Genomic DNA, 51,375 nt, shown 5'->3' on the forward strand with positions numbered 1-51,375 from the left:
ACCGTGCGCCCCGCGGGTCCCCCGGCGCCCCCCGCGCGGGGGGGCCCCCCCCGCCCCCCGGCCCGGGCCCGGGGGGGGGGGCGCCCCCCGCCCCCCCCCCCCCCCCCCCCGCCCCGCAACGTACCCCTCGCGCCGGCGGACGGCGCTCACCAGTGGACGACGACCTTGTCGCCGATCCGCACCTGTGCGAAGAGCCGGGCGATCGCCATTTCGTCCCGGACGTTCACGCACCCGTGCGAGCCCCCCGCGTAACCGCGCGCCGCGAAGTCGTACGAGTAGTGCACCGCCTGGCCGCCGCTGAAGAACATCGCGTACGGCATCGGCGAGTGATAGAGGGTCGACACATGGTGCCGTGACTTCCAGTAGATGCGGAACACACCTTCGCGGGTCGGTGTGTACTGGGTGCCGAAGCGCACGGCCACGGTCGACACGGTCCGCCCGTCCACCATCCAGCGCAGCGTCCGGGTGGTCTTGCTGATGCACAGCACCCGCCCGGTCAGACAGCGCGGATCGGGCGCGGCGGCCGGCTGACCGCCCATCAGATACAGCTCCCACTTCCCCGGTGGACGCGTCATCGCCAGCAGCCGCTGCCAGGTCACGGCGTCCGTCTCGCCGGTCCCCGGCAGTCCGCGCTTGCCCTGGAAGCCCTTGACGGCCCGCTCGGTCAGATCGTCGTACGATCCCGTCGGCCCGTCGAACAGCCAGTCCACCTGGCGCAACCGCGCCTGGAGTTCCCGCACGCCCGGCCCGCTGTCGCCGCGCGACCACAGGACACGCGGCGCCGGCGGGACGGGCGGGCTCGGGGCCGTCCGGGTGGGTCCGGGATCCCGGCTCGACGGCAGTCGGACGTGCACCGGCAGGCCGCGCTTGCCGTCGGCGTCCGTGGGCTGCACGGTGCAGCCGCAGAGGGCCGCGAGGGCGGCGGCCGAGGCGAGTACGGCGGCGAGTCCGCCCGTGATCCTCATGCGGGGGATGTTCCCCCGCGTGAGAGCCGCCGAACTACGGGGCATGGTGGAGAGGTAGGAGGACGTACTGCGGAGGCATCCATGACGCGTGAGTCGGAGTCGGGCCTGCCGATCGAGCCGGTCTACGGGCCGGCCGACCTGACCGGCTGGGACCCGGCCGGACAGCTGGGTGACCCGGGCGCGTACCCGTTCACCCGCGGGGTGTACCCGACCATGTACACCGGCCGCCCCTGGACCATGCGCCAGTACGCCGGATTCGGCACGGCCGCCGAGTCCAACGCCCGCTACCGGCAGCTGATCGCGCACGGCACCACCGGTCTGTCCGTCGCCTTCGACCTGCCCACCCAGATGGGCCACGACTCCGACGCGCCGCTCGGCCACGGCGAGGTCGGCAAGGTGGGCGTGGCGATCGACTCCATCGAGGACATGCGGGTGCTGTTCGACGGCATCCCGCTGGACCAGGTCTCGACCTCCATGACCATCAACGCCCCGGCGGCGCTGCTGCTGCTCCTGTACCAGCTGGTGGCGGAGGAGCAGGGGGTGCCGGCCGGCCGTCTGACGGGCACGATCCAGAACGACGTCCTGAAGGAGTACATCGCCCGGGGCACGTACATCTTCCCGCCCAAGCCCTCCCTGCGGCTGACCGCCGACATCTTCAAGTACTGCACGGCCGAGATCCCCCGCTGGAACACGATCTCGATCTCCGGGTACCACATGGCCGAGGCGGGCGCCTCCCCCGTGCAGGAGATCGCGTTCACGCTGGCCGACGGCATCGAGTACGTCCGTACGGCGGTGGCCGCCGGCATGGACGTCGACGACTTCGCCCCACGCCTGTCCTTCTTCTTCGTGGCCCGTACGACGCTGCTGGAAGAGGTCGCCAAGTTCCGCGCGGCGCGCCGGATCTGGGCGCGGGTGATGAGGGAGGAGTTCGGGGCGCGCGACCCCAAGTCGCTGATGCTGCGCTTCCACACCCAGACGGCGGGGGTGCAACTGACCGCCCAGCAGCCGGAGGTGAACCTGGTCCGGGTGGCGGTGCAGGCGCTGGCGGCGGTGCTCGGCGGCACGCAGTCGCTGCACACCAACTCCTTCGACGAGGCGATCGCCCTGCCGACGGACAAGAGCGCGCGGCTGGCGCTGCGCACACAGCAGGTGCTGGCGTACGAGACGGACGTCACCGCGACGGTCGACCCCTTCGCGGGGTCCTTCGCGGTGGAGCGGATGACGGACGAGGTGGCGGAGGCGGCCGTCGACCTGATGCGAAGGGTCGAGGACCTGGGCGGCGCGGTGGCGGCGATCGAGCAGGGCTTCCAGAAGGCCGAGATCGAGCGGAACGCGTACCGCATCGCGCAGGAGACCGACTCCGGTGAGCGGGTGGTCGTGGGCGTCAACCGCTTCCGGCTGGACGCGGAGGAGCCCTACCAGCCGCTGCGCGTCGACCCGGCCATCGAGGCCCGGCAGGCAGAGCGTCTGGCCCGGCTGCGGGCCGAACGGGACCAGGGCGCGGTGGACCTGGCCCTGACCGCGCTGAAGAAGGCGGCCGAAGGGGAGGACAACGTCCTGTACCCGATGAAGGAGGCGCTGCGGGCGCGGGCCACGGTGGGCGAGGTCTGCGGGGCGTTGCGGGACGTGTGGGGGAGCCATGTGCCGAGCGACGCGTTCTGAGCACCTGCGCCGGAGGTGATGTCGTACCCCCGTGCGACACTCCTTGCCATGTTCGGCGTCATCGATCTCCCCACCTACCTCGCGGGCCTCGTGCTGATCGTCCTGCTGCCCGGCCCCAACTCGCTGTACGTGCTGTCCGTGGCCGCCCGCCGGGGCGTCCGGGCCGGATACACCGGCGCCGCCGGGGTGTGGTGCGGGGACACCGTGCTGATGACGCTCTCCGCCGCCGGCGTCGCCTCCCTGCTCCAGGCGAACGCCGTGCTGTTCGGGATCGTGAAGTACGCCGGTGCCGGATATCTGACCTGGCTGGCGATCGGCATGCTGCGGGCCGCGTGGGGGATGTGGCGGACCCGGCGGGAGCCGTCCGTCGCGGACGCCGTGCCCAGCGCGGTCACCGAGGAGCGGCCGTTCCGCCGTGCCCTCGTCGTCAGCCTCTTCAACCCCAAGGCGATCCTGTTCTTCGTCGCCTTCTTCGTGCAGTTCGTGGACCCGGGGTACGCCTACCCGGCCCTCTCCTTCGTCGTCCTCGGCGCCTTCGCGCAGCTGGCCAGCTTCCTCTACCTCAGCGCGCTGATATTCGGCGGCACCCGCCTCGCCGCCGCCTTCCGGCGCCGCAAGCGGCTGTCGGCGACGGCCACCTCGGCGGCCGGCGCGCTGTTCCTCGGGTTCGCGGTGAAGCTCTCGCTGGCCGGCGCGTGACGCTTCGCCGGGGCATGGCCGACCGGGTGAGGTCCGCTCGCGGGCGCGGGCGCGTTGTGGCCGGGCGCCTGCGGAGCCGCTGACCGACACGGCCCCGCGCCCCTCGGGGCCCGCCTCACGGGGCTTCCAGGGCTCCCGTTCGTGCCGCGTATCGCGCCAGCCCCTCGGCCGTCTCGCCCGCCCAGCCCACGTAACCGTCCGGGCGGACCAGGAAGACACCCGCGCCGTACGACTCCGGGGCGGCCGGTAGCGCCCGTACCCCGGGAACGGCGGTCGTCGCCCCCAGCAGTGTCCAGTGCGGCCCCCGGAACGCGTCGAAGAGCCGCACGCCGGCCACCGTGCCGTCGGGTGCCCGGTCACCCGCGCGCACCCCGGCCGGGGCGGTACGCGTCTCGCAGCTCAGTGACGACTCCGGATACCCCAGCCCGAGCTGCACCGTCGCCCTGCCCCGCCGTATCTCCCCGCGGTGCACCCCCGTCGACAGGTCGAGCATGGCCGCGGCATTCGCGCGCCGCTCCTCCTCGTAGGTGTCCAGCAGAGCGTCGGGCGCTCCGCCCCGCAGCACCGCGCCCAGCTTCCAGCCCAGGTTGTAGGCGTCCTGCACGCTGGTGTTCAGCCCTTGCCCGCCCGCCGGTGAGTGCACGTGGGCCGCGTCCCCGGCCAGGAGCAACCGGCCGACCCGGAAGCGGTCCGCCAGAGCGGCCCGCGGCCGGAAGTCCGAGGCCCAGCGCAGTTCGGTCACGTCCTCCGCGTCGAGGTGCGTGTACGCGGCGACCAGCTTGCGGACGCCGTCGAGGGACGGGTCGGGTTCGGTGCCCTCCGGCAGGCGTGCGGTCAGCTGGAAGTCGGCCGTGCCGGCCAGCGGGCACAGGCCGACGATGCCGCCGTCGCTTCCCGGGAAGGCATGCCAGTGCTCCCGGTCGAGCCCCGTCACCCGGACGTCCGCCACCAGGAACGGGCTCGGGTCGACCGTCTCGCCGGTCATCCCCACGCCCACCGCGCGCCGCACCGCCGACCGGCCGCCGTCGGCCGCGACGACGTACCGCGCGCGGGCGGCCGTACCGTCGCCGAACCGCACGGTCACGCCCATGCCGTCCTGCTCCAGGCCCGTCACCTCGCGCCCGAAGGCGACCTGTCCGCCCAGCTCCGTCAGCCGCGCGTACAGGATCTCCTGCGTCCGCCACTGGGCGACCATCAACGGCTCCGTGTACGGCGTGCCCTCGTCGGCCTCCACCTCCTCGAACATCGGCTGCTCACCGACCCGCTCGCCGTCCTGCCACATCATCCGGGGCGGGTAGGGGCCGCCCGCCGCGCGGATCGCCTCGAGGACGCCGAGGTCGTCGAAGACCTCCTGGGTACGCGGCTGGATCCCCTTGCCGCGCGAGCCGGGAAACAGCTCTTCGGCCCGCTCCACCACCAGTGCGTCCACCCCGCGCCGGGCCAGGTCGACACCGAGGGTGAGACCCGTCGGACCCGCGCCCACGATCAGAACATCCATCACATTCCCCCTTAACGTCGTTAAGTGCCGTCGCTGACGAGCGTGCCCTTAACGCTGTTAAGCTGTCAAGCGTGAGTACGGAACGCCGGGCGCCCCTGGACCGCAAGCGGGTCGCGGAGACCGCGCTGCGGCTGCTGAACGAGGTCGGCCTGGACGGGCTGACCCTGCGCGCCATCGCGAAGGAACTGGACGTCAAGGCGCCCGCCCTGTACTGGCACTTCAAGGACAAACAGGCACTGCTGGACGAGATGGCGACGGAGCTGTACCGGCGGATGGTCGCCGGCACCGCGCTCGATCCCGCCGACACCTGGCAGGAGCGGCTGCTCAAGGCCAACCGCGGGCTGCGGGCCACGCTGCTCGGCTACCGCGACGGCGCCAGGGTCTTCAGCGGCTCCCGCTTCACGGGCACGGACCACGCCGGCGTGACGGAGGAGTACCTGCGGGTCCTCACCGCCGCCGGTCTCAGCCTGACCCAGGCGGTCAACGCGGCGCGGACCGCGAACATGTTCACCCTCGGATTCGTCACCGAGGAACAAGGCGTCGTACCACTGCCCGGCGAGCGCCGGGAGGGGTACGACATCGGGGAACGCGCCCGGCGCATGGCCGACTTCCCGCTCACGGCCGAGGCCGGGAAGGTGCTCTTCGACGACTACGACCAGCAGTTCGAGGAAGGGCTGGCGCTGGTGATCACCGGCATCGAGGCGCGGTACGGGGCCCGCTGAGCGAGGGGTCAGCCCCTGGCGGCGCGCGCGTTGCGTATCGCCCGCGTCACGAGCGGCGGCAGCAGGTCGACGGCGACCCGGCGCACCCGCCTGCCGGACCGGGACCGGGGCGGGGCAGGTGGTGCGGATGCCGGCACAGGCACAGGCACAGGCACAGGCACAGGCTCCGCGGCGCCGGGGGTCGTGGCGGCGATCTCCTCCGCATGGCGGGAGGGCGGGAACGCCGGTGCCGGCATCCCCCTGGACTTCAGGCGGACGATCCGGTGCCCGGCGGCCTCCTGGACGCTCACGTGACAGTCGGACCGCTCGCGCGCCATGGCCAGCAGCTCCTCCTGGACCGGCTCCGGATCGCCCCAGGTGCCGTAGAGCTTCTGGGTGCTCAGGCAGATGGGACGCAGGCCGCGGTTGAGCACGGCCTCCCAGGTGGCTATGGACACGCCGGGCGTGTGCTCGGAGCGGAAGTCGTCGAGCACGACGACACCGTCGGGCAGCAGCAGATCGTGCGCCGCCCCTATGTCGTCGCGCACATGCTCGTACAGATGCGAGCCGTCGATGTGCGCGAACCGGCAGGAGTGGGACGCGACCTCGGCGGGCACCAGGGAGCTGGGCCCCTGGAGCACGCGGGGGAGTCCGTCGTGGAAGGCGAGGTAGTTCTCCTCGAAGACGCGCCGGGTCAGGGCACTGTAGGACTTGGTCGACTCGGCCCGGTTGGCGTCGTCCGGCGCGTCGCCCTCGAAGAGGTCGCACACGGTGTACGTCTCACCCGGGCGCAGGTGCCGGCCGGTGAAGATCGCGCTCTTGCCCATGTAGACCCCGACCTCCAGGAGGTCGCCGTGGACTCCGGCGGCCTCCTGCCGGTTCAGGATCCAGTCGAAGAGCAGCTGGTCGAGCACCGGGAACCAGCCGGGGACGTCGTCGAGTCGACGGGGCGGTCGCGTCGTTTCCTGGGTGGTGGCCATGCGGCGGAGGTACTCCCTCGGTAGGGCAGTCTGTGAGACGCCTGCGGAAAGCCTGGGGCGCGGGCGGCAGGGCACTACGGTGCCTGCCCCGGCGGCCGGTCCGAAACCCACGGCGAGGTGAACGGCTGCCCAACTTCCGTCCCGCGCGGGGTCAGCCGGTTCCCGTTCCGTCTGTCCGCACCGTGACGTGCGGGAGGATTCCCGGTGTACGGGACCTCTTCAACGCCCTTTTCAGCCGCGGACCGAAGGGTTTCTCCACGAACCGGTGGATCAGCCACGCCAGCAGCAGCATGGCCGACACGGTCACCAGGAGCGTCGGCCACGGCGGCAGGCCGAGACCCCGGTGCAGCACCCGGATGACGAACCAGCCCAGATGCTCGTGGACGAGGTAGAACGGGTACGTCAGCGCCCCCGCCGTGACCAGCCAGGACCAGCCGGCCCGCCGCGGCCGGCCCACCGCCACGGCCGCGACCGCGGCGAAGGCGAGGGTGACGACGGCCAGGATGACCCACGGTTCCCGGTGGAAGTCGCCCCGGGCGCCCGCGTGCCACAACCCGCGCGTGGCGTCGCTCTGCCCGAGCAGCCAGGACACGGCGACGATGCCCCACAGCAGCAGGTCGCCGCCGAAGCGGTGGATCAGGTAGAGCGCGAGACCGCCGATGAAGAACGGGGCGTAGTCCGGCATGACCAGCTGGTCCGCCAGTTCGCCGCCGGATGTGCGGCACACCACCGCGGCCAGTGTCCACACGCAGCAGAAGAGCACGACCCGGCGGTAGGTGACGCCGCGCAGGACGACGAACAGCCCGAACAGGACGTAGAAGCGCACCTCGGCCCAGAGCGTCCAGCACACGCCGAGGACGCGGGTGGCGCCCATCGGCTGTTGCAGCATCGTCAGGTTGACCAGGAACTCGTCCGGCCGGACCGGGGGCACGACCACGGGGAGGGCGACGGCCGCCGCGGTGACCAGCACCAGGGCGACCCAGTAGGCGGGGTAGAGACGGGTGACCCGGGAGCGGAAGAAGTCGCCGAGGGTGCGGCCCCAGCCGCTCATGCAGATGACGAAACCGCTGATGACGAAGAAGAACTGCACGCCCAGACAACCGTAGGCGGCCGCCCGGGACAGGGTCGGGAAGACATGCGCCGGGGTCTGGTGCCAGCACGCGGAGACCGGGCCGCCGCGGCCGGCGTAGTGGTAGAGGCAGACCATCAGGGCGGCCACGAGCCGCAGGCCGTCCAGGGCGAGCAGGCGACCGTGGCGGCCGCCGGAAGCCGTCCGGGGTGCCGGGGGAGCGGGGGCGGCGGTGAGGGAGGGAGAGGAAACAGCCATGGTGCCCGGCGCCTACCCGAAGAATCCGGGATCACCTCGGGACTTGGTTGACGGCCCAACTATTCGTCCGTACGTGCGCGTTCGTTAACCCGCCGGTCGTTCTACCTTCCTGGTTTCCGCCGTACCGAACCGGCGGAGCAACTGCGCAAGTCCGGCAGAAACTGCCGTGGAAGGTCACACAGGAGAACGCGGCCCGGATCCGGACGGTTCTCGGCCGGTGAAAACGGCGGGGCGGGCCCGTCACGGGCCCGCCCCGACAGCAGGGGAGGGGGCTCAGCGGCGTACGGCCCGGCGCAGATTGCGCGCCTTGCGGGCCACCCGGCGCACCGTGGCGTTGCGCGGGATGAACGACAGCTGGGCCGGGACCCCGCCGGGCAGCGCCAGCGAGGTCAGACGCTTGCGCTTGAAGTAGCGCAGCGTCCGCTCGCCGAGGTGCTCCGCGAGGTAGGCCTCGGTCTGTGCGCGCAGTCTCGGCAGGATCTTCGGCTGCATCGCGAAGCCGACCGCGCTCACCAGGGCCCCCAGCGCCTCCACGGTCATGCCCGGGCGCTGCTCGGTGACGGCGGCACGGTCGCCCAGCTCGGGCAGCAGCGCGTCGACGATGGTGACCGGGACACGGTTGCTGTTCTCGAACGGCGTCAGCCGCTCCAGCAGCAGGTCGGTGCCGGTCCGGGCGACCGGGAGGCCGTACAGCGCGGAGGCGGTGAGCAGGGCGGTGGAGAAGCAGCCGACGACCAGCGCGGGACGCATCCGCTGGTACAGCACCTCGGCGAGGACCGGTGTGTCGAGCACGGTCAGTGCCACCCCGAGCCGCTCCGCCTCCTTCTCCAGCGAGCGGGTGAAGCGGGCCGGGGCGGACGGGTGCGGCTTGAACACCACTTCGCTGTGCCCGAGTCCGGCCGCGCCCTCGAGCATCCGCACATGCAGCTCCTCCTCCTGCTCGGCGGAGAGGATGCCGAGCGCGGACAGGTACTGGCCGAGCAGCAGCGCGGGCTCCTCGATCGCGGGCAGCCCATCGCCGCACGGGGCGAGTTCGGCGAGCACCTTGGTGACGGCGGCCGTCGGCACGACCTCGCCGGGCACCCCGAACTCGGTGAGCAGCAGCGGCGTGAGACCCGGCACCAGGTCCAGGTGGAGCACCCGGTCCACACGGGTGCCGACCAGCGGGTCGATCTTGTTGCGGGTGGGGCCGTAACTCATCAGACCGTCGGCGTAGACGGTGACCGGGGCACCGGTGAAGATCTGCGCGAGGCTGAGCGACGGATTGACCTGGATGGACTCGACGGCCAACTCCACGTCGTCGTCCGCCAGTCGCCACTCGTGGCGCAGATACCGCTCCCAGAGCGGCAGGTCGTCACCGCGGGGCGCCCAGCCGCCCGGGTGGAACGGGGAGATCGCCGCGTTGTACGACACCACGTCGTCGAACCGGTCGCGCAGCCGCTCGAAACCGGGCATCTCGTCCAGGCCGGGCGTGGTCTCGGGGGTGGCGGCGTTGTTGCAGACCAGCAGGATCCGCCGGTCGGCCGGGCGGAAGCAGCCGGAGTCCAGGGCGGCGGCGAGCGTGGCCGTGCCGTACAGCGTCGACGCCTGGAAGATCTGGGTGGTCACGCGGCGGCCCCCGCGGGAGTGGGACGGCGGCGCAGCCGGCGCAGCCTGGTGGCGCGCTGGAGGTCCATGGAGTCCAGCGCCTCGTCCAGCACGTCCTGCGGCATGCGCCGCAGGGCAGCGGCACTCAGGGATTTCAGCTTCTTCGCCACCGCGGGCTCGAACCTTTCGATGGATCCCAGATGATGGGAAATGATCGCGCAATAGGTGCGCACGGCCTTCGGCAGCAGTGCACCGGCCTCCGGGTCCCGGGCGGTTTCCGCGATGACCTGATCGAACGCGCGAATGAAATCGAGCTGCCGTACATCACCGATCTGGGTGAGTGACGAGGCGACCCCGCGCCGGTAGAACACACCGAGCAGACTCACCGCGGCGAAGGATTTCGCCTCCCGGTGCAGCTTCCAGATCCACGGCCGGTCCTCGGCCGTGCGCAGCCCGTCGGTGAAGTGCAACAGCCCCTTGTCCACCAGCCGGCGGTGGTAGACGCCCGCCCAGGCGAAGGCGTAGTCCACGGAGGTGGACCGGTCGGCGGGCAGGATCGCCTCACGCGGGTTCAGCACCACGTTCCGCCGGCCGACGGGCACCCGGTGCACACTGCGCGACCGCGCGGTGCACTGCACATGGTCGGTGCGGAGGAAGTCGCAGCCCAGGTCCTCGATGGCCGCGACCAGCCGCGGGAAGTAGCCGGGGGCGAGCCAGTCGTCGCCGTCCAGAAAGGTCAGGTACTCGCCGCGCGCCCGGTCGATACCGGTGTTGCGCGCGGTCGCCAGCCCTCCGTTCTGCTCGTGCCGGACCAGGACCGCGCCCGGCAGCTCGCGCTCCGCGCGCGCGAGGATCTCTGGTGTCCCGTCGCGGGAACAGTCGTCGACGAGAATGAATTCGAAGTCCTCACGCGCGTTCGCTCGCAGGCTCCTGAGCGTGTCGGGCGCGTATTGCTGCACGTTGAAGAACGGCACGATGACGGAGAGCTTGACCACGTCAGGGACGTTAGGGGGAAGCCCGGCATTCGTCTTGACGGCCTGCTTGATGCCGGGTGAACGACACATGGCGAAGCTGTGAACCAGGTCTTTTTCCCGTGCGATCACGGCCCGCTTCGCCATTCGGCGATGTGCTGTTAACCGTTTGTTGCATTCAGGTTGGGCGGAACCTCGGAATGGCTTCCTAGCGTCTTCGGCGTGCCAGCAAGTGCAACGAAGTCCCTGAGGGTCGCCGTCCTGGCGGACTCCGACACCCGGTGGAAGTGGGGCGCGCTCACCGCGCGGCGGCTCACTCCCGCGGCTGCCGAGGTCCGGCTCGACGGCTACCTCCTGCGGGGGCGCGCCACCCCGACAGCCCGCCAGCTCCAGGAAGTCGGCGTCCAGGCGGACTCCCTCCGCGAGGTCACCGGCGCCGAGTTCCTGCGTGCGATGACCGAAGGCACCGAGAACCACTACGACGTCCTCGTCCTCGCCCTGGTCGGCGGCGGTGTGCAGGCGATGCTGCACGGGCTGCGCGCCGCCTGGGGCTCCGGCCGGCGTCCCGTCGTCGTCACCGGCTATGTCGGGGTCGTCTACGAGAAGCTCACCGACGGGCTGCTGCTGCGGCACGGTGCGGACCTCGTCCTCGCCAACTCCCGCCACGACGCGGACCGCTTCCGGGCCGTGTACGAGGGTGTGGGCGCCGACGCCTCCTCGGTCACCGAGGTGGCGCTGCCCTTCCTCGAGGGGGCGCCGTACACCGGCGAACACGAGCCGTACACGGTGGTGTTCGCCGCTCAGCCGTCCGTGCCGGACAACCGCAGGGACCGTACGTACCTCCTCGACCGGCTGATCCGGCACGCCCGCGGGCACCCCCGGCGCGAGGTGCTGCTGAAGCTGCGCTCCAGGCCGGGCGAACACACCACGCACATCGAGGAGCTGCCCTACCAGAAGCTGGTCCAGGGCAAGGACCTCCCGGACAACTTCCGGCTCGTGTACGGGCACATGGGCGAGGTGCTCGACCGTACCGACCTGCTGGTCACGGTCAGCTCCACGGCCGCGCTGGAGGCCCTGCACCGGCGTGTCCCCACGGTCGTCCTGACCGACCTGGGCGTGCGCGAGGTGCTCGGCAACCACCACTTCACCGGCTCCGGATGCCTGGCCTCCTGGGACCAGCTCGACGCCGGCCACCGGCCGGTACCGAACGAGGAGTGGGTGGCGCGGCAGGGCGTCGCGGCTGGGGGGACCCCCTCCGGGGGAGGCTCCTACGCCACCGCGTTCGACACCGCCCGCGAGCGCATCGCCAAGCTGCTGGACCGCCCCGGCGGCCTGCCGCCCCTGAACCCCTACTACACCCCCGAGACCGCGCCCGGCTACCTGCCCGGCATCCTCGCCCGCCACCACCTCGGCCCCGACGGCGCCCCGCTGCCCGGCGCGCCCACCGCCGACAAGGCGCCCGGCCCCGTCCGCCAGATCGTGCGCCGGGCAGCGCGAGGCGCCTACCGGCACGGCGTGCAACGGGTGGCCCCCGTGATCCGGCGGATGGGAGAGCTGTGAGCGACCCGATCCCGCGCCAGGTGTCCCCAGAGCATCGAGCGCCACAAGGAGCAGAGTCCATGTCCCATCCCGATGCGGGTACCGCCGCCACCGTGCGCCGCGTGCTCGCGGTGATCCCGGCACGCGGCGGCTCCAAGGGCGTCCCCGCCAAGAACCTGGCCCCCGTCGGCGGAGTGCCGCTGGTGGCCCGCGCGGTGCGCGAGTGCCGTGCCGCCCGGCTGGTGACCGACGTGGTCGTCTCCACCGACGACCAGGCCATCGCGGCCGCCGCCCGCCAGGCCGGCGCCGAGGTGGTCCTGCGCCCCGCCGCCATCGCCGGTGACACCGCCACCTCCGAGGCCGCCGTCCTGCACGCCATGGACGCCCATGAGGCTCTGCACGGCTCGGCCGTCGACGCCGTCCTGCTCGTGCAGTGCACCAGCCCCTTTTTGGTCCGCGAGGACGTGGACGGGGTCGCGGCGGCCGTCGTCGAGAACGGCGCCGACAGCGCGGTGACCGTCGCCCCCTTCCACGGCTTCATCTGGCGGGACGCGGCCGACGACCCGGTGGCCGCCGAAGCCTCCCGTACGGAGGAGGCCGCCGGCGGCACGCGGATCGCCAACTCCACCGCCGCACTGGGCGGTTACGGCATGAATCATGACAAATCGTTCCGCCCGCGCCGCCAGGACCGCCCGCAGGACCTGCTGGAGACCGGCGCCGCCTACGCGATGGACGCGGCCGGCTTCCGCGAGCACCGGCACCGCTTCTTCGGCCACACCGAGCTGGTCCGCACCGACCCGGCCCGGGTGCTGGAGATCGACGACCCGCACGACCTGGCCCGCGCCCGGGCCCTCGCCCCGCTGTTCGACGCGGACCGGCCCGGCGCCCTGCCCACCTACGACGACATCGACGCCGTAGTCCTCGACTTCGACGGCACCCAGACCGACGACCGGGTGCTGATCGACTCCGACGGACGGGAGTTCGTCTCCGTGCACCGCGGGGACGGACTCGGCATCGCGGCGCTGCGCAAGAGCGGCCTGAAGATGCTGATCCTGTCCACGGAACAGAACCCGGTGGTCGCCGCCCGCGCCCGGAAGCTCAAGCTCCCGGTGCTGCACGGCATCGACCGCAAGGACCTCGCCCTCAAGCAGTGGTGCGAGGAGCAGGGCATCGCGCCGGAGCGCGTGCTCTACGTCGGCAACGACGTCAACGACCTCCCGTGCTTCGCCCTCGTCGGCTGGCCCGTGGCGGTCGCAAGCGCCCATGACGTCGTACGCGGCGCCGCACGCGCGGTCACCACCGTCCCCGGCGGTGACGGCGCGATCCGAGAGATCGCCAGCTGGATCCTCGGCCCCTCTCTCGATTCCCTCCCCAAGTAAGGACATCCCCCGATGAGCACCAACTCCCGTCTGCGTACGTTCGGTTCGCGCGAGGTCGGCCCCGGCCGTCCCGTCTACATCTGCGGCGAGATCGGCATCAACCACAACGGTGAGCTGGAGAACGCCTTCAAGCTGATCGACGTGGCCGCCGAGGCCGGCTGTGACGCCGTGAAGTTCCAGAAGCGCACCCCGGAGATCTGCACCCCGCGCGACCAGTGGGACATCGAGCGCGACACCCCCTGGGGCCGGATGACCTACATCGACTACCGCCACCGGGTGGAGTTCGGCGAGGACGAGTACCGCCGGATCGACGAGTACTGCAAGGAGAAGGGGATCGCCTGGTTCGCCTCCCCGTGGGACACCGAGGCCGTCGCCTTCCTGGAGAAGTTCGACGTCCCCGCCCACAAGGTCGCCTCCGCGTCCCTCACCGACGACGAGCTGCTGCGCGCCCTGCGCGCCACCGGCCGCGCGGTCATCCTCTCCACCGGCATGTCCACCCCGAAGCAGATCCGCCACGCGGTCGAGGTCCTCGGCTCGGACAACATCCTCATGTGCCACGCCACCTCCACCTACCCGGCCAAGGCCGAGGAACTGAACCTCCGCGTGATCAACACGCTGGAGAAGGAGTACCCGAACGTCCCGATCGGCTACTCCGGCCACGAGACGGGCCTGCAGACCACGCTGGCGGCGGTCGCGCTGGGCGCGGTGTTCGTCGAGCGCCACATCACCCTCGACCGCGCCATGTGGGGCTCCGACCAGGCCGCCTCGGTGGAGCCGCAGGGCCTCACCCGCCTCGTCCGCGACATCCGCACCATCGAGGCCTCCCTCGGTGACGGCGTCAAGAAGGTCTACGACTCCGAGCTGGGCCCGATGAAGAAGCTGCGCCGCGTCAGTGGCGTCGTCGCCGAGGCGGAGATCGCCGCGGCCGCGGGCGAACCGGTCGCGGTCTGAGCACCCCCATCGCCTGACGGATTGCCCTACGACGGGACGGTCGTACGCCGATGAGCCCCCGCGCCGGTCACACCGGCCAACCTCCCCGCACGCTCGCCTTCGTGGAGAGCCCGGTCCAGCTGCTGAACGTACTGGAGTGGGCGCATCTGCGCGGCCTGCGCGCAGCGGAGCCGGGCACCCTGCCGTCCGTGCCCGCGCAGGTACGGCGGACGGTGGCCGGTGAGACCCCGGCGGCCGGCCCGCAGCTCACGGTCGTCGTCCTGTCCCCGACCGACCCCATGACCCGGGGCCAGCTGCGCCGCATGGCCGACCTGGCCCGGGACGAGGGGTACCGGGTGCGCTGGGAGGAGGCGCGGGGCGGTACGACCGCGCCCTTCCACACGATCGGCGGCCTGGCGGGCTCCCTGCGCCGGGCCGACCGCATCGTCATGGGAGACCCGTTCTCCCGCTATGTGCAACTGCTGCTGACGATCACCCGGGCTCACGATCTGGTCGTGGTCGACGACGGCACGGCGACGATGGAGTTCGTCGCCCAGCTGGCCCGGGGAGAGCGCTTGGTCCGCTGGCACCGCAAGGGCGGCCGCCCCGGCCCGCGTGACCTGCTGTTCGCGCCGGTGTCCTCCGCCGCCCGCCGCCGGCTGACGCCCAGTGCGCGCCGCCGGGTCGAGGTCTTCTCCTCCATGCCGGTGACGGAGATCCCGCAGGGCGTCACCGTCACGGCCAACGACTTCTCCTGGACCCGGGCCCGCTTCGGGCCGCCGCGCATCACCAAGGGTGCGGACATGGTCGGCACGTCCCTGGTGGAGACCGGGGTCGTGGACGGTGACCGCTACGTGGAGGCCGTCCGCGGCCTGGCCGGCGCCCATGGAGCCACCCGCTACTTCGCCCACCGCCGCGAGAGCGCGGAGAAACTGCACCGGCTGGCCGCCGAGACCGGGCTGGAGATAGTCCGCCCGGACCTCCCCCTGGAACTGATCGCCCGCCGGGGCCCCATCGGCCGTACGGTCCTCAGCTTCCCGTCGACGGTCGTCCACACCCTGCCGCTCGCGCTGGCCGGCACCGGAGTCCGCGTGGCGGTCTGCGACATCGACCCGTCATGGCTGACCGAGAACGCGTCCCCCCGGGCACAGGGCTTCCTGTCGGGCGTGACGGGCACGGCCCGCGACGTACACCGCCTATCGGCGATGGGGTTGGCGTAGGGCGTGGGCGGCGGCCGCACGTCGGTGCCACCCTCGTCCCACTCACCGGCATGAGTACGGATACTCAGTCGCTGTGTGGCACTGCCGAAGCACGGCTGGAAGATCGTCGAATCCGGGCGGGACACCAGCAAGAACAAGAACCTGAGCCTCACGGCTGACAACGACGCGAAGAAGGCCGGTGTGCACATCATCCAGATGGCCAAGGACAATCCTCCGATGCTGAGCGTGGACGTCGTCTCCGGCTGCTACCAGGTCCCGGACGGCCAGAAGGTCGAGTACTTCTAGCGCCCCTGCCCGGCTTCACCCCTCCGGGCCAGTACGAACGCCCGGGGGCGTTTCTCCTCGCCGGTCGGCTCTCGCCGTACCGTCGCCACCAGGGTCAGGGCTGCCTCGGCGAGGGCGGCCGTTACCTGTTCGGGTGTACGCCAGTAGTAGTCGAGGTCCATCTCGTGGCCGAAGCGTTCCGTGAGGTGGAGCCCGCCCGGCTCGGTGCCGGTCTGGAAGGCGAGGAGGACCAGGCCGCCGGGGGTCAGGGTGCGGTGGAATTCCGCGAAGGCCTTCGGCAGGTGGGCGTCGGGTACGTGGATCGTGGAGTACAGGGCGAGGATGCCGCCCAGGGTGCTGTCCGGCAGGTCCAGGGACGTCATCGATCCGACATGGAAGCGCAGGTGCGGGTGGGCCTGGCGGGCCAGGGCCACCATGGCAGGGGAGAGGTCCACACCGAAGGCCGGGACGCCCCTCTCGTGGAGCAGTGCGGTGACGTGTCCGGGGCCGCTGCCCAGGTCCGCCACGGGGGCGGTGCCGTTCGCCGTGACCAGCTCGGCGAAGGCGGTGATAAGGCCGTTGTCCAGCGGGTGGGAGAGGCCGGTGGGGTGGGCGGCCGTGTAGTCCTTGGCCATCGCGTCGTAGGAGGTCCGGGTGGTCCGCAGGAAGTCCGCCGTCGAGTCGCTCACGGCTGCGGACCCTACCGGGACGCGATCCACTCTGAGGTCCGGTTCGTGGACATGACGAGCGTGACTCAGGCGAGGCGTGGTATCCGTGGAAGGAGGAAACAGAGGTTTTACCCATCAGAGTCCGCCGCCATGCGTCCGCCGGGCAGATTTTCTTCCCCTAACGGGCTGAACTTTTTTTGATCGAGGGGTAGTTGATCAGTCGGGCGGCCTACCCTTCAGAGGGTGAAGCAATTGATGTCCCTAGAGTCCGAGGCCGGCCTCCCGGGGGATGTGCTCCCCGGGAGGCTGAGCGAGTCCCTGCACGATGAACTCGTCGCCTTCCGTCGTGACTTGCACATGCACCCCGAGCTGGGCAATCAGGAGTTCCGTACGACCGCTGCGATCAAGGAGCGGCTGGAGCAGGCAGGGCTCCGGCCCCGTGTCCTCAGCACCGGAACCGGACTCGTCTGTGACATCGGACTGGCCGGCGCCGAGCGGTCGGCCGGACCGGTGCTCGCGCTGCGTGCGGACATCGACGCCCTGCCCATCCCGGACACCAAGACCGACTGCCCCTACCGGTCGACCGTGCCGGACCGGGCCCACGCGTGCGGTCACGATGTGCACACGACCGTGGTGCTCGGCACCGGGCTCGTCCTCGCCGACCTGCACGCCAAGGGTCTGCTGCCCCGCCCGGTGCGGCTGATCTTCCAGCCCGCCGAGGAGGTGCTGCCCGGCGGCGCCCTGGACGCCATCCAGGACGGGGCGCTAACCGGAGTGAGCCGGATCCTCGCCGTGCACTGCGACCCCAGGGTGGACGCCGGGAAGGTCGGGCTGCGGCACGGGCCGATCACGAGTGCGTGCGACCGGCTGGAGATCTCCCTCGACGGGCCGGGTGGGCATACCGCTCGGCCTCATCTGACCACGGACCTGGTCACCGCCGCCGCCCGCGTCGCCGTCGACGTGCCCGCGCTGATCGCCCGCCGCGTCGACACCCGGGCCGGCCTCGCCCTCACCTGGGGCCGGATCGAGTCGGGCCACGCCCCGAACGTGGTCCCGCAGCACGCGGAGCTGTCCGGCACCGTGCGCTGCCTGGACCTGGAGGCCTGGCGGGAGGCCCCCGACATCGTGCACGCGGCGATCGACGAGGTCGCGACCCTGCACCGGGCCAAGTCGGAGATCAATTACGTCCGGGGCGTACCCCCCGTCGTCAACGACCGGGAGTCCACCGAGCTGCTGCGCAGGGCGATGGCCGCCCGGCGTGGCCGGGACGCCATCGAGAGCACGGAGCAGAGCCTCGGCGGCGAGGACTTCTCCTGGTACCTGGAGCGCGTGCCCGGCGCGATGGCCCGTCTCGGGGTACGCCGGCCCGGTGAGCGCACGGTGCGCGACCTGCACCAGGGCGACTTCGACGCGGACGAGTACGCGATCACGGTCGGGGTGGAGATGTTCACCGCCGCCGCCTTCCTGGAGACCGACCCGGCCCAGGGCTGACGGAGCCGGGCGGGCGTCCCCGGTCCGCGGGGGCGCCTCCGGTGCCCCCCTTAGGCGCACTCCCCTGTCCGGCGCAACACGCTCGTAAGCCATTCGCACACGGTGCGCAACAGGGGTGTGAGAGGGCTGAGAGCCCGAGTTCAGATGCTGTTTGCCTCGAATCGATAACGGCTTCGCGAGAGGGTTTTTTGCGACATCTACGCGCGTTACGATGCCGCGAAGCCGACGCCGACGGGGCGTCCCGGCTGGAGCACTGGCATGGTGCTCACATCAAGCGCCGACATGGCGCTCAGGTCAGGTGAAGGAGCCTTCCCGTGCGCCGGGTAGCCAAGCTTTCCGCTGCGTGTATCGCGACCGCAGCTCTCGCCGTGACTGCCACTGCATGTGGCAGCACCTCCTCCGACAACGAGTCCAGCCCGTCCTCCTCCACGGGCGCCGGCAAGGGCGTCAAGATCGGCCTCGCCTTTGACGTCGGCGGCCGTGGTGACCGTTCCTTCAACGACTCCGCCGCGCGCGGTGCCGACAAGGCCAAGAAGGAGTTCGGTGGCGAGATCAAGGAGCTGACCGCCAAGACCTCGGACACCGAGGCCGACCGCGAGCAGCGCCTGTCGGACCTGGCCCAGGCCGGTTACAGCCCGGTCATCGGCGTCGGTTTCTCCTACGCCACCGCCATGTCCAAGGTCGCGGCCAAGTTCCCGAAGACCAGCTTCGGCATCATCGACTCCGTGGTGGACGCCAAGAACGTCGACAGCATCACCTTCACCGAGGAGCAGGGCTCCTACCTGGCCGGTGTCGCCGCGGCGCTGAAGACCAAGAAGGACCACGTCGGCTTCATCGGCGGTGTCGACACCCCGCTGATCAAGAAGTTCGAGGCGGGCTACGTCCAGGGCGTCAAGGACACCAACGCCAAGGCCAAGGTCGACGTCCAGTACCTGAGCCACGGCACCGACCTGTCCGGCTTCTCCAGCCCCGACAAGGGCAAGGAAGCCGCGCAGGGCATGCTGGACAACGGCGCCGACGTCGTCTACACGGCGGCCGGCTCCTCCGGCAACGGCGCGATCGAGGCCGTGAGCGGCGCCAAGGGCGCCTGGGCCATCGGCGTGGACTCCGACCAGTACAACGTCCCGGGTCTGGCCAAGTACAAGAAGGCGATCCTGACCTCGATGGTCAAGAACGTCGACGTCGGTGTCTACGACTTCGTCAAGTCCGTGCAGGACGGCAAGCCGCTGACCGGCACCACCACCTACTCGCTCGCCAAGGACGGCGTCTCGCTGGCCACCAGCGGTGGCTTCATCGACGACGTCCAGTCCAAGCTGGACGCGGCGAAGAAGAAGATCGTCGACGGCTCGATCAAGGTCAAGACCACCCCGTGACCTGACGGGTCCCGCCGGACCCAGGCTCGGCGCGGGGGCGCCTTCCGGAGCCCCCCGCCGAGCCATAACAATGTGTCAACTCTACGCGTGTAGCGCGGAGTTGCCGCGCTAGCGTCGCCGACGCCTGCCCCCTCCCCGCAGCCCCTTTCCCCGAGGAGAGTGCGCCATCAACGCGTCCAGCCCTCCCGCTGCCGTCGAACTGCGCGGCATCACCAAGCGCTTCCCCGGCGTCGTCGCCAACCGCGACATCGACATCACGGTCCGCACCGGCACCGTCCACGCCCTGTGCGGCGAGAACGGCGCCGGCAAGTCCACCCTGATGAAGATCCTCTACGGCATGCAGCAGCCGGACGAGGGCACCATCACGGTCAACGGCGAACGGGTCGTCCTGCACAACCCCGGCGACGCCATCGCCCGCGGCATCGGCATGGTGCACCAGCACTTCATGCTCGCCGACAACCTCACCGTGCTCGAGAACGTCGTCCTCGGCGCGGAGAAGCTGCACGGTATCGGGGGCAAGGCACGCACCAGGATCAAGGAGATCTCCGACGCGTACGGTCTGAACGTCCGCCCCGACGTCCTCGTCGAGGAGCTGGGCGTCGCCGACCGTCAGCGCGTGGAGATCCTCAAGGTCCTCTACCGGGGCGCCAAGACCCTCATCCTGGACGAGCCCACCGCCGTCCTCGTGCCGCAGGAGGTCGACGCCCTCTTCGCCAACCTGCGCGAGCTCAAGGCCGAGGGCCTCACCGTCATCTTCATCTCCCACAAGCTGGGCGAGGTGCTCTCCGTCGCCGACGAGATCACCGTCATCCGGCGCGGCACCACCGTAGGCACCGTCGAGCCGCGGGGCACCACCCCCAAGCAGCTCGCCGAGCTGATGGTCGGCAGCGAACTCCCGACGCCGGAGACCGAGGAGTCCACCGTCACGGACGTCCCGATGCTCAAGCTGGACGGTCTGCACCTGACGCAGACCGACCTCGACGGCGTCGAGCGGATCATCCTCGACGAGATCTCCTTCACCATCCACAAGGGCGAGGTCCTGGGCATCGCCGGTGTGGAGGGCAACGGCCAGTCCGAGCTGGTCGAGGCGATCATGGGCATGCGCCACCCCGACGCCGGCGTCATCACGCTCGACGACGTCGACATCTCCCACGCGCCGACCCGCAACCGCCGCGAGGCGGGCATCGGCTACATCCCCGAGGACCGCCACCGCCACGGCCTGCTCCTGGAAGCACCGCTGTGGGAGAACCGCATCCTCGGCCATGTCTCCGAGCGGCCCAACTCGCGCGGCGGCCTGATCGACATCAAGGCGGCCCGCGCCGACACCGAGCGGATCGTGCAGGCGTACGACGTCCGCACCCCCGGCATCGACGTGACCGCGGCCTCGCTGTCCGGCGGCAACCAGCAGAAGCTGATCGTCGGCCGCGAGATGAGCCACGACCCGAAGCTGCTCATCGCCGCCCACCCCACCCGCGGTGTGGACGTCGGCGCGCAGGCCGCGATCTGGGACTACATCCGCGAGGCCCGCCGCGAGGGCCTGGCCGTGCTGCTGATCTCCGCGGACCTGGACGAGCTGATCGGGCTCTCCGACACCCTGCGGGTGATGTACCGCGGCCGCCTGGTCGCCGACGCCGACCCCGCCACGATCACCCCCGAAGAGCTGGGCTCCGCCATGACGGGTGCGGCCACCGGCCACCTGGAGCACACAGAGGACGACGAGCGATGAAGAAGCTGACCTCACGGATCGACAAGGAGCGGCTGCTCCTCGGGATCGCGGCGCCGCTGCTGGCGATCGTCGCCGCGCTCGTCGTCACCGCCCTGGTGATCCTCGCGACCGGCAAGAACCCCGGCGCCGCCTTCAGCGACATGACGACCTACGGCTTCGCCAGCGACAGCCAGGTCTACATCCTGAACAAGGCCACGACGTACTACCTGGCCGGTGTCGCGGTGGCCATCGGCTTCCGCATGAACCTGTTCAACATCGGTGTCGACGGCCAGTACCGGCTCGCCGCGTTCATCGCGGCCGTCCTCGGCGGCGCGCTGACCGTGCCCGGCTGGATCGCCATCCCGCTGATCATCCTCTGCGCCATGGCCACCGGCGCCCTGTGGGCCTCCATCGCCGGCATCCTCAAGGTGACCCGCGGGGTCAGCGAGGTCATCTCGACGATCATGCTGAACTCGATCGCCACCGCGATCATCGCCTACCTGCTGCAGCCGGGGAAGCTGGCCCAGCTCGACGCGGCGGGCACCACCGTCTCCACCAAGCCGCTGCCGTCGTCCTCGTACTTCTTCAGCTTCGACACCGGCCCGGCCGGTGTGCTGTGGGGCTTCATCGTCATCGCGGTGCTCGTCGGCATCGCGTACTGGTTCGTGCTCGGCCGCACCCGGTTCGGCTTCGACCTGCGCACCGTCGGCCAGTCCGAGAGCGCGGCCAGCGCGAGCGGTGTCTCGGTGAAGAAGATGATCGCCACCAGCATGATCATCTCGGGTGCGGTGGCCGGTCTCATCGGCATGCCGACCCTGCTCAACGACAGCCACGCGTTCAGCAACGACTTCCCGGCGGGCATCGGCTTCACCGGCATCGCCATCGCGCTGCTCGGCCGCAACAACCCGATCGGGATCGCGCTCGGCGCCCTGCTGTGGGGCTTCCTGGAGCGCACCACCAACCACCTGGAGTTCCAGGGCTACGACAAGGAGATCCTCGGCGTCATCCAGGGCGTCATCGTCCTGTGCGTCGTCATCGCCTACGAGGTCGTACGCCGTTACGGCATGAAGCGCCAGCAGCAGCGGGTCGGCGCCGAGCTCGCCGCCCAGGCCGCCGCTCCGACGAAGAAGCAGGAGGTGGCGTGATGACTGCCACGATGACCGACGCGCCGCCGCCGGCGGCACCCAAGGCGGCGGGCGCGCCCCAGCGCTCCGGCCGCTCCCTCGGACTGACCCTCATGATCGTCGCGGGTGCGCTGCTGCTCCTCGCCGCGGTCCGCGTGATCACCGGCGCCGACCAGCTCGACTCCGCCGGACAGGTCGCCGCCGCCCTCGGCCTCGCCGTGCCGATCGGCCTCGCCGGTCTCGCGGGTCTGTGGTCGGAGCGGGCCGGCGTGGTCAACATCGGCCTCGAGGGCATGATGATCCTCGGCACGTTCGGAGCCGGCTGGATCGGCTGGCAGTCCAGCCCCTGGCTCGGCCTGCTGTGCGGCGTCGGCTTCGGTGTCCTCGGCGGCCTGGTGCACGCCGTCGCCACCATCACCTTCGGCGTCGACCACATCGTCTCCGGTGTCGCGGTCAACCTGCTCGCGCTCGGTATCACCCAGTACCTCGCCAAGCTCTTCTTCGCCGACGGCAAGGCGGCGGAGGCGGGCGGCAACCCCAAGCAGTCCCCGCCCGCGGACTCGCTGCCCCACGTCACCCTTCCCGGCCTCTCGGACGGCCTCGCGTCGATCGAGAAGCACCACTGGTTCCTGATCTCCGACCTGGCCGGCATCATCGGCGGTCTGATCACCAACCTGTCCGTGGTGACGATCCTGGCCGTGCTGCTGTTCATCGGCAGCTGGTGGCTGCTGTGGCGCACCCCGTTCGGTCTGCGGCTGCGCTCCTGCGGCGAGAACCCGGTCGCCGCGGAGTCGCTGGGCGTCAACGTCTACCGCTACAAGTACGCGGCCGTGGCCGTCTCCGGCGGCCTCGCCGGACTCGGCGGCGCCTTCCTCGCGCTGGTCACCTCCCACACCTATCTGGAGGCCCAGACCGGAGGCCGCGGCTACATCGGCCTCGCGGCCATGATCTTCGGCAACTGGCGCCCCGGCGGTCTGGCGATGGGCGCGGGCCTGTTCGGCTACTCCGACGCGCTCCAGCTGCGCAACGGCGGCACCACCGTGCACGCGCTGCTGCTCCTGCTGGTCGTGCTGCTGGTGATCCTCGCCGGCTGGAAGCTGTACCGCACCAGCCTGTGGCAGGGCGCGATCAGCCTGTTCGTGGCCGCGCTCGTCCTGGTCTGGTACCTGCTCACCGACGAGGTCCCGAGCGACTTCGTGGGCGCCACCCCGTACGTCGTCACGCTGCTCGTGCTCTCGCTGTCCGCGCAGCGCCTGCGGATGCCGAAGGCGGACGGCATGCGGTACCGGAAGGGCCAGGGCAAGTGACGCCGGCCCCGGCCGACGGGTTCGACTGGGAGGCGCTGCGCGCCGAGGCGCGGGAGGCCATGGCCCACGCCTACGCCCCCTACTCGGGGTACCCGGTCGGCGTGGCGGCCCTGGTCGACGACGGGCGCACGGTCACCGGCTGCAACGTCGAGAACGCCTCCTACGGGCTCGGCCTGTGCGCCGAGTGCGGGCTGGTCTCGCAACTGCAGCGCACCGGCGGGGGCCGCCTGACGCACTTCACCTGCGTCGACGGCACCGGCGCCCTGCTCGTGCCGTGCGGCCGCTGCCGCCAGCTGCTGTACGAGTTCGGCGGCCCCGGCCTGCTGCTGGACACCCCCGAGGGCGTCCTCCCGCTCTCCGAGATGCTGCCCCAGGCCTTCGGCCCGGACCATCTCACCAAGTAACTCCCGTACGGCCCCCCTGACCCGCTCAGGGGGGCCGTGCACTTCGCACCTCCGGAAGGAAGCCATCAGCCATGGCCATGGACGCCATCTCCGTCATCCGCACCAAGCGGGACCGCGGTGAGCTGACCGACGAGCAGATCGACTGGGTCATCGACGCGTACACCCGCGGCGAGGTCGCCGACGAGCAGATGTCCGCGCTCGCCATGGCGATCCTGCTCAACGGCATGAACCGCCGCGAGATCGCCCGCTGGACGGCGGCCATGATCGCCTCCGGTGAGCGCATGGACTTCTCGGCGCTGTCCCGCCCGACGGCCGACAAGCACTCCACGGGCGGCGTCGGCGACAAGATCACGCTGCCCCTGGCGCCGCTCGTGGCGGCCTGCGGTGCCGCCGTGCCCCAGCTCTCCGGCCGGGGCCTCGGCCACACCGGCGGCACGCTGGACAAGCTGGAGTCGATCCCGGGCTGGCGCGCCCTGCTCTCCAACGAGGAGATGCTGCAGGTCCTGGACACGACAGGCGCGGTGATCTGCGCGGCGGGCGACGGCCTGGCCCCGGCGGACAAGAAGCTGTACGCGCTGCGCGACGTCACCGGCACGGTCGAGGCGATCCCGCTGATCGCCTCCTCGATCATGTCGAAGAAGATCGCCGAGGGCACCGGCTCCCTGGTCCTGGACGTGAAGGTCGGCACCGGTGCCTTCATGAAGACCATCGAGGACGCGCGGGAGCTGGCGTCCACCATGGTCGGCCTGGGCACGGACCACGGCGTGAAGACGGTCGCGCTCCTGACGGACATGGCCACCCCGCTCGGCCTCACGGCCGGCAACGCGCTCGAGGTCCGCGAGTCGGTGGAGGTCCTGGCGGGCGGCGGCCCGGCGGACGTGGTCGAGCTGACCATCGCCCTGGCCCGCGAAATGCTCGACGCCGCCGGCATCAAGGACGCCGACCCCGCCAAGGCGCTGGCCGACGGCTCGGCGATGGACGTGTGGCGCCGGATGATCGCGGCGCAGGGTGGCGACCCGGACGCGCCGCTGCCCACCTCGAAGGAACAGCACGTCATCAAGGCGCCGTCCGCCGGCGTGCTGACCCGCCTGGACGCCTACGACATCGGTGTCGCCGCCTGGCGCCTGGGCGCCGGCCGCGCCCGCAAGGAGGACCCGGTGCAGGCGGCGGCGGGCGTCGAACTGCACGCCAAGCCGGGCGACACGGTGGCGGAGGGCCAGCCGCTCCTCACCCTGCACACCGACACCCCCGAGCGCTTCGACTACGCCCTCCAGGCGGTGCGGGGCTCGTACGACATCGCGGCGCCGGGCACGGACTTCACCGCGTCGCCGGTGGTGCTGGAACGTATCGCCTGACCTGCGGTTTCCCCATTCGGGTGAACGGGATCGGTGGACCTCCGCCGGTCCCGTTCGGCATCCTGGGATCGGTGACGCAGCGATAGGGGACCGCCCCCCCGACCAGAACTGGGACGACCTCGTCCGGTTCTGGGAGGAGACGGAACGGCCCGAGGGCAGCAAGGTGGAGATCATCGAGGGGGTCATCACCGTGTCACCTGCTCCCGCGTCCCGCCGCAACGTGATCGCGGAACGTATCCAGCGTCGCCACTACTCCGTGGTCCCCGAGGACTGGGGGATCTTCCAGACCCAGGCCATCGCCGTGCCGTCACGGCTGGGCATGCTCATCCCGGACCTGCTGGTGGCTCCGGTGCGGGAATGCACGGAGACGGAGTCCCACATCCCCGCCGCCCTCGCCGAGCTCGTCGTCGAGGTGACCTCCAGGTCCAACGCGCGGCACGACCGCGTCGGCAAGCCCGCGGCCTACGCGACCGCAGGCATCCCGCTCTACCTCCTCATCGACCGGTGGGCTCCCGGAGGCCCCACCGCGACGCTGTACGGAGAGCCGAAGGGCGAGGTCCACCGGGTCCTCAGCGCGGTGAAGTTCGGCGATCCGATCAAGCTGCCGGAGCCGTTCGGCGTCACGATCGACACCGGCGAGTTCCCCGTCGACTGACCCGGCGTCAGCCCAGCACCGCCGCCACCCCCACCAGCACCGGCACCGACACCACGGTGGACAGCAGGACCGACTCGCGGGCCAGGGACTCGGCCACCCGGTAGCGGCTGGCGTAGGTGAAGAGGTTCTGCGCGGCCGGGAGGGCTGAGGTCACCACCACGTCCAGCAGGGGGGCGCCGTGCAGGCCGAAGACGGTAGTGGCCAGGGCCCAGGCGACCAGCGGCTGGGCCAGTGACTTCAGTGCGACCGACAGCAGGACCAGCTGCCGGTCCCGTCCCCGGCCGGGGGCCGCGCTGCCGTGCACGGACATGCCGAAGACCAGCAGGGCCGCCGGGACGGACATGTTGCCGATCAGCGTGAGCGGGTCCATGACCGGGCCGGGCACCTTCCAGCCCGCCGCCGACACCACGACCCCGGACAGGGAGCCCACGGCTATCGGGTTCCGCAGCGGGGTCAGCAGGCGCCGCCACACCGTGCCCTTCTCGCCCATGCCGGACAGGTCCAGGACCGTGAGGGCGACGGGAGTGACCAGGACGACCTGGAACAGCAGCACCGGCGCCACCAGCGACGCGTCGCCCAGCACATACGCGGCGATCGGGATACCGAGGTTGCCCGAGTTGACGTAACCGGAGCACAGGGCGCCGATCGTCGTACGGCCCACGCCCCACCGCCGAAGCGCGCCGACCGTCACGAAGACCCCGGCGACCGCCGCCGTGCTCAGAGCCGTCACCAGCAGGCGGCCGGAGAAGAGGACCGAGAGGTCGGCCCTGGCGAGGGTCGTGAAGAGGAGTGCGGGACCGGCCACGGTGAAGGCGAGCCGCGTCAGCACCTCACGGCCCTGCTCGCCGAGCGTCTCGCGCCGCCCGAGCACATAGCCCACCCCGATGACGACCGCGATCACCGCGAACCCGCTCAGCACCCCCGCCACAGGGCCAACCCTGGGGGGAGGAGAGGAACTGGTCAATGTGATCTTCGACGGGTCGGGAGAGCCCGTGCTCACACGCCCGCGATGAGTTCCGCACCTCTCGCCGGTCTACCGCGCGTGGATGCCAAGACCCCCGCCGTGCTCGTGCTGCCCGGCCCCGTCAGCCGTGACCGGGTTCCGGGGTTCTGTGCCGAGGTGCGGGCGCTGCTGGAGGGCACCGGGGCCGGAGTCGTCGTGTGTGACGTGGGCGGGCTCGGGCCCCCGGGGCTCGCGGTCGTGGATGCGCTGGCCCGGCTGGAGCTGGCCGCCCGCCGGGCCGGCGGGCGGATCCGGCTGCGGGACCCCGATCCCGCGCTACACGCCCTCCTCGACCTCGTCGGGCTCCGCCTCCAGGTGGAGGGGCAGGCCGAAGAGGGGGAACCAGCGCTGGGTGTCGAGGAAGCAGTGGAAACCGGTGATCCGGCCGTCTGAGATCTCCAGGACCTGCACCGCCCAGGGGCTGAAACCGCCCTTCTCCTCGTCCGGCTTGTAGTGCGCGAAGCCCGGCAGGCCGTTGGCCTGGACCGGCAGCAGGCGGGAGCCGGCGCAGGAGGCGCCGAGGGTGGTCATGAAACCGGTGATGTCGGCCGGGCCGCGCAGCCACAGGTCGAACGGCGGCATCGTCATGATGGCGTCCTCGTGGAGCAACGCCGTCAGGGCCGTCATGTCGTAGCCCTCGAACGCCTTGAGGTATCGCTCCAGGAGCTTTTGCTGCTCCTCGTCCAGCGGGTCGGACACCGCGCCCGCGTCGCCCGCGGCCTCGCGCTCGGCGAGGGTGGCCCGGGCCCGCTGCAGCGCGCTGTTGACCGAGGCGACCGTGGTGCCCAGCAGCTCGGCGACCTCGCTCGCCTTCCAGGCCAGCACCTCGCGCAGGATGAGTACCGCCCGCTGCTTGGGCGGCAGCTGCTGGAGGGCCGCCATGAAGGCCAGCCGGATCGACTCCTTGGCGACCGCCGCTTCCGCCGGATCGTCCACCGCCGGCAGCACGCGCGCGTCCGGCACCGGCTCGAGCCACGTGTTGTCCGGGCGGGGGGCGAGCGCCGCCTGGGCGAGCGGCGTGGACTCGGTCAGGTCCATCGGGCGGGCCCGTTTGCTGCCCGCCGTCAGCATGTCCAGGCACACGTTCGTCGCGATCCGGTACAGCCAGGAGCGCAGGGAGGAACGGCCCTCGAACTTCTCGTAACTGCGCCAGGCCCGCACCAGGGTGTCCTGCACCGCGTCCTCGGCCTCGAAGGAGGAACCGAGCATCCGGTAGCAGTACCCGGTCAGCTCGGTCCGGTGCTTCTCCAGTGCGACGTCGAGGTCCGGCGTCGCCGTGCTGTTGCCCATCGTCCACCCACCCCTGTGGCCTTATCTGCAGCGCGCCGTCGCGCCCCAGCACTTGGGAAGCTACCGCAGCCCACTGACAATGGCCCCCCGAGCGCGAAAAAGCCCAGCTCAGACCACTTGGCTTCCGGACCTGAACAGGTGTGGGGGAAACGCGCGGCCTCAGTGCGCCGCGACCGGTTCCCGGCGGGCCGCCACCCGGGCCGCCCGCGAACCGAGGACCGTGATCGCCACGACGCCGAGGACCGCGAGGAGACCGACCGCGACCGTGCCGGCCCAGCCGTGGGCGCGGAACGCGGTCGCGCCGACCGTGCTGCCGGCGCTGGAACCGATGTAGTACGCGGACTGGTAGAGCGCCGACGCCTGGGCGCGGCCGTGCGTGGCCGTCTTGCCGACCGCCGAGGAGGCGACCGCGTGCCCGGCGAAGAAACCCGCCGTGATCAGCACCAGACCCAGCAGCACCAGGGGGAGCGAGCCGGCCACCGAGAGGAGCAGGCCCGCCGCCGTCGTACCGCCCGCCAGATAGAGCGCGCCCCGGCGGCCGAGGCGGCCCACCAGACGGCCCGCCGTGGACGCCGACACCGTACCCACCAGGTACACGAGGAAGATCGAGCCCACGATGCCCTGCGGCAGCCCGAACGGCTGCTCGGTCAGGCGGTAGCCGATCACCGTGTACACGCCGCCGAACACCGTCATGAACAGGGCGCCGATCGCGTACAGGCGGCGCAGCAGCGGGTCGGAGAGGTGGTCGCGGACCGTGCCGAGCAGCACACCCGGGCGCAACGAACCCGCCTGGAAGTGCTTCGGGACCGGCAGCAGCAGCCGGAACGCCATCGCGCACGCGAGCGCGATCGCGCCGATCACGCCGACCGAGACGCGCCAGCCCCACTCCTGTGCCACCCAGCCGGTGATCACCCGGCCGCTCATGCCGCCGACGCTGTTGCCCGCGACGAACAGGCCGATCGCCGTGACCAGCGCCTTGGGCCGGACCTCCTCGGCCAGGTATGCCGCCGCCGAGGCCGGCAGACCGGCGAGCGCCGCGCCCTGCACCGCCCGCAGCACCACCAGCGCGCCGATCGACGGCGCGAAGGGCACCAGCATCCCGACCGTCACCGCGACGGCCAGCGAGGCCGTCATCACCGTACGGCGCCCGAAGCGCTCCGACAGGGCGCTCATGGGCAGGACGAACAGGGCCAGACCGCCGGTCGCGGCCGCCACGGTCCAGCTCGCCTCGCTCGCCGCGACCCCGAACTCGCCGGAGATCAACGGCAGCAGGGCCTGCGTGGAGTACAGGAGTGCGAAGGTCGCGACTCCGGCGAGGAAGAGGGCGAGGCTCATCCGGCGGTAGCCGGGGCCGCCCGGGGTCATACGGGAGTCGGACACGGAGTCGGAGGAGGGGACGGGCGCGACGGCGTCCATGGTGGTGGACGCCCCGGTACTTGCGGGAGACATGCTTCGACCGTAGGGACGGTCCCTCTCATCCGTCCAATGCATGGAATCGTCATAATCGTTCCCATGGTGCATCAGCAGAGGTCACAGGAGCGGCTGTCACCGTCCGGTGACACAGAAGACATGAGTGAGATGTCGAGGCTGCTCGCGCCCCGTCTCGCCTACTTCGCCGGCGTGGCCCGTACCGAGCACGTCACCCGGGCCGCCCAGGAGATGAACGTCCCGCAGTCCACCCTGTCGCGTGCGATGGCCCGGCTGGAGCAGGACCTGGGGGTGGACCTGTTCGCCCGGCACGGTCGCACGGTCTCCCTGACCACCGCCGGCCGTACCTTCCTGGCCTCCGTCGAGCGCGCCCTCGCCGATATCGAGCGCGCCGCCGAGGAGGTCCGCGCGGACGCCGACCCGGCCACCGGCAAGGTCGCGTTCGGTTTCCTGCACACCATGGGCGCGGAGACCGTACCGGGCCTGTTGCACGCCTTCCGCGCCGACCATCCGCGCGTCCGCTTCAGCCTGGTGCAGAACTACGGCGAGGCGATGCTGGAGGGGCTGCGGGCGGGCGAGCTGGACCTGTGCCTGACCTCGCCGGTGCCCGACGCCCCCGACCTGGTCGCCCGTCGCCTGGACGAACAGAAACTCCGCCTGGTCGTCCCCGCCGACCATCGGCTGGCCGCCCGCCGCCGTATCCGCCTGTCCGAGGCCTGCGACGAAACCTTCGTCACCCTGGAGCCGGGCTACGGCCTCCGGCGGATCACGGACGACCTGTGCCGCCAGGCGGGTTTCCGCCCGAGGATCGCCTTCGAGGGCGAGGAGGCGGAGACGCTGCGGGGCCTGGTGGCCGCGGGGCTGGGCGTCGCCCTCCTGCCGCCCCCTACGGTCCCCAGGCCGGGAGTCGTGGAACTGACGGTCACGGCCCCGAGAGCGGCCCGCGAGATCGGCGTCGCCTGGCTTGCCGACCGGCCGGACACACCCCCGGTGGCGGCCTTCAAGAAGTTCCTGCTCTCGAGAAGGGGCAGTCTGCTGCCCGCCTAGGGCCTGCCCTCGAACTCCCGCCGCGGCCCCGGGCCCTACCGCCTCAACGACTTGCCGAACCCCGCGGCCAACGGCATCCGGAGTCCGATCGGCGGCGGCGCGGCGAGCGCGTCCTCCACCGGCCGGGAGACAGGGCGGCCGAACAACGCCCCCATCACGAAGTCCATGGAGAGACAGAGCACTTCGTCGCGGTGACCGTGCAGCCCATGACCGTCGGAGTGCACCTCGAAACGGCACACCTCCCGGTTCACCTTCTTCGCCCGCGCGGCGAACCGGAACGACAGCTCGGGATCGGTCCGTTCGTCGTTCGTGCCGTGCACGATCAGCACCCGGCGCCCCACCAGCTGTTTCACCGGCTCGGCGGGAGCGGCGACGTCCTCCTCCGGCAGCCAGGGAGCGAGCGCGACCACGGAGTTCACGGCCTCGTGCCCGCCCGCGCGCAGCGCCGCCCGCCCGCCCATGTCCACGCCGACCAGGCACACGGGGACGTCCCCGTACCGTCGTACGACCTCGTCCGCGGCCCATTCCGCGTCCGCCGCGAGATGCGCCTCGCTGCCGTTCCAGCCCCGGTAGCGGTACTGCACGGGGTGGACGGCCAGCCCTTCCTCGCGGCCCGCGCGGGCGATGCGGCGGCTCAGGGAGCGGACGAAGGCCGCCGCCCATACGGGGGACGGCCTGCGGGCGGAGACCTCCTCCCCGCCGGGGAGCAGCAGCACCGCTCCGCTGATCGCCGTCGGCTCCGGGCCGACTGCCTTTCCGAGCCTGGCCGTTCGGACCGGCGTCGCTTGCTGTCCCATGACAGAACAGTGGCAGAAGGCGGGGTGTACGAAACCCGTGTGGGCGGTCACCGTTGCGTATCGACGGAAAAGTGCCGGGAAAGAGCCGACGCGTACACCGGGCGCTCTACGCGCGTAGGCGTTAGAGTGCGGAGATGACGAGCCAGACTGCACCGACCGGGGCCGCCCCGGCGACCGTGCCGGCGCATGTTCCGACGCCGGACCAGATCCGCCGGGCGCCCAAGGTTCTGCTGCACGATCATCTCGACGGCGGGCTCCGTCCGGGCACCGTCGTCGAACTCGCCCGGGACACCAGTTACTCGGAACTGCCCGAGAGTGACCCGGAGAAGCTGGGCATCTGGTTCCGCGAGGCCGCCGATTCCGGCTCGCTGGAACGGTATCTGGAGACCTTCAGCCACACCGTCGGCGTGATGCAGAACCGCGAGGCCCTGATCCGGGTCGCCCGGGAGTGCGCCGAGGATCTCGCCGCGGACGGGGTCGTCTATGCCGAGGTGCGGTACGCACCCGAGCAGCACCTCGCCCAGGGGCTGACCCTGGAACAGGTGGTCGAGGCCGTCAACGAGGGGTTCCGGCAGGGCGAGCGGCTCGCCCGGGAGAACGGCCGCCGGATCCGGATCGGCGCCCTGCTGACCGCCATGCGGCACGCGGCCCGCTCCCTGGAGATCGCCGAACTCGCCAACCGCTACCGGGACTGTGGCGTGGTCGGCTTCGACATCGCCGGCGCCGAGGCCGGCTACCCGCCCACCCGGCACCTCGACGCCTTCGAGTACCTCAAGCGCGAGAACAACCACTTCACCATCCACGCCGGCGAGGCCTTCGGGCTGCCGTCCATCTGGCAGGCGCTGCAGTGGTGCGGCGCCGACCGGCTCGGCCACGGCGTGCGGATCATCGACGACATCGAGGTCCGCGCGGACGGCTCGGTGAAGCTCGGCCGGCTGGCCTCGTACGTCCGGGACAAGCGGATCCCGCTGGAGCTGTGCCCCAGCTCCAACCTGCAGACGGGGGCCGCGTCCTCCTACGCCGAGCACCCCATCGGGCTGCTGCGCCGGCTGCACTTCCGCGCCACCGTGAACACCGACAACCGGCTGATGTCGCACACCACCATGAGCCGGGAATTCGAGCACCTCGTCGAGGCATTCGGTTACACGCTCGACGACCTGCAGTGGTTCTCCGTCAATGCGATGAAATCAGCGTTCATTCCTTTCGATGAAAGACTCGCGATGATCAATGACGTCATCAAGCCCGGGTATGCCGAGCTGAAATCCGAATGGCTGTTCCAGCAGACGGCCTCTACCAGCGGTTCTGGCGGTTCGGGAAGTTAGTCGCCGGACGACCCTCGGCGGGGAATGCGGACGTGCGTTCACCAGGCGTCCGCATTTCGGTGTTTGCGGCGGGCGGCCCGGCATGTTTACGGTCATGGACCGCTCGGATCGTTTGTGATCTCCGTCTCCGCATTCAAGGACGCATTCACCATGAAGCAGTCTGCTGCCAAGACCCTCGGTGTCGCCGCCCTCGGTGCCGCCTTCGTTGCCGCCGGTGCCGGCGTGGCCGGCGCGGCCCCGGCCGTCCCGGACTCCGCGCAGACCCTGGACACCGTCACCAAGACGCTGCCCCCCGCCCAGATCATCCAGGCGCTGCCCGACAGCGGGGCGCCGAAGCAGGTCAAGCCGGTGGCCGAACGGGGTGTCGCCGCCGCGATGCCGGCCGTCGGGAAGGGGCTCGCCGCCGCGCAGCCGGTCGCGAAGAGCGTCGTCGCCGAGGGTCCGACCAAGCCGGTCGCGGGCCTGCTGGGCGGGCTGCCGACCAAGGGTCTGCCTACCCATGGCCTGCCGGTGAACGGGGTCCCGGTCGGCTGAGGCCGGTTCCGGTGTGAAGCCGCGTCGGCTGAGGCCGGCTTCCGCGAGACGCCGTCGGGGCGCCCCGGTCCGTCCGGGGGCGCCCCGGCGGCGTTCGCGTGCGCGGGACTCACCAGGCGGTGCGGGCCTTGTCCTCCGAGGGCAGCAGGATCCACAACGCTATGTAGAGCAGGAACTGCGGTCCGGGCAGCAGGCAGGACAGCAGGAAGATCACCCGCATCGTCGTCGCGGAGGTGCCGAAGCGCCGTGCCAGCGCGGCGCACACTCCGCCGATCATGCGGCCGTGGGTGGGGCGGGCGAGGGCGGTCATGAGGGCTCCTCCGAAGTCTCGGCCCGCTTCCGGGCCGGTGGTCGGGGCCGCCCGAGTGGCGTCCCCAGCTGTCTTCCACAGTAGGGAGACGAAGGGGACGAAGCATCGCTCTACGGTGCGATCCCGACCCTGGGAATCGTCGGGGTACGCCCCTGAGACAGCTCCTCGTGCACGGTGACCGGCCCCGCCTCGACGTGCTCGTACGACTCCCGGCGTCGCAGCCGGGCACGACCGGCCGGGACGACCGCGAGGTGGGCCACGAGCGCGCCGAAGGTGTTCAGCAGCAGCGAGTCGATGTCCACGACCCTGCCCGGAACACCGGTCTGCAGCAGGGCGATGCCGAGGGAGATCAGGGCGCACGCGGCCGCCGTACGGATCAGCGAGGCGAGCGTCGAGACGGTCAGCCTGCCGTGCGCCATCGGCAGCAGCACACCCAGCGGGGCGAGCAGCCCCAGCCCCTCGCCGAGGGGTCTGACGGCCGCCGGCCAGCCCAGCGCCAGATCGGCCCGGATGCCGGCCAGGGGGCGCACATTGGGGGGCATGACCCAGGGCACGTCCAGGGGCCGCAGCATCAGCCAGGCGACGACGGCGAGGTGGGCGACGAGGAGGACACCCCCCGTCACACGGATGCGGATCGCGGCGCTGCCGCCGATGGAGCCTTGACGCTGCACGCCCCCCAAGACGCAGCGCCGGGCACGATCGGTTCCGCACCGGGGTTTCCTGTCCGGGTGCCGGGTGCCGGGTGCCGGGTGCCGGGTGCCGGGTGCCGGGTGCCGGGTGCCGGGTGCCGGCGCTGGGCGAGGCGGGTCGGCGGTGGGTCGCTCGCCGGCGCCGACGGGGTGCCGCCGCGCCACCCGCGCCGCGCCACCCGTGCCGCCCCGCCCCGGCGGCCCGGCTGCCCACGCCCGCGTCTACCGGTCCGTGACCTCGGTCGACGGAGGCTCGGCGGTGCCCGGCCGGTTGCGGAGGCCGTCGGTGCAGTCGTACCGGCGCAGGGGGGCGGTGCCCGGGCCGCCCAGGATGACCGAGCCGTCGCCCTCGGTGGCGGCGGAGTCGGACAGGGTGCACACCAGCTGCGCGAGGGCGTAGGAGCTGAGGCGGCTCGGGGCGCTGCTCAGCCGCAGGGTGTCCTCGGGGTCCTTCGGACCGGGCCCGGACACGCTCAGGCCGCCCGGCACGTACGTCGTGTAGCCGGCCGCCTTCTCCGGGGCCGACGGGGAAGCGGCGAGCTGGTCCAGCAGCCCCTGGGCCACGATCACCCGGCGCCGGGCGTCCGGGGTGCCGTCCGGGACGCGCACGGTCCGGTCGACGGTCACCAGGGACGCCCCGCACAGCAGGAAGACCTGCGCGGGCACCCCGTGCGAGGACTGCGTGGCCACGTCGGGCCCGGCCAGCGAGCACGCCACCCGGGACGGCGCCGCCCCGAAGTCGGTCGGCACCTCCGTGGCCCGGATGCCGCAGCCGGTGAGCAGCGCGCCCAGGAGGGGCAGCGCCAGCAGACGCCGTACGGTCATGACCCCTCCTTTCTCGAACCGTCGTTCCTGTTGGCCTTGCCGGCCGAGTCGGCCCTGTCGTCGGGCCGGTCCGCGTCCGGATCCTCGGTCAGCCGTGAGGCGTCCCGGGGCAGTCGCAGGGTGAACACCGCGCCGCCGTCAGGGGAGTTGGCGGCGGTGATCTCGCCGCCGTGGATGTGGGCGTTCTCCAGGGCGATGGACAGGCCGAGACCGCTGCCCTCGGAGCGCGGCCGGGAGGCGCTCGCCTTGTAGAAGCGGTCGAAGACGTGCGGCAGGACGTCCTCGGGGATGCCGGGGCCGTGGTCGCGGACCTGGATCACCATCTCGTCCTCCGCCTCGCGCACCGACACCCGCACCGGCGATCCGCCGTGCTTGAGCGCGTTGCCGATGAGGTTGGCGAGGATGACGTCCAGCCGGCGCGGGTCCAGGCTGGCGTGGATGCCGCGTGCGGCGTCCAGTTCGACCGCGTCCAGCCAGGCGCGGGCGTCGATGCAGGCGGTGATCTGGTCGGCGACGTCGACGTCGTCCAGGACCAGCCGGGCGGTGCCCGCGTCGAAGCGGGTGACCTCCATCAGGTTCTCGACCAGGTTGTTCAGCCGCCGGGTCTCGCTGACGACGAGCCGTACGGCGGGCTCGATCATGGGGTCGATGCCCCCCGCCTCGGACTCCAGCTCCTCCTCCAGGACCTCCGTCACGGCGGTGATGGCGGTCAGCGGCGTCCGCAGCTCGTGCGACATGTCGGCCACGAACCGGCGCGAGGCGTCGTCCCGCGCGGCCATCTCCGCGACCCGCTGCTCCAGCGCCTCGGCCGCGTTGTTGAACGTCCGTGACAGATCGGCGAGTTCGTCCGTGCCGGACACCCGCAGCCGCGTGTCCAGCCTGCCCTCACCCAGGCGCCGGGCGGCCACCCCGAGCCGGTGCACCGGCTTCAGTACGGTCGTGGCGGCGGCCTGCGCGAGCAGCGCGGCACCGATCAGCGCGAGTGCGGTGGCGATGCCCAGCGACCAGGCCAGCGAGTTGAGGTCCTTGGCCTCGGGTTCCAGGGACTTCGCCATGTAGCCCGTCGGACCGCCGCCGATCACCCGCGTACCGGCCACGAGATACGGCGTGCCGTGGTCCGTGACCCGCTGCCAGTACAGGTGGTACGGCTCCTTGTTGGAGTCGCTCACCTTCTGCCGCTTGTCCACGGCCGCGCGCAGCGACTCGGGCACGTCCTCCAGCGAGAAGCCGTTGATGCCGCCGGAGTTGCCGTACACCGTCTTGCCGCTCGTGTCCTGGCCGACCAGCAGCACGCTGAAGTGCTGGCTGTCGGCGGCCATCTGGCCCGCGGCACGCTGCAGCGTGTCCTGTGTGGGGTGCTCCGGCAGCGCCCCGGCCCGGTTCTGCATCTCCTGCCGGAAGTCGCGCAGCACCGCGTCCTGGGCGCGGGTGAGCACCGCCTCCCGGTTCAGCCAGTAGGCAATGCCCGACGCCGACACCGCGGCGGTGAGCGCGACCAGAGCGAACACCACGACCAGTCGCAGCCGGAGGCTGGTGAACCGCAGCCCCGACAGCCTTCCCTCGCGCCCCGCGGCCCAGCCGCGCGGCCCCCCACGCGTTTCGGTCACTGAGGAACGTCCAGGCGGTAGCCGACACCACGGACGGTACGGATCAGGGTCGGGGAGGAGGGCACGTCCTCCACCTTGGCGCGCAGCCGCTGCACACACGCGTCCACCAGGCGCGAGTCGCCCAGGTAGTCGTGCTCCCACACCAGCCGCAGCAACTGCTGCCGGGACAGCGCCTGACCGGGCCGCCGGCTCAGCTCCAGCAGCAGCCGCAGCTCGGTCGGCGTCAGCTGCAGGTCCTCGCCGTTCTTGGTCACGGTCATCGCCGACCGGTCGATGACCAGGCTGCCGAAGGTCGCCGAGTCGGTGGACTCGCGCTCCCCGCGCCGCAGCACCGCCCGGATCCGGGCGTCCAGCACCCGGCCCTGCACGGGCTTGACGACGTAGTCGTCCGCCCCCGACTCCAGCCCGACGACCACGTCGATGTCGTCATTGCGGGCGGTCAGCAGGATGATCGGCAGCTGGTCGGTGCGCCGGATGCGCCGGCACACCTCGAATCCGTCGATGCCGGGCAGCATCACATCCAGCACGATGAGGTCCGGCCGCTGCTCGCGCAGCAGCTTCAGACCGTCCTCGCCGCTGGCAGCGGTGGCCACCCGGTGTCCCTGGCGCGTCAGGGAGAGCTCCAGGGCCGTACGGATGGCGTCGTCGTCCTCGATCAGCAACAGGGAAGGCACGGGGCTCATTCTGGCCCATGGAGGGGGTGGCGGACGACCTGTGGGACCGATCCCCGCATACCGCCACTACCTGTGTGCCGTCTGTGACAGCAGGGTGCCGGGCCCCTGTGACAGGTCTGTGACAGTCGGCGGACACGGCGATGAACTGGCCCCGGCAGTCTTCTGGACACGGGCACGGCGGCGAGCCGGACCAGCCCGCGGCAAGACCGAATCACCAAGTCCACCACGGGGAGCGCGAGATGAACACGCTGCACAGCATCAGCACCAGCGCAGTGGTCACGCGTCTGCACGACGGGCACCGGGGTTCGGAGAAGTCCGGTGTGCTGAGCGGGCGGGGTTGCGCTCGCGGCACCGGGCGTCAGCGCACCGCGGCCGCGCAGCAAGGGCATCAGCCCTACATGACGGTGGTGGACGCCGGCACGGGGGAAACGCACGGGGGATCCGCGTACGGGGAGGACTCGGGGGAGCGTCGTTCGCTGACGGAGGCGGAGTTCACCGCCTACGTCCAGGAGCGCCGCGCCTCCCTGTACGCCACCGCCTACCACCTGACCGGCGACCGTTTCGAGGCCGAGGACCTGCTGCAGAGCGCGCTGTTCTCGACGTACAAGGCGTGGGACCGGATCACCGACAAGGCGGCGGTCGGCGGATACCTCCGCCGCACCATGACCAACCTGCACATCAGCGCCTGGCGGCGCCGCAAGCTCAACGAGTACCCGACCGAGGAACTGCCGGAGACGCCCGGCGAGACGGACGCGATGCGCGGCACCGAGCTGCGCGCGGTCCTGTGGCAGGCGCTGGCCCGGCTGCCCGAACTCCAGCGCACCATGCTGGTCCTGCGCTACTACGAGGGCCGCACGGACCCGGAGATCGCCGAGATACTCGGCATCAGTGTCGGCACGGTGAAGTCCAGCATCTGGCGGTCGCTCCGCCGGCTGCGCGAGGACGAGGTCCTCAGCTTCGGCCGTGACGAGGAGGACGCCTTCGGCGAGCTGGTCGCCTGAGGTCGAGGGTCACTGGGGGGTGACCCTGGGGGGACGGGGGAACGGGGGACCACTGGGGGGTGGGTCCCACGGGGGAGCACAGAGGAGCGGGACTGGTGGGCCGGGGGGTCCGACCAGTCCCGTTTCGCGTTCCGTACGGTGCTCACGCCACCGTCTGCCGCCGCGTCTGCCGGCCCGCCGCCGCTGCCGCCAGCCGGCCCAGCGCCTCGTCGCGGTCGCACGGATGCGCGCCCAGGGACACCTGGCGGGCGACGATCGACCGCTCCGCGCGCATCAGCCGCCAGCCACGACGCAGCAGGAACGGCACCGACTTGCGGCCCTCCTTCAGATCCCGCAGGAAGCGGCGCCGGAAGGTGGTGGCCGGACCACGGGTCAGGCACAGCGCGTCCGCGAGCACGCCCCGTTCCCGGCAGCGCTCGACGATCTCCGCGGCGAAGATCCCCTCCGCGATGAACAGCGGGGTACGGCCGATGCTCAGCGTCTCCTCGCCGGTACGGGCGCTCAGCCCGAGGTCGTACACCGGCACCGGCGTCGACCCCGTGGCGCAGAGCCGGGCGATGGCCTCGATCGCGACGTCCGCGTCCCACGACTCCGGGTGGTCCCAGTCGATGTCCGAACTGCCCTCCACCAGGGGCAGGGTCGGGTCGTCGCCCTCCTTGTAGAAGTCGTCCAGGCGCAGGACCGGGAGCCCGGAACGGGCGGCGACGAGGGACTTGCCCGAGCCCGAGGGGCCGCACAGCAGCACGACACGGGCGGGGGACCGGAGATGAATGCTCACGGAACACCAGTTTGACGCATGGGGGGCCACCTGCCGACCCCGCGGGTCGTCTTTTGAGCGTGACCCACACCTCAACTACCCTGTGTGTCGACCTCATTACCCTGCGCACCAGAAGGCGGCACCCCCGATGGCCCGACACACCTCTTCCCAGCACCCCACCGCGCAGCGCGCCCTGATCGCCCTCGCGACCGCCGGAGCGGCCCTGGGGGCGGGGGCGGCGACGGCGTCCGCCGACTCGGTCCCGGCCCTGGGCATGACGTACCGGCCCCTGGAACACGGCAACGTCGACCCGCAGTCGGGCCTGCGGGCCGTGACGGGCACCGTGGGCCACGTGACCGGGCCGGTCGCCGGACTCAAGCCGAATCCGCTCGCGGGCACCGGCGTCGACCCCCTCGACAACAGCGTCGGCACCCAGCTCGCCGACTTCCGGCCGCTGACCTCCCGGATGGTGACGGCGCCGGTGGCGCAGGCCCCCTCGCTCGGCGCGGTGCCGGTGGTCGGCCCGGCGATCGGTTCGCTGCACTGACCCGCCCATCTGTGCGCACAGCGAGGAGCCGCGCCTCCCCCGGACGGAGGGGAGGCGCGGCTCTCCGGTCTTTCGAGGCCGCCGTCAGTACGACGAACCGGAGGCGCCCAGCGACCCCGTCGGGTGCCAGACCGTCTTGGTCTCCAGGAACGCCGTCATCCGGTCGATGCCCGGCGTCTCGAAGTAATCCACAGGCTGTGGACGCAGGACACGCTTCAGGTTGTCCGCCGCCGCGATCTCCAGCTCCTTGGCCAGCACCTCGTCGGCGCCCGCGAGGTCGATCGCGTTGACGTCCTGGTGCGCGGCCAGCGGCGCCGCGATCTCCGCCGTACGGCCGGACAGGACGTTCACCACACCGCCCGGCACGTCGGAGGTGGCCAGCACCTCGCCCAGGGACAGGGCGGGCAGCGGGGCCTTCTCGGAGGCGATCACGACCGCGGTGCTGCCGGTGGCGATCACCGGCGCCACGACCGAGACGAGGCCCAGGAAGGACGACTCCTGCGGGGCCACCACGGCGACCACGCCGGTCGGCTCGGGGGAGGAGAGGTTGAAATACGGGCCCGCGACCGGATTGGCACCGCCGATCACCTGGGCGATCTTGTCGGTCCAGCCCGCGTACCAGACCCAGCGGTCGATGGTGGCGTCCACGACCGCCGCCGCCTTGGACTTGGACAGGCCCTCCGCGTCGGCCACTTCGCGCACGAACTGCTCGCGGCGGCCCTCCAGCATCTCCGCCACGCGGTAGAGGACCTGGCCGCGGTTGTAGGCCGTCGCGCCGGACCAGCCGCCGAACGCCTTGCGCGCGGCCACGACCGCGTCACGGGCGTCCTTGCGGGAGGACTGCGGAGCGTTGGCCAGCCAGTTGCCCTTCGAGTCGGTCACCTCGTACACCCGGCCGCTCTCGGAACGCGGGAACTTCCCGCCGACGTACAGCTTGTAGGTCTTGAAGACGCTGAGACGTTCGTTGGTGCGGTCAGACATCGAGGTACGCCTCCAGGCCGTGGCGGCCGCCCTCGCGGCCGAAGCCCGACTCCTTGTAGCCGCCGAACGGCGAGGTCGGGTCGAACTTGTTGAACGTGTTGGACCAGACGACACCGGCCCGCAGCTTGTTCGCGACGGCCAGGATCCGCGAGCCCTTCTCGGTCCAGATGCCGGCAGACAGGCCGTACTGCGTGTTGTTCGCCTTGGCGACCGCCTCGTCCGGTGTGCGGAAGGTGAGGACGGACAGCACCGGGCCGAAGATCTCGTCGCGGGCGATGGTGTGCGCCTGGGTGACGTTCGTGAAGAGCGTCGGGGCGAACCAGTAGCCGGCGGAGGGGAGTTCGCAGGACGGGGACCAGCGCTCGGCACCCTCCGCCTCGCCCTGCTCGACGAGGGAGGTGATGCGGGAGAGCTGCTCGGCGGAGTTGATCGCGCCGATGTCGGTGTTCTTGTCCAGCGGGTCGCCGAGGCGCAGGGTCGACAGGCGGCGCTTCAGGGAGTCCAGCAGCTCGTCCTGGATCGACTCCTGGACGAGGAGGCGGGAGCCCGCGCAGCAGACCTGGCCCTGGTTGAAGAAGATGCCGGTCACGATGCCCTCGACGGCCTGGTCGATCGGGGCGTCGTCGAAGACGATGTTGGCGCCCTTGCCACCCAGTTCGAGGGTGAGCTTCTTCCTCGTGCCGGCGACGGTGCGGGCGATCTCCTTGCCGACGGCGGTGGAGCCGGTGAAGGCGACCTTGTTCACGTCCGGGTGCGCGACCAGCGCGGCGCCCGTGTCGCCGTAGCCCGGAAGGATGTTGACGACACCCTTGGGCAGGCCGGCCTGGCGGCAGATGTCCGCGAAGAACAGCGCCGACAGCGGGGTGGTCTCGGCGGGCTTCAGGACGACCGTGTTGCCGGTCGCCAGCGCCGGGGCGATCTTCCACGCCAGCATCAGGAGCGGGAAGTTCCAGGGGATGACCTGGCCCGCGACGCCCAGCGGCTTCGGCGAGGGGCCGAAACCGGCGTGGTCCAGCTTGTCGGCCCAGCCCGCGTAGTAGAAGAAGTGCGCGGCGACCAGCGGGAGGTCCGCGTCGCGGGTCTCCTTGATCGGCTTGCCGTTGTCCAGCGTCTCCAGGACGGCCAGCTCGCGGCTGCGCTCCTGGATGATCCGGGCGATGCGGAACAGGTACTTGGCGCGCTCGGAACCGGGCAGCGCCGACCACTTCTCGAAGGCCTTGCGGGCGGCCTTGACGGCCCGGTCGACGTCTTCGGCGCCGGCCTGCGCGACCTCGGAGAGGACCTCCTCGGTCGACGGGCTGACCGTCTTGAAGACCTTGCCGTCGGCCGCCTCCACGAACTCGCCGTCGACGAACAGACCGTAGGACGGGGCGATGTCGACGACCGAGCGGGACTCGGGCGCCGGTGCGTACTCGAATACGGAAGCCATGATGATCAGTCCACCGTCACGTAGTCGGGGCCGGAGTAGCGGCCGGTGGCCAGCTTCTGGCGCTGCATCAGCAGATCGTTCAGGAGCGAGGAGGCGCCGAAGCGGAACCAGTGGTTGTCCAGCCAGTCGGCGCCGGCGGTCTCGTTGACCAGGACGAGGAACTTGATGGCGTCCTTGCTGGTACGAATGCCACCGGCGGGCTTCACGCCGACCTGGACGCCGGTCTGGGCACGGAAGTCGCGCACCGCCTCCAGCATCAGCAGGGTGTTGGCGGGGGTCGCGTTGACGGCGACCTTGCCGGTGGAGGTCTTGATGAAGTCGGCGCCCGCCAGCATGCCGAGCCAGGAGGCGCGGCGGATGTTGTCGTACGTCGACAGCTCGCCGGTCTCGAAGATGACCTTCAGCCGGGCGCTCGTCCCGCAGGCCTCCTTCACGGCGATGATCTCGTCGTACACCTTCAGGTACTTGCCGGCGAGGAACGCGCCGCGGTCGATGACCATGTCGATCTCGTCGGCACCCGCGGCGACGGCGTCGCGGACGTCGGCCAGCTTCACGTCGAGGGCTGCGCGGCCGGCCGGGAAGGCGGTGGCGACCGAGGCGACCTTCACGCCGGAGCCGGCGACGGCCTCCTTGGCCACGGCCACCATGTCGGGATAGACGCAGACCGCGGCCGTGGCCGGGGTCGTACGGTCCGTGGGGTCGGGGTGGACCGCCTTGGCGCCGAGCGCCCGGACCTTGCCCGGGGTGTCCGCGCCTTCCAGCGTCGTCAGGTCGACCATCGAGATGGCGAGGTCGATGGCGTACGCCTTCGCGGTGGTCTTGATGGAACGGGTGCCGAGAGACGCGGCGCGCGCCTCCAGGCCGACCGCGTCGACGCCGGGCAGCCCGTGCAGGAAGCGGCGGAGCGTGCTGTCGGACGCGGTGACGTCGGCGATGGGGCTACCACCCACGCGTTCAGCAGTGGGGGAGGGTGCTGTGGGTGCAGAGGTGGGCATGGTCACCAGACGAGCATATCTACGCGCGTAGCGGCTGTACACCCCCGGGGTGCTCATCGCCCGCCCGGAGATCACGGATGAGCGCCGGTCCCGGGGCGCGTGGGGGCATCGCCGACGGTGTCGTGCAGAATCGGGGCCATGACCACCCCGGACCGCCAGTCACCCGCTCCACAGCCTCCGGTGCCCGCCGCCAAGGACCGGATCTACCGCTCGCCCATGGGGCTCGTGGGCGGCGTGCTGCTGCTCGCGGTCGTCTGCTGGCTGGGCTTCGACGCGCTGTTCAAGGGCCACGGCCGGGCCCCGTGGCTGGCGCTCGCCGGGATGATCCTGGTCGTCCCGCTGCTGGTCGCCTTCACGGTCCGCCCCGCGGTCTTCGCGAACGAGGACCGGCTGCGCGTCCGCAACCCCTTCCGTGTGATCACCCTGCCCTGGGGCGACGTCGCAGGCCTGCGCTCCAGCTACTCCAACGAGGTCGTCGCCAGGTCCGGCACCAAGTACCAGCTGTGGGCCGTCCCCGTCTCGCTGCGGGCCCGCAAGAAGGCGGCACGCCGGCAGCAGCGGGCGGCGGCGGACGCGGCCCGGGGCGTGACGCCGGGCGGACGGGTGGGCGCGCTCGGGCCGAGCGGCCTCGGCCTCGGCGGATTCAGCCTGCGCGGCGCGGAGACCGGGCCGACCCGGGCGGAGACCGACCAGGTCATGGACGACCTGCGCGGCCTGCTGGAGCGGCGCGGGGAGGCGGAGGCCGCCCAGGGCGAGACGACGGTCCGCTGGGCGTACGAGGTGGCGGCGCCGGCGGTGGCGGGGGCGATCCTGTTGGTGATTCTGCTGGTGGTGGGCTGAAGCGGTCCGGGGGGCGGTTTGCCTGGGCCACCGCCCCGCCGTTCCTGCCCTGACCCCCTCTGACCGTGCCCGCCCGGCCTTTGAGCGGGTCTGGTGGTGGGGGGCTGGGAGTGCCGCCCCCTGAGCCACCCGCCGGGGTGCCCGCGGGCGGGGTACCCCCGGCGGGGCCCAGATGCGGCGGGGCTCAGATGCCGGCGGCTGTCGACAGGTCGCGCTTGACCGCGGCCAGCAGCTCGGTGGCGCGGGCACGGGCGGCCGGGAGGCCGGCGTGGGCCGCGACCGGTACGACGACCTCCAGGTAGCACTTGAGCTTGGGCTCGGTGCCGCTCGGGCGCACGATGACCCGGGCGCCGTCGAGGGTGTAGCGCAGGCCGTCGGTGGGCGGCAGCCTGTCCGTGCCCCGCGTGAGGTCCTCGGCCCGGACGATGGGCAGCCCGGCCAGCTCGGTCGGCGGCTGCTCGCGCAGGCGGCGCATCGCGGCGGCGATGAGCGAGAGGTCCTGGACGCGGACCGACAGCTGGTCGGTGGCGTGCAGGCCGTGTTCGACGGCCAGGTCGTCGAGGAGGTCGAGCAGCGTACGGCCCTCCTCCTTGAGTACGGACGCCAGCTCGGTGATCAGCAGCGCGGCCGTGATGCCGTCCTTGTCGCGCACGCCCTCCGGGTCCACGCAGTAGCCGAGGGCCTCCTCGTAGCCGTAGCGCAGGCCGTCCACGCGGGCGATCCACTTGAAGCCGGTCAGGGTCTCCTCGTACGGCAGGCCCGCCTGCTCGGCGATCCGGCCGAGCAGGGAGGAGGAGACGATCGACTCGGCGAACGTGCCGCGTGCCCCGCTTCGTACCAGGTGGGCGGCGAGCAGGGCGCCGACCTCGTCGCCGCGCAGCATGCGCCAGTCGCCGCCGTCCTGGACGGCCACGGCGCAGCGGTCGGCGTCGGGGTCGTTGGCGATGACCAGGTCCGGGCCGGTCGCGCGGGCCCGGGCGAACGCCAGGTCCATCGCGCCCGGCTCCTCCGGGTTGGGGAAGGCGACCGTCGGGAAGTCCGGGTCCGGGTCGGCCTGCTCGGCCACCAGCACCGGCTCGGGGAAGCCGGCGCGGGCGAACGCGGCGAGCAGGACGTCCTTGCCGACGCCGTGCATCGCCGTGTAGACGGTGCGGGCGGTGCGCGGGGAGCCGGCGGCCAGCACCTTGTCCGTACGGGCCAGATAGGCGTCCAGGACCGCGTCGTCCAGGGTCTCCCAGCCGGACTCCGGGCGGGGTACGTCGTTCAGGGAGGCGATCGCTTCGATCTCGGCGGCGATCTCCGCGTCGGCCGGCGGGACGATCTGGGAACCGTCGCCGAGGTACACCTTGTAGCCGTTGTCCCGGGGCGGGTTGTGGCTGGCGGTGACCTCCACACCCGCGACCGCGCCGAGGTGCCTTATGGCGAAGGCCAGGACGGGGGTGGGGAGGGGACGCGGGAGTACGGCCGCGCGCAGGCCGGCGCCGGTCATCACGGCGGCGGTGTCCCGGGCGAAGTCGGCGGACTTGTGGCGGGCGTCGTAGCCGATGACGACGAGACCGCCGGTGTGGCCGTTCTTCTTCAGATACGCGGCGAGACCGGCGGCGGCGCGGATGACGACGCTGCGGTTCATGCGCATGGGGCCGGCGCCGAGTTCGCCTCGCAGGCCGGCGGTGCCGAACTGGAGGGTGCCGGAGAAGCGGGCCGACAGTTCGGTAACGTCCCCGGCGCCGAGCAGCTTGGCGAGTTCGTCACGGGTCTCCGTGTCGGGGTCCTCGGTGAGCCATGCGTTGGCCCGGGCGATGAGATCGTCGTGCACCTTGGGATCAACCTCTCCTGTGTTTGCCTGGTCCCACTGGGGGCTCCGCCCCCAGACCCCCGTCTTTGCCCACCCGCCCACCCGACTCGGTCGGCTGGAACGCGCACGAGCGGGCTCGCGCCACCGTCGGCAGTATCCGCGCCCGGGCCTCGCCGGCCGCGACCGCAGCGCCGCTTCCCGTTCACCACTGGCCGCAGCGCCGCTTCCCGTTCACCACCGACCGCAGCGCCGCTTCCCGTTCACCACGGGTCGCAGCGCTCCGCCCGGCTTACCGCCGGCCGCAGCATCCGCGCCCGGCTGACCGCCGGTCGTGATGCTCCGTCCGGCTCACTGCCGACCGCAGGCCGCGTCCCGCTCAAGGCGGCCGCAGGCTCCGCGTCCGGCTCACTGCCGACCGTGGCGCCGCGCCCGGCTGGCTGCCGGCCGCAGTGCTCGGCCGGGCTGTCTGCCGGCCGCAGCGTCCCGCCCCGGTTCACCGCTGGTCGTGATGCTCCGCCCGGCTCACTGCCGACCGCAGGCCGCGTCCCGCTCAAGGCGGCCGCAGGCTCCGCGTCCGGCTCACTGCCGACCGTGGCGCCGCGCCCGGCTGGCTGCCGGCCGCAGTGCTCGGCCGGGCTGTCTGCCGGCCGCAGCGTCCCGCCCCGGTTCACCGCTGGTCGTGATGCTCCGCCCGGCTCACTGCCGACCGTAGGGCCGCCCGTTCAAGGCGGGCGCAGCGCAGCGCCCGGCTGGCTGCCGGCCGCAGTGCTCGGCCGGGCTGTCTGCCGGCCGCAGCGTCCCGCCCCGGTTCACCGCTGGTCGTGATGCTCCGTCCGGCTCACTGCCGACCGTGGCGCCGCGCCCGGCTGACTGCCGGCCGCAGTGCTCCGCCCGGCTGTCTGCCGGCCGCAGCATCTCGCCCGGCTCACCACCGGCCGCCGCACCGCGTCCCACTCAAAGGTGGCCGCACCGTCCGCGCTCAGCTGGGCGTCGGTGGCCCTGGCGTGCCGCGTCCGGCTGGGCGTCGGTGGCCGTGCCGCGTTCCGATCCGTGCCGGTGGCCGTAGCGTGCCGCGTTCCGATCCGTGCCGGTGGCCGCACCATCCGCGCTCAGTTGGGCGGCGGTGGCCGTACCGGGCCGTGTCCGGGTCGGTGTCGGTGGCTGGGTCGTGACCGGATCGGCGGCGGGCGCCGTACCGCGTCGCGTTCGGGGTCGACGCGACGCGAGTACCGTGTCCGCTCAGATCCGGCCCAGTACCTGGGTCAGGAGCTGGCCCATGCGGGCTGCCGAGTCGCGGCCCGCCTGGAGGACCTCCTCGTGGTTGAGGGGTTCGCCGGTCATGCCCGCGGCCAGGTTGGTGACCAGTGAGATGCCCAGCACCTCGGCGCCGGCCTCGCGCGCGGCGATCGCCTCGAGCACCGTGGACATGCCGACCAGGTCCGCGCCGATGACGCGGGCCATGCGGATCTCGGCCGGGGTCTCGTAGTGCGGACCGGGGAACTGCGCGTAGACGCCCTCCTCGAGGGAGGGGTCGATGTCCTTGCACAGGGCGCGCAGGCGGGGCGAGTACAGGTCCGTCAGGTCGACGAAGTTGGCGCCGACGATGGGGGAGGTCGCCGTCAGGTTGATGTGGTCGCTGATCAGCACCGGCTGACCCGGGCGCATGCCCTCGCGCAGGCCGCCGCAGCCGTTGGTGAGGACCATGGTCTTGCAGCCGGCGGCGACGGCGGTGCGAACCCCGTGCGCGACGGCGGCGACGCCACGGCCCTCGTAGTAGTGCGTGCGGCCCAGGAAGACCAGGGCCCGCTTGTCACCGAAGGAGTATGAGCGGACCTTGCCGCCGTGGCCCTCGACGGCCGGCGCCGGGAAGCCGGGCAGTTCGGTGACCTGGAACTCGGCGTCGGGTGCGCCCAGTGCGTCGACGGCCGGAGCCCAGCCGGAGCCCATCACCAGGGCGACGTCGTGGGTCTCGGCGCCGGTGAGTTCGCGCAGGCGCGCGGCGGCGGCGTCGGCGGCGGCGTAGGGATCGCGCTGGATGTCGTCCGGAAGAAGAGATGCGTTCACGCCGACGAGGGTAGCCGGTCTACGCCTACGCGCGTAGATGACAGAGCCCACGGGATTGGGATCGTTGTCTTGTCGTTTTCCACAACGCAGGGGCAAGGCGAAGGAAAGCGGTGGAAAAGCCGCGGGAACGCCGCAGGGGCTCAGCAGGGGCGCTTGCGGAGTTCCATCACATAGTCGTGGGGCGCCCCCGCGGACTCCGCCGCGTCCGCGATCTCCCCCAGGTACCGGGCCGAGGGCAGCCCGCCCTCGTACCCGTCGAGGACGTACGCCCAGGCGGACTCCTCGCCGTCCAGGGTGTGCACCCGCAGGCGTACGCGCCGGTAGATGCCGAGGCCCACGCCCTCCCACCGGTCGAGTGACTCCTCGTCCATGGGAGCGAGGTCGTACAGGCCGACGAAGACCTGCGCCAGCGGATCCTCCACGATCGTCGCCAGCGCGCCCTCCCAGCCCAGCTGCTCCCCGCCGAAGGTCAGCCGCCAGCCGTTCAGCCAGCCGGTGGCGCGCAGCGGCGAGTGCGGGGCGCGGCGGGACATCAGCCGCGCGTCGAGGTTGCCGGCGTACGCGGCATAGAGCGACATGGGGAGAGGGTACGGCAGCGGAAGGCGGGTCACTCCTGCCCCACGGCGACCTTCGGTGCGCCCCCCGGGCAGTAGCACCTTGAAGCGTGCGGGACAATGGAGTACGTGACTCGGATCGTGATCATCGGTGGCGGACCCGGCGGATACGAGGCGGCCCTGGTGGCCGCCCAGCTCGGCGCGGAGGTGACCGTCGTCGACTGCGACGGTCTGGGCGGAGCGTCGGTGCTGACCGACTGCGTGCCGTCGAAGACCCTTATCGCTACGGCCGAGGTGATGACCACCTTCGACTCCTCGTACGAGGAGCTGGGAATCATCGTCGCCGACGACACCCCGCCCCTGGAGCAGGCCGCCCGGGTGGTCGGCGTCGACCTGGGCAAGGTCAACCGGCGGGTGAAGCGGCTCGCGCTCGCCCAGTCCCACGACATCACCGCGTCCGTCACCCGGGCCGGTGCCCGGGTCATGCGTGGCCGGGGCCGGCTGGACGGCATGCAGGCCCTCGACGGCTCCCGCAAGGTCGTCGTCACCGCCGCCGACGGCAACGAGGAGACCCTCACCGCCGACGCCGTCCTCATCGCCACCGGCGGTCACCCGCGCGAGCTGCCCGACGCCCAGCCCGACGGCGAGCGCATCCTCAACTGGACCCAGGTCTACGACCTCACCGAGCTGCCGGAAGAACTGATCGTGGTCGGCTCCGGTGTGACCGGTGCCGAGTTCGCGGGCGCCTATCAGGCGCTCGGGTCGAAGGTGACCCTGGTGTCCTCGCGCGATCGCGTGCTGCCCGGTGAGGACCCGGACGCCGCCGCCGTCCTCGAGGACGTCTTCCGCCGCCGCGGCATGAACGTCATGGCCCGCTCCCGCGCGCAGTCCGCCAAGCGTGTCGGTGACCGGGTGGAGGTGACGCTGGCCGACGGGCGCGTCATCACCGGCTCGCACTGCCTGATGGCCGTCGGCGCCATCCCGAACAGCGCGGGCCTCGGTCTGGAGGAGGCCGGCGTCAAGCTGCGCGAGTCGGGTCACATCTGGACCGACAAGGTGTCCAGGACGACCGCCCCGGGCGTCTACGCGGCCGGTGACGTGACCGGTGTCTTCGCCCTCGCGTCCGTCGCCGCCATGCAGGGGCGGATCGCCATGTACCACTTCCTCGGCGACGCGGTGGCCCCGCTCAACCTGAAGACGGTCTCCTCCAACGTCTTCACCGACCCCGAGATCGCCACCGTCGGCTACTCACAGGCGGACGTGGACGGGGGCAAGATCGACGCGCGGGTCGTCAAGCTGCCCCTGCTGCGCAACCCGCGTGCCAAGATGCAGGGCATCCGGGACGGCTTCGTGAAGATCTTCTGCCGGCCGGGTACGGGCATCGTCGTCGGTGGTGTGGTCGTGGCGCCCCGCGCCTCGGAACTCATCCACCCCATCTCGATCGCCGTCGACAACAATCTGACCGTCGAGCAGATCGCGAAGGCGTTCACGGTGTACCCCTCCCTTTCGGGGTCGATCGCGGAGGTCGCCCGGCAGCTGCACACCCGCAAGGCGAGTGCCGAGGCCTGACCGCCGGCCCTCCGGTTTCCCGCTGGTCACGCGCAGTCGCCGCGTGTGCGTACGGCATAGTCAGGGCGGATGGGTCCTATACCACTTCCCGCCCTGCCATGCGAACAACTTCTGTTATTCGGCGCAAACTGCTGAAAGCAGACGGTCGCTGGGGTTACTGTCAGTTTCGTGTTCGCTGCTGAACGTCGCCAATTGATCCTCGAAATGGTGCGAGCGAACGGTGCCGTGTCGCTCCGTGAACTCGCCCGCGTCGTCCAGACCTCCGAAGTGACCGTACGGCGGGACGTGCGCGCACTGGAGGCAGAAGGACTCCTCGACCGCCGGCACGGCGGTGCGGTACTGCCGGGCGGTTTCACGCGGGAGTCCGGCTTTCCGCAGAAGTCTCATCTCGCGACCGCCGAGAAGACGGCCATCGCCGACCTCGCCGCGGGACTCGTCGAAGAGGGCGAGGCCATCGTGGTCGGCGCGGGTACCACCACGCAGGAGCTGGCCCGCCGGCTCGCGCGGGTGCCCGGACTGACCGTCGTCACCAACTCGCTGCTGGTGGCACAGGCGCTGGCCCACGCCAACCGGGTGGAGGTCGTGATGACCGGCGGCACCCTGCGCGGCTCCAACTACGCCCTCGTCGGCTCCGGCGCCGAGCAGTCCCTGCAGGGGCTGCGGGTGTCCAGGGCCTTCCTGTCCGGGAGCGGGCTCACCGCCGAGCGCGGGCTGTCCACGTCCAACATGCTCTCGGCGTCCGTCGACCGGGCGCTGGTGCAGGCCGCCGCGGAGGTCGTGGTCCTCGCCGACCACACCAAGCTCGGCACGGACACGATGTTCCAGACCGTGCCGACGGACCTCATCACCCGCCTGGTCACCGACGAACCGGCCGCGCACGACGACCGTGCCGGTACCGAGTTGCAGGCCCTTGCCGATCAGGGGGTGCAGATCACCGTGGCCGGGGCGAACGGCGGCCTGGGGGGTGAGCAGGGGCCTGCGGCACGTCAGCAGCGGGCCCTGCCCGGTCCTCGGCGGGGACATGTGCCGGGTTCTTCCGCGCTGCGGTCCGCGGGACTGGGGGAGCCGACCGGGCCTGAGCGGGGACGCGTCGCCGACCTGCGGCGGCGCTAGCGCCGGACGCGCCTCGCCGCCGTAGGGCTCATGCGCGCCCGAGCGGGGGGCGCGTCACCGTCCGAACAGCACAGCCGACGCCGGACGCGCCTCATCGCCGCAGGGCTCACGCGGGCGCGCGGGTGCGGGGCCGTCGTGGTTCCTCGCGCCCACGCGGCGGAGCCGCGGGGGATACTGCCCCGCCGCCGACCGGAGAACGGCCGGGCGGCCTGCAAGGGCCCCGCGAGGCGAGGAAAGCGAGACGCCCGGGCGGACCTGTTCGGTGGGTCCACCCGGGCGTCACACGATGCCGTACGGCTCAGTCCTTGATCTCGCAGATGGCCGCGCCGGAGGTGACGGAGGCGCCGACCTCGGCGCTGAGGCCCTTGATGGTGCCGGCCTTGTGGGCGTTCAGCGGCTG

At 71.7% G+C, this 51,375-nt stretch carries 48 protein-coding genes; 25 read left to right on the forward strand and 23 right to left on the reverse strand.

Annotated features, from left to right (window positions below; genetic code table 11):
* Nucleotides 1-146: 146 nt before the first annotated feature.
* Nucleotides 147-965, reverse strand: coding sequence for a L,D-transpeptidase family protein (locus AC07C1_RS29465; protein WP_478943849.1), 819 nt, complete (start codon nt 963-965; stop codon nt 147-149).
* A gap of 81 nt (nt 966-1,046) precedes the next feature.
* Between AC07C1_RS29465 and AC07C1_RS29470 the strand changes: the two genes are divergently transcribed.
* Together AC07C1_RS29470 and leuE are read left to right on the forward strand one after the other, a co-directional pair.
* Nucleotides 1,047-2,627, forward strand: a complete 1,581-nt coding sequence (locus AC07C1_RS29470; RefSeq protein WP_478943851.1) for an acyl-CoA mutase large subunit family protein — start codon at nt 1,047-1,049, stop codon at nt 2,625-2,627.
* Between the two features lie 48 nt (nt 2,628-2,675).
* The gene (gene leuE / locus AC07C1_RS29475; protein ID WP_478943853.1) at nt 2,676-3,326 is read left to right on the forward strand and encodes a leucine efflux protein LeuE; all 651 of its coding nucleotides are present in this window, start codon (nt 2,676-2,678) and stop codon (nt 3,324-3,326) included.
* Between the two features lie 115 nt (nt 3,327-3,441).
* On the opposite strand, the gene AC07C1_RS29480 is transcribed toward leuE, so the two are convergent.
* A complete protein-coding gene (locus AC07C1_RS29480) occupies nt 3,442-4,824 on the reverse strand; it encodes an FAD-dependent monooxygenase (protein WP_478943855.1) in 1,383 nt (460 codons plus the stop codon).
* A 71-nt stretch (nt 4,825-4,895) separates the two neighbouring features.
* On the opposite strand from AC07C1_RS29480, the gene AC07C1_RS29485 reads away from it, so the two are divergent.
* Entirely contained in the window at nt 4,896-5,546 is a 651-nt protein-coding gene (locus AC07C1_RS29485) for a TetR/AcrR family transcriptional regulator C-terminal domain-containing protein (protein WP_478943857.1), read from the forward strand.
* 8 nt (nt 5,547-5,554) lie between these two features.
* Here AC07C1_RS29485 and AC07C1_RS29490 read toward each other — a convergent pair whose 3' ends face one another.
* From AC07C1_RS29490 to AC07C1_RS29505, 4 genes are all read right to left on the reverse strand, one after another.
* Nucleotides 5,555-6,505 carry a class I SAM-dependent methyltransferase gene (locus AC07C1_RS29490; RefSeq protein WP_478943859.1) on the reverse strand — a complete coding sequence of 317 codons (951 nt, stop codon included), beginning with the start codon at nt 6,503-6,505 and terminating at the stop codon, nt 5,555-5,557.
* Nucleotides 6,506-6,656: 151 nt separating this feature from the next.
* Nucleotides 6,657-7,832 (reverse strand): acyltransferase family protein, encoded by a 1,176-nt coding sequence (locus AC07C1_RS29495; protein WP_478943861.1) that lies wholly within the window; start codon nt 7,830-7,832, stop codon nt 6,657-6,659.
* Nucleotides 7,833-8,105: 273 nt separating this feature from the next.
* The gene (locus AC07C1_RS29500) at nt 8,106-9,440 is read right to left on the reverse strand and encodes a polysialyltransferase family glycosyltransferase (protein WP_478943863.1); all 1,335 of its coding nucleotides are present in this window, start codon (nt 9,438-9,440) and stop codon (nt 8,106-8,108) included.
* Nucleotides 9,437-10,414 carry a glycosyltransferase family 2 protein gene (locus tag AC07C1_RS29505; RefSeq protein ID WP_478943932.1) on the reverse strand — a complete coding sequence of 326 codons (978 nt, stop codon included), beginning with the start codon at nt 10,412-10,414 and terminating at the stop codon, nt 9,437-9,439. Before AC07C1_RS29505 ends, AC07C1_RS29500 begins: the two co-directional genes overlap by 4 nt.
* 198 nt (nt 10,415-10,612) lie before the next feature.
* On the opposite strand from AC07C1_RS29505, the gene AC07C1_RS29510 reads away from it, so the two are divergent.
* From AC07C1_RS29510 to AC07C1_RS29530, 5 genes are all read left to right on the forward strand, one after another.
* On the forward strand, nt 10,613-11,950 hold the full coding sequence (locus tag AC07C1_RS29510) for a DUF6716 putative glycosyltransferase (protein WP_478943865.1): 1,338 nt from the start codon (nt 10,613-10,615) through the stop codon (nt 11,948-11,950).
* Between the two features lie 59 nt (nt 11,951-12,009).
* Nucleotides 12,010-13,308, forward strand: coding sequence for a cytidylyltransferase domain-containing protein (locus tag AC07C1_RS29515; protein ID WP_478943867.1), 1,299 nt, complete (start codon nt 12,010-12,012; stop codon nt 13,306-13,308).
* Nucleotides 13,309-13,320: 12 nt separating this feature from the next.
* A complete protein-coding gene (locus AC07C1_RS29520) occupies nt 13,321-14,259 on the forward strand; it encodes an N-acetylneuraminate synthase family protein (protein ID WP_478943869.1) in 939 nt (312 codons plus the stop codon).
* Nucleotides 14,260-14,309: 50 nt separating this feature from the next.
* Nucleotides 14,310-15,458: a hypothetical protein gene (locus AC07C1_RS29525; RefSeq protein WP_478943871.1), complete on the forward strand. Its 1,149-nt coding sequence runs from the start codon at nt 14,310-14,312 to the stop codon at nt 15,456-15,458.
* Between the two features lie 75 nt (nt 15,459-15,533).
* Nucleotides 15,534-15,743, forward strand: a complete 210-nt coding sequence (locus AC07C1_RS29530) for a hypothetical protein (RefSeq protein WP_478943873.1) — start codon at nt 15,534-15,536, stop codon at nt 15,741-15,743.
* Here the strand turns inward: AC07C1_RS29530 and AC07C1_RS29535 are convergent.
* Nucleotides 15,740-16,411 carry a class I SAM-dependent methyltransferase gene (locus tag AC07C1_RS29535; protein WP_478943875.1) on the reverse strand — a complete coding sequence of 224 codons (672 nt, stop codon included), beginning with the start codon at nt 16,409-16,411 and terminating at the stop codon, nt 15,740-15,742. The two genes, AC07C1_RS29530 and AC07C1_RS29535, sit on opposite strands and share 4 nt — an antisense overlap.
* A gap of 234 nt (nt 16,412-16,645) precedes the next feature.
* On the opposite strand from AC07C1_RS29535, the gene AC07C1_RS29540 reads away from it, so the two are divergent.
* The 8 genes from AC07C1_RS29540 (at nt 16,646) to AC07C1_RS29575 (ending at nt 25,804) form a co-directional block, all read left to right on the forward strand.
* Nucleotides 16,646-17,881: an amidohydrolase gene (locus AC07C1_RS29540; protein WP_478943877.1), complete on the forward strand. Its 1,236-nt coding sequence runs from the start codon at nt 16,646-16,648 to the stop codon at nt 17,879-17,881.
* Nucleotides 17,882-18,195: 314 nt separating this feature from the next.
* Nucleotides 18,196-19,254 carry a BMP family lipoprotein gene (locus AC07C1_RS29545; RefSeq protein WP_478943879.1) on the forward strand — a complete coding sequence of 353 codons (1,059 nt, stop codon included), beginning with the start codon at nt 18,196-18,198 and terminating at the stop codon, nt 19,252-19,254.
* Between the two features lie 199 nt (nt 19,255-19,453).
* Nucleotides 19,454-20,980 (forward strand): ABC transporter ATP-binding protein, encoded by a 1,527-nt coding sequence (locus AC07C1_RS29550; protein ID WP_478943934.1) that lies wholly within the window; start codon nt 19,454-19,456, stop codon nt 20,978-20,980.
* Complete coding sequence (locus AC07C1_RS29555; protein WP_478943881.1) at nt 20,977-22,104, forward strand: ABC transporter permease; 1,128 nt, start codon at nt 20,977-20,979, stop codon at nt 22,102-22,104. Before AC07C1_RS29550 ends, AC07C1_RS29555 begins: the two co-directional genes overlap by 4 nt.
* Nucleotides 22,104-23,390, forward strand: a complete 1,287-nt coding sequence (locus AC07C1_RS29560; protein ID WP_478943883.1) for an ABC transporter permease — start codon at nt 22,104-22,106, stop codon at nt 23,388-23,390. Before AC07C1_RS29555 ends, AC07C1_RS29560 begins: the two co-directional genes overlap by 1 nt.
* Complete coding sequence (locus tag AC07C1_RS29565) at nt 23,387-23,794, forward strand: cytidine deaminase (RefSeq protein WP_478943885.1); 408 nt, start codon at nt 23,387-23,389, stop codon at nt 23,792-23,794. The genes AC07C1_RS29560 and AC07C1_RS29565 overlap by 4 nt, the downstream gene beginning before the upstream one ends.
* A gap of 77 nt (nt 23,795-23,871) precedes the next feature.
* Entirely contained in the window at nt 23,872-25,149 is a 1,278-nt protein-coding gene (locus tag AC07C1_RS29570; protein ID WP_478943935.1) for a thymidine phosphorylase, read from the forward strand.
* A gap of 82 nt (nt 25,150-25,231) precedes the next feature.
* Nucleotides 25,232-25,804: a Uma2 family endonuclease gene (locus AC07C1_RS29575; RefSeq protein ID WP_478943936.1), complete on the forward strand. Its 573-nt coding sequence runs from the start codon at nt 25,232-25,234 to the stop codon at nt 25,802-25,804.
* 7 nt (nt 25,805-25,811) lie between these two features.
* On the opposite strand, the gene AC07C1_RS29580 is transcribed toward AC07C1_RS29575, so the two are convergent.
* Entirely contained in the window at nt 25,812-26,732 is a 921-nt protein-coding gene (locus AC07C1_RS29580) for an AEC family transporter (RefSeq protein ID WP_478943887.1), read from the reverse strand.
* Between the two features lie 81 nt (nt 26,733-26,813).
* On the opposite strand from AC07C1_RS29580, the gene AC07C1_RS29585 reads away from it, so the two are divergent.
* A complete protein-coding gene (locus AC07C1_RS29585) occupies nt 26,814-27,200 on the forward strand; it encodes an STAS domain-containing protein (RefSeq protein ID WP_478943889.1) in 387 nt (128 codons plus the stop codon).
* Here AC07C1_RS29585 and AC07C1_RS29590 read toward each other — a convergent pair.
* Both AC07C1_RS29590 and AC07C1_RS29595 read right to left on the reverse strand, forming a co-directional pair.
* Entirely contained in the window at nt 27,084-28,097 is a 1,014-nt protein-coding gene (locus AC07C1_RS29590; protein ID WP_478943891.1) for a sigma-70 family RNA polymerase sigma factor, read from the reverse strand. The genes AC07C1_RS29585 and AC07C1_RS29590 overlap by 117 nt on opposite strands.
* A 159-nt stretch (nt 28,098-28,256) precedes the next feature.
* Nucleotides 28,257-29,546 (reverse strand): MFS transporter, encoded by a 1,290-nt coding sequence (locus tag AC07C1_RS29595; protein ID WP_478943893.1) that lies wholly within the window; start codon nt 29,544-29,546, stop codon nt 28,257-28,259.
* Between the two features lie 63 nt (nt 29,547-29,609).
* Between AC07C1_RS29595 and AC07C1_RS29600 the strand changes: the two genes are divergently transcribed.
* Nucleotides 29,610-30,572, forward strand: coding sequence for a LysR family transcriptional regulator (locus tag AC07C1_RS29600; protein WP_478943895.1), 963 nt, complete (start codon nt 29,610-29,612; stop codon nt 30,570-30,572).
* Nucleotides 30,573-30,607: 35 nt separating this feature from the next.
* Here AC07C1_RS29600 and AC07C1_RS29605 read toward each other — a convergent pair whose 3' ends face one another.
* On the reverse strand, nt 30,608-31,369 hold the full coding sequence (locus AC07C1_RS29605; protein ID WP_478943897.1) for a dienelactone hydrolase family protein: 762 nt from the start codon (nt 31,367-31,369) through the stop codon (nt 30,608-30,610).
* 134 nt (nt 31,370-31,503) lie between these two features.
* Between AC07C1_RS29605 and AC07C1_RS29610 the strand changes: the two genes are divergently transcribed.
* Both AC07C1_RS29610 and AC07C1_RS29615 read left to right on the forward strand, forming a co-directional pair.
* Nucleotides 31,504-32,691, forward strand: a complete 1,188-nt coding sequence (locus AC07C1_RS29610; RefSeq protein WP_478943898.1) for an adenosine deaminase — start codon at nt 31,504-31,506, stop codon at nt 32,689-32,691.
* Between the two features lie 150 nt (nt 32,692-32,841).
* Nucleotides 32,842-33,225, forward strand: coding sequence for an ATP-binding protein (locus tag AC07C1_RS29615; protein ID WP_478943900.1), 384 nt, complete (start codon nt 32,842-32,844; stop codon nt 33,223-33,225).
* A 109-nt stretch (nt 33,226-33,334) separates the two neighbouring features.
* On the opposite strand, the gene AC07C1_RS29620 is transcribed toward AC07C1_RS29615, so the two are convergent.
* The 5 genes from AC07C1_RS29620 to afsQ1 all read right to left on the reverse strand — a co-directional run bounded on the left by AC07C1_RS29620 (nt 33,335) and on the right by afsQ1 (nt 37,330).
* The gene (locus AC07C1_RS29620) at nt 33,335-33,535 is read right to left on the reverse strand and encodes a PspC domain-containing protein (RefSeq protein ID WP_073888954.1); all 201 of its coding nucleotides are present in this window, start codon (nt 33,533-33,535) and stop codon (nt 33,335-33,337) included.
* A gap of 110 nt (nt 33,536-33,645) precedes the next feature.
* Nucleotides 33,646-34,206, reverse strand: a complete 561-nt coding sequence (locus AC07C1_RS29625) for a VanZ family protein (RefSeq protein ID WP_478943902.1) — start codon at nt 34,204-34,206, stop codon at nt 33,646-33,648.
* A gap of 240 nt (nt 34,207-34,446) precedes the next feature.
* Nucleotides 34,447-35,049, reverse strand: a complete 603-nt coding sequence (locus tag AC07C1_RS29630; RefSeq protein WP_478943904.1) for a hypothetical protein — start codon at nt 35,047-35,049, stop codon at nt 34,447-34,449.
* The gene (locus AC07C1_RS29635) at nt 35,046-36,656 is read right to left on the reverse strand and encodes an ATP-binding protein (protein WP_478943906.1); all 1,611 of its coding nucleotides are present in this window, start codon (nt 36,654-36,656) and stop codon (nt 35,046-35,048) included. Before AC07C1_RS29635 ends, AC07C1_RS29630 begins: the two co-directional genes overlap by 4 nt.
* Nucleotides 36,653-37,330 (reverse strand): two-component system response regulator AfsQ1, encoded by a 678-nt coding sequence (gene afsQ1 / locus AC07C1_RS29640; RefSeq protein ID WP_478943908.1) that lies wholly within the window; start codon nt 37,328-37,330, stop codon nt 36,653-36,655. The genes AC07C1_RS29635 and afsQ1 overlap by 4 nt, the downstream gene beginning before the upstream one ends.
* Nucleotides 37,331-37,569: 239 nt before the next feature.
* Here afsQ1 and AC07C1_RS29645 point away from each other — a divergent pair, with 239 nt between their 5' ends.
* Nucleotides 37,570-38,331, forward strand: a complete 762-nt coding sequence (locus tag AC07C1_RS29645; RefSeq protein ID WP_478943910.1) for a SigE family RNA polymerase sigma factor — start codon at nt 37,570-37,572, stop codon at nt 38,329-38,331.
* A gap of 142 nt (nt 38,332-38,473) precedes the next feature.
* On the opposite strand, the gene AC07C1_RS29650 is transcribed toward AC07C1_RS29645, so the two are convergent.
* Nucleotides 38,474-39,076 (reverse strand): uridine kinase family protein, encoded by a 603-nt coding sequence (locus AC07C1_RS29650; protein WP_478943938.1) that lies wholly within the window; start codon nt 39,074-39,076, stop codon nt 38,474-38,476.
* A 160-nt stretch (nt 39,077-39,236) separates the two neighbouring features.
* Between AC07C1_RS29650 and AC07C1_RS29655 the strand changes: the two genes are divergently transcribed.
* Nucleotides 39,237-39,635: a hypothetical protein gene (locus AC07C1_RS29655; RefSeq protein ID WP_478943912.1), complete on the forward strand. Its 399-nt coding sequence runs from the start codon at nt 39,237-39,239 to the stop codon at nt 39,633-39,635.
* An 84-nt stretch (nt 39,636-39,719) separates the two neighbouring features.
* Here AC07C1_RS29655 and AC07C1_RS29660 read toward each other — a convergent pair whose 3' ends face one another.
* From AC07C1_RS29660 to deoC, 3 genes are read right to left on the reverse strand one after another with little or no spacing between them, the layout of a single operon-like run.
* Nucleotides 39,720-40,616: an aldehyde dehydrogenase family protein gene (locus AC07C1_RS29660; RefSeq protein WP_478943914.1), complete on the reverse strand. Its 897-nt coding sequence runs from the start codon at nt 40,614-40,616 to the stop codon at nt 39,720-39,722.
* A complete protein-coding gene (locus AC07C1_RS29665; RefSeq protein ID WP_478943916.1) occupies nt 40,609-42,045 on the reverse strand; it encodes an aldehyde dehydrogenase family protein in 1,437 nt (478 codons plus the stop codon). The genes AC07C1_RS29660 and AC07C1_RS29665 overlap by 8 nt, the downstream gene beginning before the upstream one ends.
* Before the next feature lie 5 nt (nt 42,046-42,050).
* On the reverse strand, nt 42,051-43,040 hold the full coding sequence (gene deoC, locus AC07C1_RS29670) for a deoxyribose-phosphate aldolase (protein ID WP_478943940.1): 990 nt from the start codon (nt 43,038-43,040) through the stop codon (nt 42,051-42,053).
* 138 nt (nt 43,041-43,178) lie between these two features.
* Here deoC and AC07C1_RS29675 point away from each other — a divergent pair, with 138 nt between their 5' ends.
* Nucleotides 43,179-43,880: a PH domain-containing protein gene (locus AC07C1_RS29675; RefSeq protein ID WP_478943917.1), complete on the forward strand. Its 702-nt coding sequence runs from the start codon at nt 43,179-43,181 to the stop codon at nt 43,878-43,880.
* 184 nt (nt 43,881-44,064) lie between these two features.
* On the opposite strand, the gene AC07C1_RS29680 is transcribed toward AC07C1_RS29675, so the two are convergent.
* The 3 genes from AC07C1_RS29680 to AC07C1_RS29690 form a co-directional block, all read right to left on the reverse strand.
* Nucleotides 44,065-45,696 carry a phospho-sugar mutase gene (locus tag AC07C1_RS29680; RefSeq protein ID WP_478943919.1) on the reverse strand — a complete coding sequence of 544 codons (1,632 nt, stop codon included), beginning with the start codon at nt 45,694-45,696 and terminating at the stop codon, nt 44,065-44,067.
* 1,218 nt (nt 45,697-46,914) lie between these two features.
* Nucleotides 46,915-47,739 (reverse strand): purine-nucleoside phosphorylase, encoded by an 825-nt coding sequence (locus AC07C1_RS29685; protein WP_478943920.1) that lies wholly within the window; start codon nt 47,737-47,739, stop codon nt 46,915-46,917.
* A gap of 140 nt (nt 47,740-47,879) precedes the next feature.
* Nucleotides 47,880-48,317: a gamma-glutamylcyclotransferase family protein gene (locus AC07C1_RS29690; RefSeq protein WP_478943922.1), complete on the reverse strand. Its 438-nt coding sequence runs from the start codon at nt 48,315-48,317 to the stop codon at nt 47,880-47,882.
* Between the two features lie 96 nt (nt 48,318-48,413).
* On the opposite strand from AC07C1_RS29690, the gene AC07C1_RS29695 reads away from it, so the two are divergent.
* Nucleotides 48,414-49,862 (forward strand): NAD(P)H-quinone dehydrogenase, encoded by a 1,449-nt coding sequence (locus tag AC07C1_RS29695; protein ID WP_478943924.1) that lies wholly within the window; start codon nt 48,414-48,416, stop codon nt 49,860-49,862.
* Nucleotides 49,863-50,030: 168 nt separating this feature from the next.
* Entirely contained in the window at nt 50,031-50,975 is a 945-nt protein-coding gene (locus AC07C1_RS29700; protein WP_478943926.1) for a DeoR/GlpR family DNA-binding transcription regulator, read from the forward strand.
* The last annotated feature ends 400 nt before the right edge of the window (nt 50,976-51,375 follow it).

This window comes from Streptomyces sp. NPDC045022, assembly GCF_056432605.1.

Excerpts from the sequence above, each read along its gene's own strand:
- AC07C1_RS29465 (WP_478943849.1), bottom strand. The coding sequence starts at position 965 with ATGAGGATCACGGGCGGACTCGCCGCCGTACTCGCCTCGGCCGCCGCC.
- AC07C1_RS29470 (WP_478943851.1), top strand. The coding sequence starts at position 1,047 with ATGACGCGTGAGTCGGAGTCGGGCCTGCCGATCGAGCCGGTCTACGGG.
- leuE (WP_478943853.1), top strand. The coding sequence starts at position 2,676 with ATGTTCGGCGTCATCGATCTCCCCACCTACCTCGCGGGCCTCGTGCTG.
- AC07C1_RS29480 (WP_478943855.1), bottom strand. The coding sequence starts at position 4,824 with ATGGATGTTCTGATCGTGGGCGCGGGTCCGACGGGTCTCACCCTCGGT.
- AC07C1_RS29490 (WP_478943859.1), bottom strand. The coding sequence starts at position 6,505 with ATGGCCACCACCCAGGAAACGACGCGACCGCCCCGTCGACTCGACGAC.
- AC07C1_RS29495 (WP_478943861.1), bottom strand. The coding sequence starts at position 7,832 with ATGGCTGTTTCCTCTCCCTCCCTCACCGCCGCCCCCGCTCCCCCGGCA.
- AC07C1_RS29515 (WP_478943867.1), top strand. The coding sequence starts at position 12,010 with ATGTCCCATCCCGATGCGGGTACCGCCGCCACCGTGCGCCGCGTGCTC.
- AC07C1_RS29520 (WP_478943869.1), top strand. The coding sequence starts at position 13,321 with ATGAGCACCAACTCCCGTCTGCGTACGTTCGGTTCGCGCGAGGTCGGC.
- AC07C1_RS29525 (WP_478943871.1), top strand. The coding sequence starts at position 14,310 with ATGAGCCCCCGCGCCGGTCACACCGGCCAACCTCCCCGCACGCTCGCC.
- AC07C1_RS29540 (WP_478943877.1), top strand. The coding sequence starts at position 16,646 with ATGTCCCTAGAGTCCGAGGCCGGCCTCCCGGGGGATGTGCTCCCCGGG.
- AC07C1_RS29555 (WP_478943881.1), top strand. The coding sequence starts at position 20,977 with ATGAAGAAGCTGACCTCACGGATCGACAAGGAGCGGCTGCTCCTCGGG.
- AC07C1_RS29560 (WP_478943883.1), top strand. The coding sequence starts at position 22,104 with ATGACTGCCACGATGACCGACGCGCCGCCGCCGGCGGCACCCAAGGCG.
- AC07C1_RS29570 (WP_478943935.1), top strand. The coding sequence starts at position 23,872 with ATGGACGCCATCTCCGTCATCCGCACCAAGCGGGACCGCGGTGAGCTG.
- AC07C1_RS29585 (WP_478943889.1), top strand. The coding sequence starts at position 26,814 with ATGAGTTCCGCACCTCTCGCCGGTCTACCGCGCGTGGATGCCAAGACC.
- AC07C1_RS29590 (WP_478943891.1), bottom strand. The coding sequence starts at position 28,097 with ATGGGCAACAGCACGGCGACGCCGGACCTCGACGTCGCACTGGAGAAG.
- AC07C1_RS29595 (WP_478943893.1), bottom strand. The coding sequence starts at position 29,546 with ATGTCTCCCGCAAGTACCGGGGCGTCCACCACCATGGACGCCGTCGCG.
- AC07C1_RS29600 (WP_478943895.1), top strand. The coding sequence starts at position 29,610 with ATGGTGCATCAGCAGAGGTCACAGGAGCGGCTGTCACCGTCCGGTGAC.
- AC07C1_RS29605 (WP_478943897.1), bottom strand. The coding sequence starts at position 31,369 with ATGGGACAGCAAGCGACGCCGGTCCGAACGGCCAGGCTCGGAAAGGCA.
- AC07C1_RS29610 (WP_478943898.1), top strand. The coding sequence starts at position 31,504 with ATGACGAGCCAGACTGCACCGACCGGGGCCGCCCCGGCGACCGTGCCG.
- AC07C1_RS29615 (WP_478943900.1), top strand. The coding sequence starts at position 32,842 with ATGAAGCAGTCTGCTGCCAAGACCCTCGGTGTCGCCGCCCTCGGTGCC.
- AC07C1_RS29620 (WP_073888954.1), bottom strand. The coding sequence starts at position 33,535 with ATGACCGCCCTCGCCCGCCCCACCCACGGCCGCATGATCGGCGGAGTG.
- AC07C1_RS29630 (WP_478943904.1), bottom strand. The coding sequence starts at position 35,049 with ATGACCGTACGGCGTCTGCTGGCGCTGCCCCTCCTGGGCGCGCTGCTC.
- AC07C1_RS29645 (WP_478943910.1), top strand. The coding sequence starts at position 37,570 with ATGAACACGCTGCACAGCATCAGCACCAGCGCAGTGGTCACGCGTCTG.
- AC07C1_RS29655 (WP_478943912.1), top strand. The coding sequence starts at position 39,237 with ATGGCCCGACACACCTCTTCCCAGCACCCCACCGCGCAGCGCGCCCTG.
- AC07C1_RS29660 (WP_478943914.1), bottom strand. The coding sequence starts at position 40,616 with ATGTCTGACCGCACCAACGAACGTCTCAGCGTCTTCAAGACCTACAAG.
- AC07C1_RS29665 (WP_478943916.1), bottom strand. The coding sequence starts at position 42,045 with ATGGCTTCCGTATTCGAGTACGCACCGGCGCCCGAGTCCCGCTCGGTC.
- deoC (WP_478943940.1), bottom strand. The coding sequence starts at position 43,040 with ATGCCCACCTCTGCACCCACAGCACCCTCCCCCACTGCTGAACGCGTG.
- AC07C1_RS29675 (WP_478943917.1), top strand. The coding sequence starts at position 43,179 with ATGACCACCCCGGACCGCCAGTCACCCGCTCCACAGCCTCCGGTGCCC.
- AC07C1_RS29690 (WP_478943922.1), bottom strand. The coding sequence starts at position 48,317 with ATGTCGCTCTATGCCGCGTACGCCGGCAACCTCGACGCGCGGCTGATG.
- AC07C1_RS29695 (WP_478943924.1), top strand. The coding sequence starts at position 48,414 with ATGGAGTACGTGACTCGGATCGTGATCATCGGTGGCGGACCCGGCGGA.